Below are 48,403 nucleotides of genomic sequence, written 5' to 3' on the forward strand. Positions count from 1 at the left end.
CCGGGGGTTGTACCCGGGCCCGGGGGGGTCCCCCCGGGGTTGGGGGGGGGGGGGGGGGCCCCCCCGGACAGGTCGGGGAGACCTGTCCGAGGGGCCCGGTGCCGCAAGGGGTCCGCGTCAGTGGCCCGCGGGCTTCACGACGTGCAGGGCGACCGGGATCGGCGGGGCCCAGTACGGCGTGTCATTGCGCAGGATCAGCGACGCCGTCCAGTCGCCGGGGCGCCGGATGTCGCGGGCGTCGAGCGTGACCGTGAACGTCGCGCTCCCGCCCGGGCGGAGCGTCAGGCGGCCGGGGCTCTCCGACAGCCAGGCCACGTCCGTCTCCGTCTGGTCCCAGCCCGGCAGTTGCCGCGCGGTGGCCACGGGGACGGGGAAGCGGCTCTGGTTGCTGCCGCCGACCTGGTACATCCCCGGGGCGCCGCCGCCGCGGTAGACCGCGGTGGGGGCGTCCGGCAGACGGGTCCAGGTGTCGGTGCCCGGGTCGTAGGCGTAGCCCTCGGGGGTGAGGACGCGGTTCACGCCGACCCGCTTGAATCCGCCGGAGACCAGGAGCCGTCCGTTGGCCGCGGCGTAGGAGGCGGTCGCCAGGCCCGTGGGCATGGCGGCGACGGGCTGCCAGCTGTCGGAGGCCGGGTCGTAGACGTAGGCCGCGCCCGTCTCGACGTACTCGTGGTTGCCGCCGGCGCAGTACAGCTTGCCGTTGACGGCGCCGCAGGACTCCCAGCTGATGGTCTGCGGGTAGTCGGCGGCCCGGGACCACTTGCCGGTGGCCGGGTCCAGCACGGAGACGGTGCCGGAGCAGTCGGTGTTGGTGCATCCGCCGACGACGTAGAGGCGGCCGCCGAGCACGGCGCCCGCCGCGCCGTAGCGTCCCTCGGGGATGCTCGGGCCCGTCGACCACGTGTTCCGCGCCGCGTCGTAGACCTGGGTGGTCGAGCTGACCTGCTCGCCCGGTCCCCAGCCGCCCACGGTCCAGAGGCGGTCGCCGATGAAGCCGTGCGCGGTGGCCTGACGGGGTTCGGGCGCGCTCGCGCCGCGGCTCCAGGTGCCCGCCGCGGGGTCGAGGATGTACAGGTCGCCGGTCGGGGTGTCGCCGTCGCCCGTGCCGAGCGCGGAGTACAGCCGTCCTCCGTGGCTCTCCACCGCGTTGTCCATCACCGGGGCCGGCAGGTCCGGCAGGGAACGCCAGGCGGTGCCGGGCGCGGCGGAGTCCGGGCCGGTGCCGGTGCGCTCGCCGAGCCGGAGGGTGAGCGGAGCGGTGCCCGTGTTGCGCACGGTGACCTTCCGGGTGGCCTTGCCGCCGGGCGTCGTGGTCGCATCGATCCGCGTGACCCGGGTCGAAAGCCGCCCGGCCTTCAGCGCGAACGAGGCCCGCGACGTACGGTCCGCGGGGACCGCGACCGTACGGGAGGCCGTGCTGTACGAGGGCTTGCCGGCGGTCACCTTGTGACTGCCGTTGCCGGGGACGAACAGGCGGTACAGGCCGTCGCCGACCCGGGGGTCGCCCGCGGTGGCCAGCGTGGGCGCGACGTTGCCCGAACCGGAGCGCACCTGGGCGCCGATGAGCCCGCGCCGGGTGTTGGCGTCGGTGACGAGGCCGGTGAGCATCCCGCCCCGGACCGGGGTCAGGACGCGCTCGGCGACCGTCACGTCGTCGACGGCCCACAGCATGCCAGGACCGGTGAAGTGGAAGCGCACCTGCACCGCCCGCTCGCCGGCCCAGCCGGTCAGCGGGATCTCCACCCGTCCGCTGCCCCATCCCTGGTCCTGGTGCCACACCGTGGTCCAGGTCCTGCCGCCGTCGGCGGTGACCTCGACGTCGCCGCTCTGCTCGCCGGAACCCTCGTAGTCGGTGCTGAACGCCAGTTCCGGGTCGCCGGCGCGGCCGAAGTCCCAGACCGGGCCGGTCAGTACGGTGTCCATGGCGACGTCCCAGCCGGCGTGGTCGTTGTCCGCGACGGCGAACCCTCCGGAGCCGCCGGTGTTGTTGCCCCGGCCGCCCGGGTCGTCGAACGACCAGCCGTGCCCGGTGCCCGCGAGGTCGGTCACGCTCCAGCCCTTGGGCGCGCCGGACGGCGAGTCGAAGGGCTCGGTGCCCAGGGTGTCCACGCGCAGCCGGTACGCGGGGTTGCCGGTGGCCCAGGTGTCGGCGGGCAGCCCCAGTCCCACCTTGAGGTCCGCGCTCCGCACGGCCACCTTCCGGGTCAGGGAAAGGTAGTCGGGGTCGTCGCCGACCACGTGCAGGGTGTACGTGTGGTTCTCGGGCAGGTCGAGGCGGTACGCGCCGGTGACCGCGTCGGACCACACCGGGGCCCCGGGAACGCCGTCGACGGTGATCTTCGCGTGCAGCGGCCAGCCGTGCCCGGAGGCGTCGGTCACGGTGCCCGACACGCGGTGGGTGGCGAGCTTGCGCAGCGCGAGGTCGCGCGTCACGGCGGCACCGTCGGCGACGTCGACCTGCGTGGCCGCGCCCGGCGCGAAGCCGTAGGCGGTGACGGCGAGTTCATGGCGGCCGGCGGGCAGCGGGAGGGTGTAGCGGCCCGCGCTGTCGGTGGTCGTGGTGAAGAGGCCCGCCGTCACCGTCGCCGCCGTGACGGGTGCGTGCGAGGCCCGGTCGGTGACGGTGCCGGAGAGCGTGCCGTGCGGCCCCATGCGGAAGGCGTTCAGGCCGTCGGGGGTGCCGAGGCCGGTGGGGCCGTCGTAGCCCGGGCCCGCGGTGCACAGGTAGGCGGGCGCGCAGCGGCCGTTGCTGCCCTCGGTGACGTCGTTCAGGCCACCGGCGGCGTACGGGTAGACGTTGGGGTGGGTGCCGGCGACCGGGGCGCCGGCGTTCGCGTACACGCCGGCGATGATGGGCGCCGAGGCGCTGGTGCCGCCGGCCACGCCCCAGCCGCCGGAGCCGTAGCTGTCGTACACCGCGACGCCCGTGGCCGGGTCGGCGACGGCGGCCACGTCGGCGACGGTGCGCCCGGGGCATCCGGTGTCCTGCTGGAAGGCGGGCTTGGGCTCGTGGAGGGAGCAGCCGGAGCCGGTGCCGCCGCCGTCGTGGTCCCAGACGGACTCGGTCCAGCCGCGGGACGTACCGGCGTCCTTGGTGAGCGAGGTGCCGCCGACGGCCGTGACGTACGGGGAGGCCGCGGGGTAGGCGACGCCGTAGCGGGAGTCGCCGGACGAGGCGATGACCGCGACGCCCGGGTGGTCGTAGTGGACGTCGAGGGCGGACTCGGCCGGGTCCTCCGGGTAGAAGGCGTAGTTGGAACCGTAGGAGTTGGAGACGTACTGCGCACCGAGCGCCACGGCCTGGTCCACGGCGGCGCCGAGGTCGTCGCCGGTCGCGGTGTCGGCCTCGACCAGCACGATGCGGGCGTTCGGGGCGATCGCGGAGACCATGTCGAGGTCGAGGGATATCTCGGTGGCCCAGCCCGGGTCGGGGTCGGGGTAGGCGGTGCCGCCGCGCTGGTCGGCCTTGGTGAAGCAGCCGTTGGCGGTGGTGCACGCGGGCAGGCCGTACTGGGCGCGGTAGACGGCGAGGTCGGCCTCGGCGTCGGGGTTGTCGTAGGCGTCGACGATCGCGATGGTGCGTCCGGCGCCGCCGTTCGCGGGCAGGGAGTAGGCGCTGAGCAGATCGGCCGGCCCGAAGCCGTCGGGGGCCTGTCCGGCCACCCGGAGCCCCTTCCGGGCCGGGACGTCGGTGCGGCGCAGACCGAAACAGGTGAATTCACGGGGTTTCGCCGGTCCGCAGAGCGGCTCGACATGGCCGGGCAGGGTGCGGGCGGACGTCTTCGATGCCGGAAGGGCGTTCTCCGCGGCGGCCGCCGGGGCCGGCGCGGTGGTGCCGAGCGCGGCAAGCGCGGCGACCACGAGCGTGCTCACCATCCCCGCACCGAGCGCCGACCGTCTCCCTCGTCGCGGCATGATCCTGTTCAATATGGACAAAGCACAACTCCTGTGAACATCCTGCGGCGGTGGCAGACACCGCCCTTGGATCAGTGAGTTGCGGGCGCGACCGGAAAAGTTCACGGAACGCTCGATATTTCTTCTCCGGATTTCCCCTCCGGCCGGGGCCGGGCGCTCAGCCGGGGTCCACCAGCCAGGCCCGCACCTGCCGGCGCGCGTTGAACAGGCGGGACTTCACCGTGCCCAGGGGGATGCCGAGCTGCTCCTCGATCTCCCGGTACTCCATCTGGCAGATGTCGCGGTACACCAGGGGCGCGACGAGCTCCGGGCTGACGCTCTCCAGGCGCTCCAGCGCCTCCAGCAGGTCGATGTGCGTGCTCGCGATCATGCTGGTGCGGCGCGGGTCGGGCGTATCGGTGTCCGCCGCGGACAGCGGCTGCTCACCGCGCCGGCGCTTGAGTTCGCGGTACTTCTGGCGGCAGCAGTTGGCGACCACCGTGTACAGCCACGTGTGGAACTGGCTGCGGCCCTCGAAGCTGCCGATCTTGCGGGCGACTTGGAACAGGACGTCCTGCGCCGCCTCCTCGGCGTCCTCCCGGTGCGCCAGGAAGCGGCCGCAGCGCCGCAGCACCTCCGGCCGGATCCGCCCGAGCAGCAGGTCCAGGGCCGCGGCGTCGCCGGCCGCCGCACGTGCCGCCAGCTCCTCTGTCTCCCGGGCGGGCGTCACAGGGGTCCTCCTCGGGTCGGTGGGCGCGCGGTGCATGATATGCCTATGCCCCCTCTTGAGCAGATCGGCCGCTACCGGCTCGTGCGGCCCATCGGAGCGGGGGCGTTCGCGATCGTGTGGCTCGCGCACGACGACTCACTCGAAGCCCCTGTCGCGGTCAAGGTGATGGCGGAGAACTGGGCGTACCGCCTCGATCTGCGCGAGCGCTTCCTCGCCGAGGCCCGGCTGCTGCGCAAGGCCGCCTCCAGCCGTCTGGTGCAGGTCTTCGACATGGGCGAACTACCGGATGAACGCCCCTATTTCGTGATGGAGTACGCGGACCGGGGCACATTGGAGGATCTGCTCACCGACGGCCCGCTTCCCCTCCACGACGCGCTACGGCTGACCGCGGAGGCCGCCCGGGGGGTCGCGGCCCTGCACGAGGCGGGCGTGGTGCACCGGGACATCAAGCCGTCCAACGTCCTGATCGGCACCGCCCGTGACGGCGAGGAGCGGATCCTGGTGGCCGACCTGGGTCTGGCCAAGGCGCTCGCCCAGGCCTCGGGCCTGACGATGGTCGGCGGGTCGGCCGGCTACATGGCGCCCGAACAGGCCAGGCCGGACGGCGGCGTCGACGTACGGGCCGACGTGTACGGGCTCGGGGCGGTCCTCTACCACCTGCTCACCGGGACGGTGCCCGGCCCCGCGGGGCGGATCACCCGGCCCGACCGGCTCCGCCCGGACCTGCCGGCCGACGTGCGGCGGGCGGTGCTGCGCGCCCTGCAGGCGGACCGCAGGAAGCGCTGGCCGGACGCCGGGCACTTCGCCGCCGAACTGGAGGCGCTGGCGGCCCGCCACGGCCGTCCCGCCGCGGGCGGGGCACTCGGGCGGCTCCGGGCGCACCGGCGCGCCTCGGTGCTCGCGCTGTGCGCCGTGCTGGCGGCAGCCGCGGCCGGCGCCGGCCTGCTCGCCACCCGTACGCCCCCGCCCCGGACCCCGGGGACGATCGCGGTGCGCGACACCACCGGGCGGATCACGGTCACGGTGCCGGCGGCGTGGAGCCGCGAACTGGTCGGCGGCGGGTGGAACCCGAAGGCGCTGGGCCTGCCCGGCGCCCAGGAGCCCGGGCTCGTCGTGGCCGGGGACGCCTCCCGCTGGCCGGACCTGGACGCCGGGGTCGACGGCGTCTTCGTGGGACTGAGCGAGCACGGCGACCTCGCCGCGCGCGTCGCCGCCATCCGGCACGACGTCTGCCGCGGGCAGGAGTCCCACGGCTACCACGGCACGCGGTGGAGCGGCCGGATCCGGCACTGGACCGGGTGCGGAACCGCCGGCGGGTCGATCGACGAGATCAGCCTGGGGCGCGCCGGCGCCGCCCAGCCGCAGGTGTACGTCCAGGTCCGGCAGCGTGGCGGCGCCGACCTCACCGATACTGTCCTCGGCGGGCTCGGCATCACTTCTTGATCCATCACCGGGAAAGATCGTGAACTTCCGCCGCGCCGGTGGCATCCCACTATGAGGAGGGTTGTCCTCCACCACGATGCCCGCCGACCGCGCGGGTCGTCGCGGCCGCACGACAGGACGGAAAGAGGCACAGACGTGGCGAACCACCACCACGACGGAGTCCCGGCACAGCAGCGCACCCGCCGGGCCGGCATCCCCATGGTCATGGGCGCGGCCCTCGCCATGGCGGTCCTCACCGGCTGCGGGAACGGCGGCGGCAGCGACGCGAGCGCCCCGCAGACGCTCCCCGGTTCGGCGAGCCCGGCCGGCGGCGACACGACCGCCTCCGCTCAGACGTCCGCGTCCTCCGCCGCCTCCCCGGGCGCCACCGCGACCAGCCCGACCGCCGCGACCACCCCGGCGAGCGGCGGCACCGGCGGCTCGGGCGCGACGACGGCCGGCGGCGACCGCTGCCACACCGCGGACCTGCGCGCCTCCATCGGCCCGAACGACCCGGGCGCGGGCCAGGAGAACTTCCCGGTGGTGCTCACCAACCGGTCCTCCCGCACGTGCACCGTCTACGGCTTCCCGGGCCTTGCGTTCGTGAACAGCGCGGGACAGCAGGTGACGGTGGACCCCGAGCGGGAGACCGGCCTGCCGAAGCAGCGGGTCACGCTGGCGCCGGGCGCGAGCGCCTGGTCGCCGATGTCGTTCTCCAATCCGGCCATCAGCGGGGTGACCACGGTGGTCCCGGCCGCCGTACTGGTCACGCCGCCGGACGAGCGCGCGTCCCTGCGCGTGCCGTGGACCGGCGGCAAGGTCTCCAACACCGGCAAGGCCTCGGTGCCGCGGATCGGCCCGCTCCAGGCGGGCACGGGCGCCTGATCCCGCCGGGCCGCGTGCGACGGCCCGGCGGCCCCTGCGGCTCCTCTCACACCCCGGTCACCCGGTCACCCGCCGCCCTCGACCAGCCGGGCGAGGTTGTCCAGGGCCATCCGCGTTCCCGTCTCGTTGTCCTCGCGGGACACGACGTCGGGAACGCCCTCGTGCAGGACGGCGACCTCGGTCCCGCCGTCCACCGCGGTGAGCGACGTCGTCATCGTCATCGTGCCGCGCAGCGCCTCGTCCTCGGTCTCGAACTCGATGACCTCGACGACCAGTTCGTCCGGGACGAGGCGCGCGAAGTGCCCGTGGTAGGTGTCCGTGTGCGCGCCGGACTTCCCCTTGCCGCGCTGTCCGTCGTACGTGAGCGAGACCCCGAAGCGGCCGCCCTCCCGGGCGTCGAACGCGTGGACGTGGGCGCTCATGCCGGCCGGGGCGCGCCAGCGCGCCACCGCCTGCGGATCCAGCAGCGCCCGGTACACGGCCGCGGGGGCCGCCCGCACACGACGCGAAACCTGCATGGCGTACATGCGCCTCACCCTAGAGCGCGGGGCGCGCGGTGGGGTCCGCTTCCGGGGGTGATGCGAAGCCGGGGCATGCCGGGCAGTCTGGGAGGTGGGGCGCGTGGGTGGCCGCGAGCGGCGGGGCAGGTGCCGGCGACGTCACCGCCGAGGCCGGGCGCAATGGGAAGAGGCCCCATGAACGAACATCCGCTGATCGAGGACCACGGACTCATCGGTGACCTGCAGACGGCCGCGCTGGTCTCCACCGAGGGAACGATCGACTGGTTCTGCACCCCGCGATTCGACTCACCGAGCATCTTCGGAGCACTGCTCGACGGCGAGAACGGTGGTCACTGGACGATCACTCCCCAGGCGCCGACGCACGCGACCAGGCAGCTCTACTATCCGGACACCTGCGTGCTGCTCACCCGGTTCATGACCGAGCAAGGGGTCGGATCGGTCGTGGACTTCATGCCGCCTGCTTCGCCGCGCGATCCGACGAACAATCACCGACTGGTCCGCATGCTGCGGTGCACACGCGGCGAGATCGCGTTCGACATCGAGATCGCCCCCCGGTTCGACTACGCACGGCAACCGCACGAGGTCACCGCGTCCACGGGCGGCTGGCACTTCGCCGGCCGGGACACGGAGATGACCGTGCACGTGGTGGACACACCCGGTGACGCGTGCACGAGCCACCGGCGCAGTGACTCCGGCGACGTATGCATGACCGTGAGGCTGCGAGCCGGGATGACCCGCGGACTGATGCTGGAGACGAACGCCGACGGTCCGCCGCGCATCATTCCGCCGGAGGAGTGCGATCGGCTCCTGGAGGACACGATCGCCTTCTGGCACCAGTGGCTGGCACGTTCGCGCTACACCGGACGGTGGCGGGAGATGGTCAACCGCTCCGCCCTGACGCTCAAACTCATGACGTACGCCCCGTCCGGGGCCATGGTCGCGGCTCCGACCACCAGCCTGCCGGAACAGATCGGGGGCGAGCGCAACTGGGACTACCGGTACGCGTGGGTACGCGACGCCTCGTTGTCCCTCCACGCGCTGCTCGGGCTGGGATTCACCGAGGAGGCCGTGGCGTTCACCGAATGGCTGGGCGACCGCGTCCAGGAGTACACGGGTCCGGGCGAGCACCCCTTGAAGGTCATGTACCGCGTCGACGGCTCCTCGGACCTGGCGGAGCAGACCCTGGACCATTGGGAAGGCCACCGGGGCTCCGCTCCGGTGCGGGTCGGCAACGGTGCCGCCGACCAGTTGCAACTCGACATCTACGGATCGGCGTTGGAGTGCCTTCATTTCGCCGATCAGCAGGGGCTGCCGACCACCTGCCGCATCTGGCAGGCGCTCATCGGCACGGTGGACTGGGTGTGCGAGAACTGGGACCGCCCCGAGGCCGGCATCTGGGAGACGCGGGGCGGCGACAAGGACTTCACGTACGGGCGGCTCATGAGCTGGATCGCGCTTGACCGGGCCATCCGCATGGCCGTCCGGAGCGGCCGCCCCGCCGAGGTGCAGCGCTGGACGAAGGAACGCGACGCCATCTACTGGCAGATCCTGCGGCGCGGGTGGAGTCCGGAGCGGGCGGCGTTCACGCAGTACCTGGGCAGCGACGTGCTGGACTCCGCGCTTTTGCGGATGCCCGCGGTGGGGTTCATCCCCCCGCAGGATCCGCGGTGGCTGTCGACCCTGAACGCGATCAAGAAGGATCTGGTGTCCGACGGCCTCGTGTACCGGTACGACCCCTCCGCCTCCCCGGACGGACTGATCGGCTCCGAAGGCACCTTCTCGGCCTGCACGTTCTGGTACGTCGAAGCCCTCGCCCGCGCCGGGCATCTGCGCGAAGCGCGGCTCGTCTTCGAGAAGATGCTCACCTACGCCAACCATCTCGGGCTGTACTCCGAGGAGATCGGGCTGACCGGCGAGCAACTGGGCAACTTTCCGCAGGCATTGACCCACCTCGCGCTCATCACCGCCGCGCTGAGCCTGGACGCCCACCTCGACGCCGCGAGGCCGGGCTTCCCTCCCACCTCGCCGGTTCCGGTTCCGTTTCTCTCCGCCCGGCCGATGGCGGCGTCGGGCGGGGGTCCGCCTGTCACGCCGACCACCCCGTATCCGTCGGACCACGTCATCCGCAGGTGAGCGCGGCGCGTGCGGATGTGCACGGGTGCGCCCGGACCCCGGGGTCCGGGCGCGACGCGGACCCCGGCAGGCGGCGTCAGCCGATCTGGTCGTTGTCCTTCTGCGCGCCCCAGCCGTGCCAGCGGTCGATCTCGATCCAGGCGCTGATCCGGACGCGGTCCCGGACCCGGTACGACATGCCCAGGTACTGCTGCGCCAGCCGGTCGATGTCGGAGAGGTCCTTGTCCTCCCGCATCTCGGCGACGTGGCCGATGATCGTGACGTGGGTGTACCAGTCGTCCTTGTCCAGCACGGTCAGCGTGACGCGGGGGTCGTTGCGCAGGTGGTCGAGCCGCTTGCGGCCCTCGTCCATGTTGATCAGGATCCGGCCGTCGTCCCACAGGTACCAGGTCGCGGTGGACACCGGCTGGCCGTCGGCCCGCAGCGTCGCGAGCACCGCCTGATTGGGCTTCCTCAGCAGGGCGATCGCGGCCTCGGGAAGCGGTGGCTTGGACACGGGGGCTCCTCTTCGGTGATGTGCCGGTCTGCCCGCCCACCGTGCCACATGCCGGGCCGCCGCACGGCGCATGAAGCCGCTGTGTCGTCGCCGGGGGGCGGCGCTCCGCGGCGGGGGCGGGCCCGGTCGGGTCAGCCCGCCGTCCAGCCGGCGTCGAGGCAGGCCCTGGCGAAGGCGTCGGCGCCCATCTGCCACGTCTGCGCGTCGCTCTGGGCGCCCTGCACGAGGGTGCCGGCCATGTCCCGGACCGGCTCGACGGCTGACTTCGTCGCGGCCGCCTGCACCCGCGTGGCCAGCTTCGCCCGGGCGTCGACGGTGCCGGTCTCCTTGTAGCCGTGCGCGAAGAGGTCGCAGGCCTGCTGCGCCGGCCCGTCCAGCCGGTGCGGGGGCCTGGCGCCGTCGTCGCCGCATGCGGAGACGGTCAGGAGTGCGGCGGCGGCCAGGACCGCGGCCGCGGGGCGTGTACGCATCTGGGCATGATGACGGCAGGATCGCGCGGGCTGTCGGATGTGCGCGTTCCGCGACGCGTCGGGGGCGGCGGACAGGGGCGTCGGGGTGCCGTCCCTCCGGGGCGGACATAGGGTCCGAATGTGTGTCATGGCCGGTGCGAGGGTTTCGCCTCAGGGCCGGACTCCGCGTCGCGGGGTCGCCGGTGCTGCCGCGCCACGCGTCCGTGCGCCGTGCCCGGCGCCGGGGCGGTGCCGGTGCCCTCCCCCGATGCCGGTGCCCCTTCCGGTTCCGGCGGGAGCGGGTGACGACGTGGAGGCCGTGCCTGGCCGCGGGGAGGCCGCGAACCGCGGCCCCGACGCGGTCGTCCCCGATCTGCTCGAGGTCGTGCGGGAGACCCGGGCGTCCGTGGGGGCGGTGTACCTGCTCGGCCAGGGCGAGTGCGTGCTGCGCCTGGCGGCGCTCACAGGGCTGTCCTGGCGGATCGCGGCGCCCTGGGCGAGGGTCGCGCTGACCGACCGCTCCCCGGTGGCCGACGCCGTGCGCGAGCGGCGTGTGGTGTGGCTGGGCAGCCCGGAGGAACTGGCGCGCCACTACCCGAGGCTCGCGCTCATGCTGCCGCACCGCTTCCTGCTCGCGGCCGCCCCGTTCGCCTCCGGCAGCACCGTGTGGGGCGGGCTGGTGCTCCAGTGGCCCGGCTCCCACCGGCCACGGCTGAACACGCACGAGACCGAGGCGATCCACCACGCCTGCCGCGCCCTGGGCCGGCGGGTGGCGCGGGCCGCGGCGGACGGACACCCGGTACGGGCCGGGGACCAGCCGCGGCTGCTGCCGCCTCCGCGGCCGCGGACGGTCTGGCCCGCGGAGGCCCAGGCCGCGGCCGACTTCGCGGAACGGCTGCCCGGCGGCTGCTGCACGCTGGACGTGGACGGGCGCATCGCGTTCGTCACCACCACCGCCGCCGAACTCCTCGGCACCGGCGTCCCCGAGCTGCTGGGCGCCCGTCTGTGGCAGGCGCTGCCGTGGCTCGACGGCCCGGCCGTCGAGGACCACTACCGCGGCGCGCTCATCAGCCGGCAGGCCACGTCCTTCACGGCGCTGCGCCCGCCGGACCGGCGGCTCGCCTTCCACCTCTACGCGGACGGCTGGGGCGTCAGCGTCCGGATCGTGCCCGCCGAGGACGTCACGGACCCGTCCGGCGTGCTGCGGCCCGCACCCCCGGCCGGGTCCGGACGGGCGGGCGGCCTCTACCAGTTGATGCACCTGGCCGCCACGCTGACCGAGGCGGTCGGGGTGCAGGACGTGGTGGAGCAGGCCGCCGACCAGTTGCTGCCCGCCCTGGGGGCCCAGTCCCTCGCGCTGATGACCGCGGAGGAGGGCCGACTGCGGATCATGGGCTACCGAGGCTATTCCGCCGCGTTGATGGAGCGCTTCGACGGCGCGCCGCTGGCCTCGTCCGCACCCGCCGCACGGGTCCTGGCCACCGGCGTCCCGTCCTTCTTCGGCGACTGGGCGGAGCTGGAGCGGGCCAATCCGCCGTCGGATGTCCGGGACGGCATGGGCGCATGGGCCTTTCTGCCGCTCATCACCTCCGGCCGGCCCGTCGGTTCGCTGGTGCTCGCCTACGACCGGCCCCGTCTCTTCGCCGAGCAGGAGCGGACGCTCCTGACCTCCGTGGCCGGGCTGGTCGCCCAGGCGCTGGACCGCGCCCGCCTGTACGACGCCAAGGACCGGCTCGCCCATGCCCTGCAGGCCGGGCTGCTGCCCCAGGTGCTGCCCCGTATCGCGGGTCTGGACGTCGCCGCGCGCTATCTGCCGGCCGGCCGCGGCATGGGGATCGGCGGTGACTTCTACGACCTCATCCGCCTGGAGGGCGACTGCGCCGCCGCCGCGATCGGCGACGTCCAGGGCCACAATGTGAACGCCGCCGTGCTGATGGGACAGGTCCGCACCGCCGTCCACGCCACGGCGGGCGCGCCTCCCGGCGAGGTCCTGGCCCGCACCAACCGGGTCCTGACCGATCTGGACTCCGGTCTGTTCACCAGCTGCCTGTACGTGCACCTGGACCTGGCGCGGCAGCGGGCCCGGCTGGCGACGGCGGGCCACCCTCCCCCGCTGCTGCGCCATCCCTGCGGCCGGACCGAGGTGCTCGATCTGCCGCCGGGGCTGCTGCTCGGCATCGACCCGGCGGCCGACTACCCGTCCACCGAGATCCCGTTGCCGCCCGGGGCGGTGCTCGCCCTGTACACCGACGGCCTCGTGGAGTCGCCCGGCGTGGACCTCGGGCAGTCCATCGCCGCGCTCGGGGACCGTCTCGCGGGCGCGGGGGACGCCGCCGGCGAGGGCGTCGAGGCCCTCGCGGACACCCTCGTCCGGCGGGCGGAGCAGTCCCCCGCCCGCAGCGACGACATCGCGCTGCTGCTCATCCACCCGCACCGGGACGGCTGACGGCGGTGTCCCCCGGCCACCGGCGTCCCCTGAGTCGCGGCGCCGGGGGCCTGTCGAGGGTGTGCGGTCAGGCGCCGCGCGGTGCGACCGGGACGGCGCCGGCACTGCGGGCGACGAGCGAGTCCAGGATCTCCCCGGCCCGGACGGCCGTGGTGGACAGCAGTGTCGAGGCCAGCCCGTGGGTGTGCTCGGTGCCGCCCTGCAGATAGATCCCGGCGGTGACCTCGGGCGCGACCTCGACGCGGTGGTCGCGGCCGACCCGGACGGCGTCGCCGTCGTCGCGCAGGCAGAGCTTCGCGGACTCGCCGAGGAGGGTGGAGATGTCCTTGGAGCGGTAGCCGGTGGCGTGCACGAGGATGTCGGCCGGAAGGGTCGAGCGCTCCCCCGTCGGCAGGAACTCCACGCTGATGTCGAGGCGTTCGTCGAGGACGTCCACCTCGCGGATGCGGGAGACGTTCAGGAAGCGGAGCCGTTCGCGGCCCTGGACCTTCTCGCGGTAGGAGGTCGCGTACAGGGCCTCGATGAGGTCCATGTCGACCACCGAGTAGTTGGTGCCGCGGTGGTAGTCGAAGAGCGACTGCTTCACCTCGGAGGGGGCGTCGTAGTAGACGTCGACCGCCTCGGGGTCGAAGATCCGGTTGGCGAAGGGGCTGTCGTCGGCGGGCGTGTAGCCGTACTTGGCGAAGACCGCGCACACCTCCGCGTCGGGGAAGGTGCGGTGCAGGTAGTCGACCGCCTCGGCGGCGCTCTGGCCGGCGCCGAGGACGACGGCGCGGCGGACCGGCTCCCCGCTCGCGGCGAGCTCGGCGACCCGCGGCAGCAACTGGCTGTTGTGCCAGACCCGCTCGGACAGCTCGGTGCCCGGCGGCAGGTGCGGTTCGAGGCCCACGGCCACGCTGATGTTGCGGGCCCGGTGGGTGACCGTGTGCCCGGGGTCCCGGGGGTCCTGGCACACGACGTCCAGATGGTCGATCTCGCCGTCGGCGCCGCGGACCGGCGTGATCGACAGCACCTCGGAGGAGTAGTCCACCAGGTGGGCGACGCGGGCGGCGGCCCACTCGAAGTACTCGTGGAACTCGACGCGGAGCGGGAAGAGCGTCTTCTGGTTCAGGAAGTCGACCAGCCGGCCCTTTTCGCGCAGGTAGCACAGGAAGCTGAAGTCACTGGTCGGGTTGCGCATGGTGACCAGGTCCTTGAGGAAGGACACCTGCATCGTCGCGTCGTCGATCAGCATGCCCCGGTGCCATCCGAAGCGTGGCTGCCGTTCCAGGAAAGCGGCGTTGATCCGCTGGGAAGCGGGGCGTTGGTCGTTGTACTCCTCTATGGCTATGGCCAGAGCCAGATTTGACGGCCCGAAACCGATTCCCAGGACGTCGTGGATGATGTCCGGCTCACTGCGCGGTGCTGTCACCGTTGCATCGCCTCCCTCAGCGCGCCACATAATAGATAAGGTAAGGCTTACCTTGCAATATTGCGCCGTCGAAGGGGAGACACCATGCGGGTCGTCATGTTCGGCTATCAGACCTGGGGACACCGGACGCTGCAGGCCCTGCTGGAGTCGGATCACGAGGTCGTCCTCGTCGTGACCCACCCCAGGAGCGAGCACGCGTACGAGAAGATCTGGGACGACTCGGTGGCCGAGCTGGCCGAGAAGCACGGCGTGCCCGTGCTGCTCCGCAACCGTCCGGACGACGCCGAACTGCTGGAGGCGATCCGGGCCGCGGCGCCGGACATCATCGTGGCCAACAACTGGCGGACCTGGCTGCCGCCGGAGATCTTCGACCTCCCGCCGCACGGAACGCTCAATGTGCACGACTCGCTGCTCCCCGCCTACGCGGGCTTCTCCCCGATCATCTGGGCGCTGATCAACGGCGAGGAGCGCGTCGGCGTCACCGCGCACCGGATGGACGCCGAACTGGACGCCGGCGACATCCTGTTGCAGCGCTCGGAACCGGTGGGCCCGCAGGACACCGCGACCGACCTCTTCCACCGCACCGTGGACATGATCTCGCCGCTCGTGCGCGAGTCCCTGGACCTGATGGCGTCCGGCCGCGCCCGCTGGCAGCCGCAGGACCGCTCCCGTGCGAGCTTCTTCCACAAGCGGTCGGTCGAGGACAGCAGGATCGACTGGAACTGGCCCGCGGAAGACCTGGAACGACTCGTACGGGCCCAGTCGGACCCGTACCCGAACGCCTTCGCCTACCACCGCGGCGAGCGCATCAGGATCGTGTCCGCCGCCGTCTCGAAGGCCCGCTACGGCGGGACGCCCGGCCGGATCTTCATCCGCGAGGGCGACGGCGTCGTGGTCGTCGCGGGCGCGGACGCGCGCGGCGGGCACCGCCCCGGGCTGCTGGTCCGCACCATCCGCACGGACGACGGAACCGAGTACGCCGCCACCGACTGGTTCCGCACCATGGGCGGCTACCTGACGTCCCGTCCATGACGACGGCCCTCGCAGGCCCCGGGCCGTACCCGGGGCTCCGCGGCCTCCGGGACCTCCGGGGACGCACCGTCGTCGTGAAGGTCGGCGGCAACGCCATGGGCGACGACTCCCCGCTCCGCTCCGTCGCGCAGGACGTCGTCCGGCTGCGGCGGGCCGGGGTGCGGGTCGTGGTGGTGCACGGCGGCGGGCCGCAGATCAGCGCGCAACTGGACCTGGTGGGCATAAAGGCACGCTTCGTGGGCGGGCTGCGGGTCACCACCCCCGAGGTCCTCGACGTCGCGCGCATGGTCCTGGCCGGCAAGGTGCAGCGCGATCTCGTCGGGCTCCTCAACGAGCACGGCCCGTACGCGGTCGGGCTCACCGGGGAGGACGCGCACACGCTGACCGCGGTGCGGCGGTACGCCGAAGTCGACGGCGAGGTCGTGGACATCGGCCTCGTCGGGGAGGTGACGGAGGTCAACACGGCGGCCGTGGACGTGCTGGTGGAGCACGGCCACATCCCCGTGGTGTCCTCGCTCGGCCGGGGCACGGACGGGCAGGTCTACAACGTCAACGCCGACGCGGCGGCCGGGGCGCTGGCCGCCGCGCTCGACGCGGAGGCGCTGGTCGTCCTCACCGACGTGCCGGGGCTGTACGCGGACTGGCCGCGCCGGGAGCGGGTCCTGGAGCGGCTCACCGCCGCCGAGTTGGAGTCGATGCTGCCGTCGCTCGGCGGCGGCATGGTGCCGAAGATGGAGAGCTGCCTGCGCGCGGTTCGGGCAGGCGTCCGCTCCGCCCGGGTCCTGGACGGCCGCGCCCCGCACGCACTGCTGCGGGCGCTGTCCGGCGGCCACGGCGCCGTAGGGACGACCGTCCTGCCGGGCTAGTGCGGTGACCTCACGGGTTCGCAAGGGTGGCCGGTCCGCGGTCGACCGCGCCGGCCGCCGGTCACCCGGCCCCTGCGATCCAGTCGCCCTCGTCCCCCGGCTCGGGCAGGATGCGGCCTCCCTCGGCGGCGAACCGGGCAGGGCTGTCCTTGATGATCACGAGGATGCGCGACTCCGGGACGCCGGTCACCCTGCTGCCCGCGGCCGAGATGCCCGTGGCCAGTTGTGTCTTCTCCGGGTCCGCGTGGCCTGCCCGTGTGGTCGCCTCGATCAGAAGGGGATGTGAGGGAGCCGAATCCGTGAAGACGCTGTCTTCCGGCAGTTCGGCGAACGTCACGTGCACGAAGGAGGTGGGCGCCCCGGTGATCGACGCGTGGAGACGCGTGATCTCCGCCGCCAACTCGGCCTTCTGCTCTGCCGAGACCGTGTTCTGTGTGGTGACCACGTGGTAGACGGGCATGGACGGCTCCGATCCCCGTGCGATTCCCGTACCAACACCGTAGGCCGCCGCCGCACTCGGCGCAGGTCGACGGTGCCCGGCTCCCGGATCGCCTCCGGCCCGCCCGCCGGGTCAGTCGACGGCGACCGGGACCGCGTCGTGGTGGCGGCCCATGGGGATCACCAGCGGGGTCCCGCTCACCGGGTCGGTCGTGATCTGGCAGCGCAGGTCGAAGACGTCCTCGACGATGGCGGCGGTGACGACCTCGGCCGGCGGTCCCTCGGCGGCGATCCGCCCGGACTTCATGGCGATGACATGGTCGGCGTACCGGCAGGCCTGGTTGAGGTCGTGCAGGACCATGACGACGGTGCGGCCCTCACGGCGGTTGAGGTCCGTGATGAGGTCGAGGACGTCGACCTGGTGGGCGAGGTCGAGATAGGTGGTCGGTTCGTCCAGGAGCAGCACGGGAGTGCCCTGGGCGACCGCCATGGCGATCCAGGCGCGCTGGCGCTGGCCGCCGGACAGCTCGTCGACCGCGCGGTCGGCCAGTTCGGTCATGCCGGTCGCCGCCAGGGCCTCGTGGACGGCGAGTTCGTCCGCCTTCGACCACTGCCGCCACCAGTTCTGGTGCGGTGAACGGCCGCGGCTGACCAGGTCGAAGACGGTCAGCCCCTCGGGCGCGACCGGGGTCTGCGGCAGGATGCCGAGGCGCTGGGCCAGTTCGCGGGTGGGCAGCGAGCGCAGGGCGCGGCCGTCGAGCTCGACGGTGCCCTGGCGGGGGGCGAGCAGGCGGGCCAGGGCGCGCAGCAAGGTGGACTTGCCGCAGGCGTTGGCGCCGACGATCGCGGTGATGCGGCCGGAGGGTATGACGATGTCGAGGTCCTCGACGACGAGCCGCTGGTCGTAGGCCAGGTGCAGCCCGCGTGCCCGCAGCTCGGGCTCCGGGGCCGAGGCCGGGGCCGGAACCGGTGCGGGGTCGGTGGTCACCATGTGTTCAGCCTCCTGAGCCGACGCGGTTGGCGCGGATGAGCAGCCAGAGCAGGACCGGCGCGCCGATGACGCCGGTGACGATGCCGACCGGGAGTTCCGTGCCGGGGATCGCTTCACGCGCGATGAGGTCGGAGCCCAGCACGACCAGCGCCCCGGTCAGTCCGGAGGCGACCAGGGGCGGCCACGCCGTGCCGGCCATCCGCTGGGCGATCTGCGGGGCGGCCAGCGCGACGAACGCGACCGGGCCGGCCGCGGCCGTACCGAAGGCGATCAGCCCGACGCCGACGAGCAGCAGGGCGAGCCGTACCGGCTGCACGGGGGTGCCGAGCCCCGCCGCCACGTCGTCGCCGAGTTGGAGGGTGCGCATCCAGCGGCCCATGCCGAGGGCGAGCGGCACGAGCACGGCCATCGCGACGGCGAGGAGGTCCACCTGCTCCCAGGTGCGGCCGTTGAGGTTGCCGACCAGCCAGCCGAGGGCGGCCTGGGCCTCGAACCGCTCGCCGCGGGCGACGAGGTAGTCGGTGGCGCTGGTGCAGATCCAGGAGATGCCGATGCCGACGAGGATGATGCGGTACCCGGTGGCACCGCCCTTCCAGGCCAGTGCGTACACCAGGAGCGCGGTGACCAGCGCGCCGAGCAGGCCGAGGCCCTGGGTGCCGAGGCCCCCGTCCCAGCCGAGCACGATGCCCGCCACCACGGCGGTCCCGGCACCCTCGGTGAGACCGATCATGTCGGGGCTGGCCAGCGGGTTGCGGGTCATGGTCTGGTACAGCGCGCCGGAGATGCCGAAGGCGATGCCGACGAGCAGCCCGGTGAGCGCACGCGGCAGCCGCAACTCCCGTACGACCAGGACCGTTCCGGGGTCACCGGCGCCGGTGAGGGCCTTGACCACGTCGGTGAGCCCGATCGGGTAGTCGCCGAGGGACACGCCCCAGCAGAACAGCAGGAAGACCCCGACGGCCAGGGCGGCACACAGGACGACCAGCCGGGGCCGCAGCACGCCGGAGACCGGCGGAGCCGTGAGCCGGTAGGGCCGGCGGCCGCGGAGGGGGGCGAGGGCGGTCATGCTCAGACCTCCGCGAGTTTGCGCCGGCGGACCAGGGCGATGAAGAACGGGCCGCCGATGAAGGCGACGAGCACCCCGGCCTGGATCTCGGTGGGCCGTGCCGCGATCCGGCCGATGATGTCGGCGGTGAGCAGCAGGACCGGTGCGAGCGCCGCCGAAAGCGGCAGCAGCCAGCGGTGGTCGGGCCCGATGCCCGCGTACTGGGCGAGCACCCGGGCGACATGCGGCACCACCAGGCCGAGGAACACCACCGGGCCGATCACCGCGACCGCGGCGCCAGTCAGCAGCATGACGGCGGTGACGCCCTGAAGCCGTACCAGGCCGAGCCGGCGGCCGAGGGAGGCGGCCACGTCCTCGCCGAGTGCCAGGCTGTTGAGGGCCGGTGCGGCGGCGAGCGCGAGCAGCGCCCCGAGCACGAGGAACGGCGCGATGGCGCGGACGACGGACCCGTCCTGGTCGGCGAGGCTGCCGGCGGACCAGAAGCGGTAGCGGTCCAGGGCGTCGGGGTCGGTGAGGACGATCGCGTTGGTGAGCGAGAACAGCAGGAAGGTGACGGCCACTCCGGCCAGCGCCAGCTTCACCGGGGTCGCGCCGGACCGTCCCGTCCTGCCGAGCAGGAAGACCAGGACGCTGGTGGCGAGGGCACCGGCGAAGGCGAACCAGATGTAGCCGTACAGCGATCCCGCCCCGAAGACGGCGACGGCGACGACGATCCCGAAGGACGCGCCGGCGCTGACGCCGAGGACGCCGGGGTCGGCGAGCGGGTTGCGGGTGAGGGCCTGCATGAGCGCGCCGGACAGCCCGAGCGCGGCGCCCGCGGTCAGGCCGAGGACGGTGCGCGGGACGCGGACCGTCCAGACGATGTTGTCCACGAGCCGGCTCGGGGGGTGGCCGAACAACGACCGGACCACCTGGTCCGGCGGGACGTCCACGGCCCCGAGACCGATCGACAGCAGGCAGAGCCCGGTCAGCACGGCGACGAGCAGGACGACGAGCAGGACTGGACGCAGTCCCCTGCGCGCGGTCACCGGCCAGGCTCCACAGCCACCATCCTTAGGTTAGGCAGGCCTTAACTGTACCCCTGCGAGCTGTGCGGTTCCGCCACGCCGATGGGGCTATCAAGTTAGGTAATGCTTACCTTAATATGGCGACCGGTCACGGCTCGGCCGAGTCGGTTCCGCATGTAAGGGGAGGCACGGGCACCTGTGTCGGGTAACGAAGAACTGACGGCGACGGCAAGGGAATTCTGGCGAGGGCGGCTGATTCCGCTCGCACAGGAGACCGTTCTCCCCGTCGATCTCCCGTATCCGCAGCGGCCCTGCGGCCCCGCCCTGGTCCGCTCCCGTGCCCTGCCCGGCCCCGTTCCGGGCGAGGCGGTACTGCTCGCCGCGTACGCCGCCCTCCTGCACCACTACGGGAACGGCGCCGGCGAAGTCGTCCTCGCCCACGACGGGCTGCCGCTGCGGGTCGCCCTGACCGCGGACACCACCTTCGCCGGGCTCACCGCCCAGGTCGCCGACGCCGCGGAACAGGCCCGTGCCCACCGCGTGCCCGTCCCCGCCCTCGCCGCGGAACTCGGCGCCGCCCCGACCCGCGGCGGTGGCCGGATCTGCAACACCGGTCTCGCCGCGGGCGACTGGGCCGGCGGCCCGCTCGACCTGGAACTGCGGGTGACGCCGGGCGAGGTCCACGCCGCGTACCGACCCGACCTGTTCGAGGCCGCCACCGTCGACCGGATCCTCGGCCACTACGCGACGCTGGTCGCGGACGCCGGCGCGCACCCGGACCGCGCCGTCGGCGCACTGGAGCTGCTGGACGCGGCGGAACGCCACCGCGTGCTCCACGAGTGGAACGACACCGCCCACGAGGTGCCGCTCGCGACCTGGCCCGCGATGTTCGCCGAGCAGGTCCGCGCCCGGCCCGGCGAGACCGCCCTGGTCTTCGAGGACGTCCGCCTGACCTACGCCGAACTCGACGCGCGCGCCAACCGCCTGGCCCACGCCCTGATCGCGCGGGGCGCGGGGCCCGAGGCCGTGGTGGCGCTGGCCGTGCCGCGCTCGGCGGAGCTGATCGTCGCCGAGGTGGCGGTGCTCAAGTCGGGTGCCGCCTATCTGCCGGTCGACACCGACTACCCGGCCGACCGCGTCGCCTACATGCTCGCCGACGCCGCGCCGGTCTGTGTGGTCACCACCTCCGAGGTGGCCGGTGAACTGCCGGACGAGGTGCCCGCACTGGTGCTGGACGACCCGGCCACCGAGGCCGAACTCGACGCCCTGCCCACGACCGGCCCCGACCTCGGCGGGCGTCTGTCCGTCGCCAGCGCCGCGTACGTCATCTACACCTCGGGCTCCACCGGCCGTCCCAAGGGCGTCGTACTCTCGCACGCCGGCGTGGCGAAACTCGTCGCCACCCAGAGCGAGCGCTTCGGCATCGGCCCGCACAGCCGGGTGCTGCAGTTCGCCTCCCCCAGCTTCGACGTCGCCTTCTGGGACCTGTGCCTCGGCCTGCTCTCCGGCGGGCAGTTGGTCGTCGTGCCCTCGCACCGGCGCGTCCCGGGCGCGCCGCTGGCCGACTACGCGAACGCCCACGGCATCACCTTCATGATCCTGCCGCCGGCGCTGCTCGCCGCCATGCCGGAGGACGTCCACCTGCCCGCGGAGGCGACGCTGCTCGCCGGCACCGAGCGGGTCTCCCCCGAGCTGGTCGGCCGCTACGCGCGCGGCCGCATGATGTTCAACGCCTACGGCCCGACCGAGGCGACCACCAACTCCACGCTGGGCCTGTGCGACCCCGACACCCCGCCCGGCACCATCGTGCCCATCGGCGTGCCCGACCCCGGCACCCGGGCGTACGTGCTCGACGGCCGGCTGCGGCCCGTTCCGGCAGGCGTCGCGGGAGAGCTCTACCTCGGCGGCGCCGGGCTCGCCCGCGGTTACCTCGGGCGGCCCGACCTGACGGCCGAACGCTTCGTCGCCGACCCCTTCGGCGCGCCGGGCGAACGCCTCTACCGCACCGGCGACCTGGTGCGCTGGAAGGCCGACGGGCGGCTGGAGTTCCTCGGCCGCGTCGACAGCCAGGTCAAGATCCGCGGCTTCCGCATCGAGCCGGGCGAGATCGAGTCCGTGCTGCGCTCCCACCCCGCCGTCGCGCAGGCCGCCGTCGTCGTGCGCGAGGACCGGCCCGGCGACCGGCGTCTGGCCGCCTACGTCGTGCCCTCGCTCGACGGCGACGCCGAGGTCGCGGAGTGGAAGGACCTGCACGAACTGCTCTACGCCGCGGCGGGCTCCGAGGGTTTCCGGGAGAACTTCGCGGGCTGGAACAGCATGTACGACGGGCTGCCCATCCCGCTGGCCGACATGCGCGAGTGGCGGGCCGCCACCGTCGAGCGCATCGCCGCGCTGGAGCCGCGACGGGTGCTGGAGATCGGCGTCGGCAGCGGCCTGCTGCTCTCCCGGCTGGCACCCGGCTGCGAGGCCTACTGGGGCACCGACGTCTCCGAGGAGGCCGTCGCCGCACTGCGCGAGCAGATCCGCGGCGTGCCGGAACTCGCCGGGCGCGTCGAGCTGTCGGCACGCCCCGCGCACGACACCGCCGGGCTGCCCGAGGGGTGGTTCGACACCGTCGTCGTCAACTCCGTCGCCCAGTACTTCCCGGGCGCGGACTACCTGGAGGACGTGCTCCGCAAGGCCGCGACGCTCCTCGCGCCCGGCGGTGCCCTCTTCGTCGGCGACATCCGCAACCTGCGGCTGCTGCGCACCCTGCGGGCCGCGGTGGAGAGCCGCCGCGGCTCCGGCGACGGGACCGCCGACGCCGCCGACGCCGCCGACAAGGAGGCGCTGCTCGCCGCCGTCGACCGGTCGGTGGCGTGGGAGGGCGAACTCCTCGTCGACCCCGACTGGTTCGCGGGCCTCGACGGCTTCGCCGCCGACGTGCGGATCAAGCGGGGCACGCACCACAACGAGCTGACCCGCTACCGCTACGACGTCGTGCTGCGCCCGGCCGGCACCGCGGTGGACCCGGACGCGGGTGACGAGATCGCATGGGCCGCGCTCGGCACGCTCGATGCGCTGGACGCCCGGCTCGCCGCGCGCCCTGACCGGCTGCGCGTCACGGCGGTGCCCAACGCCCGGCTGGCCGAGGACCTCGACGCGCTCGCGCTCCTGGACGACAGCAGCCGCCCCGGCGCCGACGGGGCCGGCGGCGTCGATCCCGAGTCGCTGCACGAACTCGCCGCACGGCACAGCCTGTCCGCCGCCCTCACCTGGACCGGCGACGCCGAGGACGGCAGCGTCGACGCCGTCTTCACCTCCGGCGACGCGGCCCCGGGGCCGCTGTACCGGCCCGGCGGCGGACGGCCGCTCGCCAACCACCCCGCCCCGTTCCGCGATGTCTCCGCGCTGATGCGGACGCTGCGCGCGCACGCCGCCGAGTTCCTGCCGGAGTACATGGTCCCCGCGGCCCTCGTTCCGCTGGACCGGCTCCCGGTGACGCCGAGCGGCAAGCTCGACGGCGCCGCCCTGCCCGTGCCCGACTACGCCGCGCTCAGCTCCGGCCGCGCCCCGCGCGACGCCCGCGAGGAACTGCTGTGCGCCCTGTACGCGCGGGCCCTCGGCGTGCGCTCGGTCACGATCGACGACGACTTCTTCGCGCTCGGCGGCGACAGCATCGTGGCGATCCAGCTGCTCGTGCTCGCCCGCGGCGCGGGCCTGCGGCTCACCCCGCGCGACGTCTTCCGGCACCGCACCGTCGCCGCGCTCGCCGAGGTCGCCCAGGAGGGCGGCCCGAACGACGCCACTACGGACGAGCAGGACACGCCCCTGCTGTCCCTGACGGACGCCGAACTCAGTGCCCTGCGCGGCGACCTCACGGTCACCGTCGACGAGGTGCTGCCCCTCGGCCCGCTGCAGGAGGGCTTCTTCTTCCACGCCCTCGTCGACGGCGCCGACCACGACGCCTATGTCGTGCAGCAGGCCGTGGAGCTGTCCGGCCCGGTCGACGGCGCCGCCCTGCGCCGCGCCATGGAGCGGCTCCTGGAGCGGCATGCCCCGCTGCGTGCCTGCTTCCGGCAGCTCGGCGACGGGCGCCCGGTCCAGGTCGTCGTCCAGGCCCCCCAACTGCCGTGGCGCGAGGTGGACCTGTCCGCGCAGGAGGACGGCGTGCGCCGTGGCCTCGCGGACGCCGTCGCCGCCGACGAGCGGGCGCGTCCCTTCGACCTCGCCCGCCCGCCGCTGCTGCGCTGCGCGCTGGTCCGGCTCGAAGAGGGCCGCAGCCGACTGCTGCTGACGTTCCATCACATCGTCGCGGACGGCTGGTCGCTGCCGGTGCTGCACCGCGAGCTGATGGCCCTCTACGCGCCCGACCCGGCGCCGCTCCCCGAGGTCCCCGCCTACCGGACCTACCTGCGCCGTATCGCCACCGCCGACCGGGACGCCGCCCGCGCCGCGTGGCGGTCGGCCCTGGCCGGGCTCGACGGGGCGACGCGCCTGGTGGACGTCCCCGCCGACGGCGGACCGGTCGAGCCCGCGCAGATCCGCGTGGAGCTGTCCGAGCGGGTCACCGCCCGCCTCGCCGCCCGCGCGCGCGAACTCGGGGTGACCCTGGGCACCGTCGTGCAGGGCGCCTGGGGTCTGCTGCTGGGCCGGCTGACCGGACAGCAGGACGTCGTCTTCGGCACCACCGTCTCGGGACGCGACGTCGCCGTCGACGGCATCGCCTCCATGGTCGGCCTGTTCATCAACACCCTGCCGACCCGGCTGGCCTGGGACCCGTCGGTGAGTCTGGGCGCGCTGCTGCGCCGTCTGCAGGACGAGCAGAGCGCGCTGCTGGACCACCAGCACCTCGGCCTCGCGGAGATCCAGCGGGCCGCCGGGCACGCGGGTGGCGGCGAACTCTTCGACACCCTCGTGGTCTTCGAGAACTACCCCGCCGAGACCGGCCTGGCCGACCCCTCGGGCGCCGTGCGCGTCACCGGCCACGCCTTCCACGACACCGTGCACTATCCGCTGGCGCTCATCGTGAAGCCCGGCCGCCGCATGGACCTGCGGCTCAAGCACCACGCGCGCAGGATCGACGCCGACGCCGTCCGCGCCCTCGCGGGCCGGCTCACGCTGCTGCTGGAGGCGATCGCCGACGACCCCGGGCGCCCCGTGGTCTCCGTCGACCTGCTCACCGCACACGAGCGGGACGCGGCCCACCTCGAAGGCGCCGCCCACGAGATCCCCGCCACCACGCTTCCCGCCGCCTTCGCGGCGCAGGCCGCCCGCACCCCCGGCGCCACCGCCGTCGTGTACGGGGCGACGACCCTGACGTACGCCGAACTCGACGCGCGCGCCGAGGCGCTGGCCGCGCGGCTGCGCGCACGCGGCGCCGGGCCGGAGCGCTTCGTCGCCGTCGCCGTTCCGCGTTCCGCGGAGCTGGTGGTCGCGCTGCTCGGCGTCCTGAAGTCCGGCGCGGCCTACTTGCCCGTCGACCTGGCCTACCCCGCCGACCGCGTGGCCCTCATGCTCGCCGACTCGGGCGCGACAACCGTCGTGACCACCGCGGCCGACGCCGCGCGGCTCCCCGTGGTGGACGGCCTGGCCCCGCTGCTGATCGACGCCCCCGCCGAGGACGGCCCCGCGCCCGTCGCGGGCGAGGCGGCCGGCCCTGACCACCCCGCGTACCTGATCTACACCTCCGGCTCCACCGGCCGGCCCAAGGGCGTCGTCGTCACCCACCGGGCCATCGTCAACCGCCTGGCGTGGATGCAGGGCGAGTACGGCCTGACGGCCGGGGACCGCGTCCTGCAGAAGACGCCGTCCAGCTTCGACGTCAGTGTGTGGGAGTTCTTCTGGCCGCTGTGCGAGGGCGCCGCCGTCGTCCTCGCCCGTCCCGACGGGCACCGCGACCCCGCGTACCTCGCCGGGCTCGTCCGCGAACAGGGCGTCACCACCCTGCACTTCGTCCCCTCCATGCTGGAGGCGTTCCTGAGCGCGCCGGAGGTGACCGCCGACCCGTCGTGGGCGGCGAGCCTGCGCCGCGTCCTCAGCAGCGGCGAGGCCCTGCCCGGCGGGGCCGCCGCGCGCTGGCAGGCGCTGACCGGCGTGCCGCTGCACAACCTCTACGGGCCCACCGAGGCCGCCGTCGACGTCACGTACCACCCGTTCGACGGCTCCCCCGGCACCACCGTGCCCATCGGGCGACCGGTGTGGAACACGGGACTGCGGGTGCTGGACGCGGGCCTTCGCCCGGTGCCGGACGGAGTGCCCGGCGAGCTGTACCTGACCGGTGTGCAGCTCGCCCGCGGCTACCACCGCCGCGCCGCGCTGACCGCCGAGCGCTTCGTCGCCGACCCGTACGGCCGGCCCGGCGAGCGGATGTACCGCACCGGCGACCTGGTACGCCGTCGTGCCGATGGCATCGTGGAGTACCTGGGCCGCACCGACCGCCAGGTCAAGCTGCGCGGCAACCGCATCGAGCCCGGCGAGACCGAGGCCGCCCTCGTCCGGCTGCCGGAGGTCGCCCAGGCCGCGGTGACCGTCCGCGAGCAGCGCCTCGTGGCGTACGTCGTCGCGGACCGGGGCGCCCGGCCCGACACCGGCGCGCTGCGCGCCGCCGTGGCCGAGGTGCTGCCCGCGCCGCTCGTCCCGGACGCCTTCGTGGTCCTGGACGCGCTGCCGCTCACGCCCAGCGGCAAGCTGGACCGGGCCGCGCTGCCCGCGCCGGAGGTGGAGCGTGCCGCCGCGCGCGCACCGCGCACCGACCGGGAGCGGACGCTGACGGAGGTCTTCGCGGCCGTGCTCGGCCTGGCCGACGCCGGACCGGACGACGACTTCTTCCTCCTCGGCGGCGACAGCATCAGCTCGATCGGCGTGGCCAGCCGGGCCCGCGCGGCCGGCCTGGAGCTGAGCCCGCGCGATGTGTTCGAGCACCGCACCCCGGCGGCGCTCGCCCTGGCCGCCCGCACCGGAGCCGTGGCCGCGGAGCGCACCGGGCCCGTCCGCCCCGACCTGACGCCGGAGGAGACCGCGCGCCTGCACGGGCTCGCCGGCGGGGCGCCGGCCGAGATCTGGCCGCTCGCCCCGCTCCAGGAGGGCCTGTTCTTCCACTCCGCGTACGACGACGGCGCCCTGGACGTCTACACCGTCCACGAGTCCTTCGACTTCGCCGAGCGCCTGGACGAGGACCGGCTGCGGGCCGCCGCCCGCACCCTGCTCGCCCGCAACCCCGGGCTGCGCGCCGGGTTCACCAGTGACGGGCTGCGCCAGCCGGTGCAGTTCATCGTCGAGGCGCCCGAAGTGCCGCTGGAGACGGTGGACCTGTCCGGGCTGCCCGCCGCCGAGCAGGACGCACGGCTCCGCGCGCTGATGGACGAGGAGCGCACCCGCCGCTTCGACCTCGCCGCGCCGCCCCTGTTCCGCATGCTGCTCGTACGGCGCGGCGCCGAGCGCGGCGACCGCCTCGTGATCGGCCGCCACCTGATCCTGTGGGACGGCTGGTCCGCGTGGCTCTTCCTCGACCAGCTCTTCGCCCTCTACGCGACGGGCGGCGACGACATCGGCCTCCCGCGACCCGGCTCGTACGGGGACTACCTGGCCTGGCTGGACACCCAGGACGACACCGCGGCCACCGCCGCCTGGCGCGCCGCCCTCGCCGGCCTGGAGGAGCCCACCCTGCTGGCCCCGGCCGTCGCCGACGCGGGACTCGAACCCGTCATCCCGGAACAGCTCGACGCGCTGCTCCCGGCGGCGCTCGGCGACTCGCTGCGCGAGCGGGCCCGGGCGCACGGCCTCACCCTCAACACGGTGCTCAACGCCGCCTGGGGTCTCACCCTGGCCTCGGCGACCGGCCGCACCGACGTCGTCTTCGGCACCACCGTCGCGGGCCGCCCGACCGAAGTGCCGGACGTGGGACACGTCATCGGCATGTTCCTCAACACCGTGCCCGCCCGGGTCGCCCTGCGTCCCGCCGAGTCCGTACTCGGCCTGCTGCGGCGGATCCAGGGCGAGCGGCTGGAGCTGATGCCGTACGAGTACCTGGGCCTCGGTGTGCTGCAGTCCGAGACCGGGCACCGCAGGCTGTTCGACACGCTCTTCGTGCTGCGCAACAACGACACCGAGGAGCGGCTGGAGCGGCTGCGCGCCGAGCACGGCGCCACCGCCGTCGCCAACGTCGACGCGACCCACTACCCCGTCAACCTGATCGTGACCCCGGGTCGGCGCGTCCTGGTCACCCTGGCGCACCGCCCCGACGTCATCCCGCACGAGGCCGCCCGCGCGCTGCTGGACCGCTTCACCCTGCTGCTGGGGCACATGGCGGAGGACCTGTCCGCGCCCGTCGGCGGGCTCGACCCGCTGCTGCCCGCCGAACACGCCGCGCTGGAGCGGGAGTGGGCCGGCAGCCGGGTGCCGGAGCCGACCGAGACGATCGCGGACCTGCTCGCCGCGCAGGCCGCCCGCACCCCGGACGCCACCGCCCTCGTCTTCGGCGACCGCGCCCTCAGCTACGCCGAGCTGGACGCCGCCGTGAACCGCACGGCCCGGCTGCTGCTCGCCCGCGGCGCGGGGCCGGAGAAGGTCGTGGCCCTGGGTCTGCCGCGCTCCCTGGACATGGTGGTGGCGCTGTTCGCGGTGCTGCGCACCGGTTCGGCCTACCTGCCGCTGGAGCTGGACCACCCGGCCGACCGGCTGTCCCTGATGCTGGAGGACGCCCGGCCGCTCCTCCTGCTCAGCAACGCCGCCGTGTCGGCCACGTTGGACTCCGCCACTGCGCGCGTGCTCCTGGACGACCCCGCCGTGGCCGCCGAACTCGCGGAGCTGTCCGACGCTCCGGTGACCGCGCGCTTCAGCCTGGAGCACCCCGCGTACGTCATCTACACCTCGGGCTCCACGGGCCGCCCCAAGGGCGTCGTCACCCCCTACCGGGGCCTGACGAACATGCAGCTCAACCACCAGAAGGAGATCTTCGCCCCGGCGATCGCCTCGGCGGGCGGGCGGCGGCTGCGGGTCGCGCACACCGTCTCCTTCGCCTTCGACATGTCGTGGGAGGAACTGCTGTGGCTGGTGGAGGGCCACGAAGTGCACATCTGCGACGAGGAGTTGCGGCGTGACGCGGAGGCCCTGACCGCCTACTGCGAGCGGCACCGCATCGACGTCGTCAACGTCACCCCGACCTACGCCCGCCTCCTCATCGAGGAAGGTCTGCTGGAGGGGCACGTCCCGCCGCTGGTGCTGCTCGGCGGCGAGGCCGTCCCCGAGACGGTCTGGGCGCGGCTGCGCGACACCGAGGGGACGTACGGCTACAACCTGTACGGCCCGACCGAGTACACCATCAACACCCTCGGAGGCGGCACCCACGACAGCGCCGCACCCACCGTCGGCCGCCCGATTCGCGGCACCCGCGCGCACATCCTCGACGCCTGGCTGCGGCCGGTGCCGGACGGCGTGCCCGGCGAGCTGTACATCGCGGGCGTCGGCCTGGCCCGCGGCTACCTGGACCGGCCGGGTCTGACCGCCGAGCGGTTCGTCGCCGACCCCTTCGGCGAGCCCGGCGAGCGGATGTACCGCACCGGCGACCTCGTACGCCGGGGCGCCGAGGGCAACCTCGACTTCCTCGGGCGCACCGACGACCAGGTCAAGATCCGCGGCTACCGCGTCGAGCCGGGCGAGATCGAGACCGCCCTCAGCCGCCACCCGCGCGTCTCCCAGGCCGCCGTCGTCGTCCGCGACGACCGGCTGATCGGCTACGTCGTGCCGACCCCCGCCGACCCCGCCGAGCGCGAGTCCGCCGAGCGCGCCCAGGTCGGCGAGTGGCAGGAGATCTACTCCGACGAGTACGAGGAGATCTCCACCGCCGTCTTCACCGAGGAGTACGCGGGCTGGGACAGCTCCTACGACGGGCAGCCCATCCCCTTCGAGGACATGCACGAGTGGCGCGAGGCCACCCTCGCCCGCATCCGCGAACTGCGGCCCCGCCGCGTCCTGGAGATCGGCGTCGGCTCCGGCCTGCTGCTGTCCCGCCTGGCGCCGGACGCCGAGGCGTACTGGGCGACGGACTTCGCCGCCCCCGTCATCCGCAAGATCGGCGAGGAGCTGCGGCGGGACCCGGAGCTGGCCGCCAAGGTGGAGCTGCGCTGCCGGCCCGCCGACGATCTGGAGGGGCTGCCCACCGGGTACTTCGACACGATCGTCATCAACTCCGTCGTCCAGTACTTCCCGAGCGTGGCCTACCTGGAGTCGGTCGTCCGCGGCGCCATGGAACTGCTCGCCCCCGGCGGCGCGCTCTTCGTCGGCGACGTGCGCAACCTGCGGCTCGCCCGCACCTTCCACACCGAGATCCAGCGTGCTCGCGGCACGGACCCGGCGGAGTTCGAGCGGTCCGTGGACCGCGCCCTGCGGCTGGAGAAGGAGCTCCTGGTCGACCCGGACTTCTTCGCCGCCCTCGGCTACGGCCTCGACCTGCGCACCAAGCGCGGCCTGCACCACAACGAGCTGACCCGGCACCGCTACGACGCGGTGCTCTACCAGGGCGAGCCCGCGGTGCGGCTGGGCGACGGGCCGGAGATCGCCTGGTCGCCCGCCCTTCCCGAGCGCCTGCGTGAGCAGCGCCCGGAGCGGCTGCGCGTCACCGCGATCCCGGACGGGCGGGTCACGCCCGGCGGCGTCGATCCCGAGACCCTGCACGACCTGGGCGCCGGGCTCGGCTACCGGGTGCTGACCACGTGGTCCGCGGAAGCGGGCGCCTACGAGGCCGTGTTCGTCCCCGGCGACACCACCGGGACGACCGGGACCACCGCCGGGCTGTACCGGCCGGGCGGCGGCACCGCCCCGTACGCCAACGACCCGGCGGCGGGCCGCGACGCGAGCGCGCTGGTGCGGGTGCTGCGCGAGGACCTGAAGCGGGAACTGCCCGAGTACATGGTCCCGGCGGCCTTCGTGACGCTCGACCGGCTGCCGATGAACGCCAACGGCAAGCTGGACGTGCGGGCGCTGCCGGACGCCGAACCGGCCGTGGCCCTCGGCGGCGGACGCGGCCCGCGCACCCCGCAGGAGGAGGTGCTGTGCCGGCTCTTCGCCGAGGTGCTGAGCCTGCCGTCGGTGGGCGCCGAGGACGACTTCTTCGACCTGGGCGGTCATTCGCTGCTGGCCACCCGCCTGGTGAGCCGGGCCCGTACGGAGCTGGGCGCCGAACTGGCCATCCGCGACCTCTTCGAGGCCCCGACGCCCGCGCAGCTCGCGGGCCGGGCGGACGCCGGCCGGCCCGCGCGCCCCGCGCTCACCGCGGCACCCGAACGTCCCGCACGCGTCCCGCTGTCCGCGGCGCAGCGCAGGCTGTGGCTGGTGGAACGCCTCACCGGCGGCGGCGCCGCGTACAACTTCCCGCTGGTCTTCCGGCTGCGCGGCGCTCTCGACCGCGAGGCGCTGCGGGAGGCCCTGCACGACGTGGCGGCGCGGCACGAGGCGCTGCGCACCCTCGTCGGCGAGCAGGACGGTGAGCCGTTCCAGCGGATCGTCCCGGCGGGCGACGCCCGGCCGGAGTTCACGGTCGCCGACGCCACCGAGACCGGCCTGCCCGGACTGATCGAGGCGGCGCAGCGCCGCCCGTTCGACCTGGCGGAGCAACTGCCGCTGCGCGGCGAGGTGTTCGCGGTCGGGCCGGACGACCACGTGGTGGCCGTCGTCCTGCACCACATCACCACCGACGAGTGGTCCGACCGCCCGTTCATGGCCGATCTGACGGCCGCGTACACCTCCCGCGCCGCGGGCTCGGCTCCGTCCTGGCAGCCGCTGCCCGTGCAGTACGCGGACTACACGCTGTGGCAGGAGCGGCTGCTCGACACCGTCGGCGCGGCGCAGGCCGGGTACTGGACGGAGCGGCTGCGCGACCTGCCCGAGGAGCTGACGCTGCCGCTGGACCGGCTGCGTCCCGCGGCGCCCACCGGCGCGGGCGCGGTCGTGCGGAGCGAGGTCCCCGCCGGCCTCGGCCGGGAGCTGCGGCAGCTGTCCGCCGCGACGGGCACCAGCATGTTCATGCTGTTCCAGGCCGCCACCGCCGCGCTGCTGCACCGGCTGGGCGCGGGCGACGACGTGCCGCTCGGCGCGCCCATCGCGGGCCGCACCGACGCCGGCCTCGACGACCTCGTCGGCTTCTTCGTCAACACCCTTGTGCTGCGTACCGACCTGTCCGGCGATGACCTGACGTTCCGTCAACTGCTTTCCCGGGTCCGTGAGTCCGCGCTGGAGGCGTTCGAGCACCAGGACGTGCCCTTCGACCGGGTCGTGGAGGCGGTGAACCCGCCGCGCGCGGCGGGCCGCAACCCGCTCTTCCAGGTGATGCTGGGCTACCACCACCGCCCCGACGGCGATCCCGACGTGTTCGGCCTGCCGACCGAGTGGTTCGACATGGACACCGGCACGGCCAAGTTCGACCTCGACTTCACCTTCGTCGACCACGGTGAGGCGAGGCCGCTGGCCCTGCTGCTGGAGTACGCGACCGACCTCGCCGACGAGGGCACCGCCGCGCTGCTCGTGGACCGGCTGGTACTGCTGCTGCGGCAGGCCGCCGCGCACCCGGACCGCCCGCTGTCCGAGTTCGACCTGCTGACGGCCGCCGAGCACGAGGCCGCCGAGGGAGTCTGGAACGCCACCGCGTACCCCGTCGAGACCCGCGCCGTACCGGAGATCTTCGCCGACACCGTACGAGCGCACCCGGACCGGACCGCGCTGGTGACCTCCGAGGGCGCGCTGACCTTCGGCGAACTGGGTGCCCGCGTCGACGCCGTCGCCACCCTGCTGCGCCGGCACGGCGCGGGCGAGGGCACCGTGGTGGGCCTGGCCCTCCCCCGGCACGCCATGGTCCCGGCGATCCTGGGCGTGCTCGCCTCCGGCTCCGCCTATCTGCCGCTCGACCCGGCACTCCCGGCCGAGCGGCTGGAGTTCATGCTCCGTGACGCGGGCCCGGTGTGCCTGCTGACCACCGCGGAACTGGCCGAACGGCTCCCGGCGGCACCGGGCGTCGAACGGCTGCTGATGGACGGCCCGCCGGCCGGGGGGCAGGAGTTCGTGCGCCCGGCCGCGTACCCCGCCCTGGGCGCCGCGTACACGATCTACACCTCCGGCTCCACCGGCACCCCCAAGGGCGTCATCGGCACCCACCGGGGACTGTCGAACCTCTTCGGCGCCCATCTGCGCGACATGATCGAGCCGGCGGTCCTGGCCGCCGGCCGGGAGGTCCTGAAGGCCGCGCACACCGCCTCGTTCAGCTTCGACGCCTCCTGGGACCCGCTGCTGTGGCTGCTGGCCGGCCACGAACTGCACGTCGTGGACGAGACGACGATGACCGACCCGGCCGCGCTCCTCGCGCACCTGGCGGGGACCGGCACCGACTACGTCGATCTCACCCCGACCTACCTGGTCGAGCTGATGCACCACGGCTTCCTCGCGCCAGGCGGTCACGCCCCCGCCGTCCTCACCGTCGGCGGCGAGGCCACGCCGTCCGCCCTGTGGCGGCAGTTGGCCGGGCTGCCGGGCACCGCGGTGCACGACCTGTACGGCCCCACCGAGGCCTCCGTGGACGCCTACGGACGCCACGGCGGGGCCACGGAGTGGGCGGCGCCGGTGGACAACACGCGCGTGTACGTCCTGGACGCGCGGCTGCGCCCGACGCCGCCCGGCGTGCCCGGCGAGCTGTACCTCGCCGGCGCCGGCCTGGCCCGCGGCTACCTCGGCCGCCCGGACCTCACGGCGGAGCGCTTCGTCGCCGACCCCTTCGGGGAGCCGGGCGAGCGCATGTACCGCACGGGCGACCTGGCGCGTCGCCGGGCGGACCACACCCTGGAGTACCTGGGCCGTGCCGACGACCAGGTCAAGATCCGCGGCTTCCGCGTGGAGCCCGGCGAGATCGAGTCCGTCCTCACCGCGGACCCTGCCGTCTCCGCGGCGTCCGTCGTCGTCCGCGAGGACACCCCCGGCGTGCTCCGTCTCGTCGCGTACGTCGTGCCCGCCCCCGGCCGGAACGCCGACCCGGCGGTGCTGCGCGCCCGAGTCGCCGCCGCGCTGCCCGAGCACATGGTGCCCGCCGCCTTCGTCGGTCTCACGTCCCTGCCGCGTACCGTCAACGGCAAGCTGGACCGCGCCGCGCTGCCCGCACCCGACCTGTCCGCGGCCGTCGGCGGCCGGCTGCCCCGCACCCCGCGCGAAGAGGTCCTGTGCGAGCAGTTCGCCGCCGTGCTGGGCCTGGAACGGGTGGGCATCGACGACGACTTCTTCGTCCTCGGCGGCCACTCGCTGCTCGCGATGCGGCTGATCAGCCGGGTCCGCACCGTGTTCGGCGCCGAAGTGTCGCTGCGCGCCGTCTTCGACGCGCCGACCGTCGCCGGGCTCGCCGCCGTGCTCGACGGCCCCCGCGCCGCCGCCCGTCCGGCCCTGACCGCCGGGCGTGCCGTCCCGGAGCGGCTGCCGCTGTCCTCCGCCCAGCGGCGGCTGTGGCTGCTGCACCAGGTGGACGCCGCCGACCCCTCCTACAACCTCCCGACCGCCTGGCGCCTCACCGGCGCCCTGGACCGCGCCGCGCTGGAGGCGGCACTGAACGACCTCGTCGCCCGCCACGCCACCCTCCGCACGGTCTTCCCGGCCGTGGACGGCGTGCCGTACCAGCGGGTGCTGGAGCCGGAGCAGGCACGGGTGACGCTCGGCGCCGTCCCGGAGGACGAGCTGCCCCGGATCGCCGCGCGACCGTTCGACCTGGAGCGTGAACTCCCGCTGCGCGCCGCGCTGTCCGAGACCGGGCAGGACGAGAACGTGCTGCTCCTCGTCCTGCACCACATCGCCACCGACGAGTGGTCGGACCGGGCCCTGCTCTCCGACCTCGGCGCGGCCTACGCGGCGCGCGCCGCCGGCCGTGCCCCCGACTGGGCACCGCTGCCGGTCGGTTACTCCGACTACACCCTGTGGCAGCGGGAGCTGCTGGAGCGGTCCGGCGACGACCTGCTCGCCTACTGGACCGAGGCGCTGCGCGACCTGCCCGAGGAACTGGCGCTGCCCACCGACCGGCCGCGTCCCCTGGAGTCCTCGCACACCGGCGGCACCGTCGGCTTCACGATCAGGCCCGAGGCGGAGCGCGCCCTGCGCGCACTGGCGCGCCGCGAGGGCGCCAGCATGTTCATGGTCTCCCAGGCCGCCGTCGCCGCGCTGCTGCACCGGCTCGGCGCGGGCGACGACATCCCGCTCGGCGCGCCCGTCTCCGGGCGCGCGGACGAGCGTCTCGAGGGCCTGGTCGGCTTCTTCGTCAACTCCCTTGTGCTGCGCACCGACCTGTCCGGCGACCCCGGCTTCGCGGAGGTGCTGCGCCGCGTCCGGACGGCCGACCTGGCCGCGTACGAGCACCAGGACCTGCCCTTCGAACGCCTGGTGGAGGCCCTCAACCCGGCCCGCTCGCTCGCCAGGCACCCGCTCTTCCAGGTCATGGTCGTCCACCTCGCCGAGCGCGGCGGCACGCCCGTGCTGCCGGGCCTCACGGTCCGGCCGGTGCCGGCCGGCCAGGACACCGCCAAGTTCGACCTCAGCTTCGACTTCGTCGAGCAGGGCGAGGGCAACGGCATCCAGGGCTGGATCGAGTACAGCGCCGACCTCTTCGACCGCCCCACCGCCGAACTGCTGGCCCGGCGCGTGGAACGGCTGCTGGAGCAGGTCTCGGCCGAGCCGGAGCGGCCGGTCGCCCTCCTCGACGTGCTGGACGGGGAGGAACGCCTCCGGGTGCTGGAGCACTGGAACGCCACCGGTCACGCCGTGCCGGACCTCACCCTCCCGGAACTGTTCCGCGCCCAGGCCGTAGCCACCCCGTCCGCGACCGCCCTGACGGTCGAGGACGCCACGGTGACCTACGCCGAGCTGGACGCGCGCGTCGAACGCCTCGCCCACGTCCTCACGGGCGCCGGTGTCGGCCCGGAGTCCACCGTCGCCGTCGCGCTGCCGCGCTCGGCGGCCCTCGTCGTCACCCTGCTCGCGGTGCACCGCGCGGGCGGCGCCTATCTGCCGCTCGACACCGACTACCCGGCGGAGCGGCTGGCGTTCATGCTCGCCGACGCCCGCCCGGCGTGCGTGGTGACGGCGGACGGCGTGACCCTGCCGGACACCGACGCGCCGCTCCTGCTGGTCGACACCGACGGCACCCCGCCGGGGCAGGCCCCCACCGGTTCGCTCCCGCGGGCGTACGACCCGCGCCACCCCGCGTACGTCATCTACACCTCCGGCTCGACCGGCCGCCCCAAGGGCGTGGTCGTGCCGCAGGAGGGCATCGTCAACCGCCTGCTGTGGATGCAGGACGCCTACGGCCTCACCCCGGACGACCGCGTGCTGCAGAAGACGCCGTCGAGTTTCGACGTCTCCGTCTGGGAGTTCTTCTGGCCGCTCATCACCGGCGCGACACTCGTCGTGGCGCGCCCCGAGGGCCACAAGGACCCGGCCTACCTGGCCGCCCTGATCCAGCGGCGCGGTGTCACGACGGCGCACTTCGTGCCGTCGATGCTGCGGGCCTTCCTGGACGAGCCCGCCGCGGCGGGCTGCGCGAGCCTGCGCCGCGTCCTGTGCAGCGGCGAGGCACTGCCCGCGCCGCTGACGGTCCGCTTCCACCAGGTGCTGGGCGCGGCCGGGTTGCACAATCTCTACGGCCCCACGGAGGCGTCGGTCGACGTCACCGCCCATGAGGCCGCTCCCGGTGCGGCCGCCGTGCCGATCGGCCGGCCGGTGTGGAACACCCGCACCTATGTGCTCGACGCCGCGCTGCGCCCGGTGCCGCCGGGCGTGCCCGGCGAGTTGTACCTCGCCGGTGTCCAGCTGGCGCGCGGCTACCTCGGCCGCGCCGGGCTGACCGCCGAGCGCTTCGTCGCGGACCCGTACGGTCCGGCGGGGAGCCGCATGTACCGCACCGGCGATCTGGCGCGCTGGAGGAGCGGCGGGGAGCTGGAGTTCCTGGGCCGGGTGGACGACCAGGTCAAGCTGCGCGGTTTCCGCGTCGAACCGGGCGAGATCGAGAGCGTGCTGACCCACGGGGCGGGCCTCGCGCGGGCGGCCGTCGTGCTGCGCGACGAGCGCCTGGTGGCGTACGTCGTGCCCGCCCCCGGACAGGAGGCGGACGTGGCGGCCCTGCGCGCCCACGCGGCCACCGCACTGCCGGAGCACATGGTGCCCGCCGCCTTCGTCGTCCTGGACGCCCTGCCGCTCACGCCGAACGGCAAGCTGGACCGCGCGGCGCTGCCCGCGCCGGACTTCGCCGCCGAGGTCACCGCGACCGCGCCGCGCACCCCGCGCGAGGCGCGGATGTGCGAGCTGTTCGCCGCCGTCCTCGGCCTCGAACGCGTCGGTCCCGACGACGACTTCTTCCGGCTGGGCGGCGACAGCATCATCGCGATGCAACTCGTCGTCCGGGTCCGCGCCGCGGGTCTGACGATCACCCCGCGCGACGTCTTCCGGCACAAGACGCCGGCCGGCCTGGCCGCCGTCGCCATCGACACCGTGCGCCAGGACACCTCCGACGAGGCCGCGCTGCTGCCCGACCTCACCGACGCCGAACGCGCCGAACTCCCGGGCACCGGCGCGGCGGAACTGCTGCCGCTCTCGCCGCTCCAGTCGGGCCTGCTCTTCCACGCCTCCTTCGACAGCGGCGACCATGGCCCCGACGTCTACACCGTCCAGGTGTCGTACGACATCGAGGGCCCGGTCGACGCCGAGCGGCTGCGCGCCGCCGGGCAGGCACTGCTCGACCGGCACGAGAGCCTGCGCGCCGGCTTCCGCTACCTCTCCTCGGGCCGTCCCGTGGCCGTGGCGCCGCGCTCGGTGCCGCTGCCCTGGCGCCAGGTGAACGTCCCGGCCGGTGACGGGGAGTGGGAGCGCCTGCTGCTCCAGGAGCGGCGCCGCTTCGACCCGGCGGAACCGCCGCTGCTGCGGCTGCTGCTGGCCCGGACGGACGACGGCGGCCACCGCCTGGTGCTGTCGCACCAGCACCTGCTGCTCGACGGCTGGTCGGTGCCCCGCCTGATGGCGGAACTCGCCGCCCTCTACAACGGGAGCACTCCGCCCGCCACCGCCCCCTACCGCGACTACCTGCGCTGGCTGTCCCGGCAGGACACCGCGGCCTCCGCCGCCGCCTGGGCCGGGGCGCTGGACGGGCTGGAGGAGCCCACGCACCTGGTGCCCGCCGACGCCAACCGGGCGCCGGTCGTGCCCAGCACCCACACCGTCGAGGCCGACGAGCGGCTGACGGATGCGCTCGGCGCGCTCGCCCGGCGCCGCGGCCTGACCGTCAACACCCTGGTGCAGGCGGCTTGGGCGATCGTGCTGTCGCGGCTGACCGGCCGGGACGACGTGGTGTTCGGCGCGACGGTGGCCGGCCGGCCGCCGGAGCTGGACGGTGTCGAGTCGATGATCGGCCTGTTCATCAACACCGTGCCCGTCCGCGTACGGCTGCGCCCGCAGGAGCCGGTCGGGACCCTCCTGGACCGCCTGCAGGACGAGCAGTCACGGCTCCTCCCCCACCAGTACCTCGGTCTGGCGGACATCCAGCGCGGCGCCGGGCTCGGCGACCTCTTCGACACGCTGATGGTCTTCGAGTCCTACCCGGTCGCGGAGGACGCGGAGGGCGACGACGCGGCCCTGCGCCTGTCGGTGCGCGAGCACGAGGACTCCACGCACTACCCGTTCGCCTGGGCCGTCGAACCGGACGAACGCCTTCGCCTGACGGCCGAGTTCCGTCCCGACCTGTTCACCCCGGCCGCGGCCGCGCGCATCGCGTCGGCCATGGTCACCGTCCTGGAGGCGATGGCCGGCGACCCGGACACCGCCGTCGGGCGCCTCGACATCCTCGGCGACGCCGACCGGCGCATGCTGCTGGAGACCTGGAACGACACGGCTCTGCTCGCGCAGGCGCCGGACGCCACCGTCCCCGCCCTGTTCGCCGCGCAGGCCGCGGCGTCCCCGGACGCGGTCGCCGTCACCGACGCGACCGCGACGTGGACCTTCGCCGAACTCGCCGCCCGCACCGGTCGGCTCGCCCGGGTGCTGGCCGGCGCCGGCGCGGGACCCGAGGGGATCGTGGCGCTGGCGCTGCCGCGCACCGCCGACCACATCACGGCGATCCTGGCCGTGATGACGGCGGGCGCCGCCTATCTGCCCATCGACCCCGACCTGCCCGCCGACCGCGTGCTCGACATGCTGGCCGACGCGGCGCCGCGGCTGATCCTCACCACGGACGCCCTGGCCGGCTCCCTGCCGGACACCGACGTCCCGGTGCTGCGCCTGGACGCCCTCGGCGGTCTCCCGGAGGCGGCACCGCAGTCCCCGGCACCCGACCACCCGGCGTACGTCATCTACACCTCGGGCTCGACGGGCCGCCCCAAGGGCGTCGTCGTCACCCAGCGCAGCCTCGCCAACCTCTTCCACAGCCACCGCCACGACCTCCACGACCGCGCCAAGGAGCTGACCGGCCGCCGCCACCTGCGGGTCGGACACGCCTGGTCGTTCTCCTTCGACGCCTCCTGGCAGCCGCACCTGTGGCTGCTCGACGGGCACGCGCTGCACATCGTGGACGACGAGACGCGCCGCGACGCGGATCTCCTCGCCGCCCTGATCCGCGACGAGGGACTGGACTTCATCGAGGTGACCCCGTCGCTGCTGGCGCAGATGGCGGACGCGGGCCTGATCCGCGACGGCAACTGCCCGCTGGCGGTGGTCGGCGTCGGCGGCGAGGCCGTGCCGGACGCCCTCTGGTCGCGGCTGGCCGCGCTGGAGGCCACGGAGGCGTTCAACCTGTACGGGCCCACCGAGGCCACCGTGGACGCCCTCGTCGGCCGGGTGGCGGAGAGCGACCGCCCGGTCGTCGGCCGCGCGGTGCACAACACGCGGGCCTATGTCCTGGACGCCTCGCTGCGCCTGGTGCCGCCCGGCGTCACCGGCGAGCTGTACCTCTCCGGCGCGGGACTCGCCCGCGGCTATCTGGGCCGTCCGGACCTGACGGCCGAGCGCTTCGTCGCCGATCCGTACGGTCCGGCCGGCGCCCGGATGTACCGCACCGGCGACCTCGCGCGGTGGACGGATAACGGACAACTCGCATACGCCGGCCGCTCCGACGACCAGGTCAAGATCCGCGGCTACCGGGTCGAACTCGCCGAGGTCGAGGGCGCGCTCGCCGCACACGAGTCCGTCGCCCAGGTCGTCGTCACCGCCCGCGAGGACCGTCCGCGCGTCCGGCAGCTGGTCGGCTACGTCGTCCCCGCCGAGGGACACGCGGCCGACCCCGCCGCCCTGCGCGCCCACGCCGCGGCGACCCTGCCCGAGTACATGGTCCCGGCCGCCGTGGTCGTCCTGGACCGGCTGCCGCTGCTGTCCAACGGCAAGCTGAACCGAAAGGCGCTGCCCGCACCGGACTTCACCACCGGAACGGGCGGCCGCAAGCCGGCGAGCGACACCGAGCGCACCCTGTGCGGGATCGTCGCCGAGGTGCTGGGCCTGCCGGCGGAGGCCGTCGGCACCGACGACGACTTCTTCGCCCTGGGCGGCGACAGCATCGTCGCCATGCAGTTCGTCAGCCGCGCCCGTGCGACCGGGCTGCGGATCACCCCGCGCCAGGTGTTCCAGCTCCGGGACGTGGCCTCGCTCGCCGAAGCCGCGGTCCCGCTCGCCGGCGACGAGTTGATCCGTACGCACGACGACGGGACGGGCCTGGTTCCGCTCACCCCGATCATGCACGCCCTGCGCGAGCGCGGCGGCCCGATCTGGGGCTACCACCAGGCCGCCCTGCTGCAGACCCCGGCGGACATGGACGAGAAGGGGCTGCTGGCCGTCCTGCGGACCGTCGCCGACCGGCACGACATGCTGCGCGCCCGCCTGGAGCGCACGCGCACCGAGCCGTGCTCCACCGGCGGGAGCGGCGGGCCCCACGAAGAATGGGCGCTGCGGGTGCCCGCCCCGGGCACCGTGGACGTGGCGTCCTGGCTCGCCCGCGCCGACGTCGCCGGAGCGGACGACGCGGGGCTGCGCGAGGCGATCGCCGCCCACGCGGTCACCGCCCGGGCCGGACTCGACCCGGACACCGGTGACATGGTGCGCGCGGTGTGGTTCGACGCGGGGCCGGGACGGCCGGGCCGCCTGCTGCTGCTCGTCCACCACCTCGTGGTCGACGGCGTGACCTGGCGCATCCTGCTCCCCGACCTCGCGACGGCCTGGGAGGCCGTCGCGGCGGGCCGCACCCCGGAGCTGCCGCCGGTGGACATCTCCTTCCGCCGCTGGTCGGAGCTGCTGACCGCCCGCGCCCAGGACCCGGCCCGCGAGGACGAACTGCCCTGGTGGACCTCGGTTCTCGCGGACGGCGCGGGCCTGCCCCTGGCCCGGCCGCTGGACACGGCACGCGACACGGTGGAGAGCACCCGCTACCTGTCGCTGACCCTGCCCGCCGAGATCACCGAACCCCTGCTCGGCCGGGTCCCGGCCGCGTACGGGGCCAGCGTCAACGACGTGCTGCTGACCGCGTTCGCGCAGGCGGTCGCCGACTGGCGGACCCGCGTACTCGGCGCGGAGCCCGGCAGCGCGGTCCTGGTCGACCTCGAAGGCCACGGCCGCGAGGAGGAACTGGCCGGCAACGCCGACCTCTCCCGCACCATCGGCTGGTTCACCAGCGTCGTCCCGGTCCGCCTGGACCCGGGCGCCGCGGGGCTCGACCCGGAGGAGGCCGTCGCCCGCGTCCGCGAGCACCTGACCGCCCTCCCGGCAGCGGGCGTCGGCCACGGGCTGCTCCGCCACCTCAACCCGGTGACGGGGCCCGAGCTGGCCCGACTGGCCGAACCGCAGATCGAGTTCAACTACATGGGCCGCTTCGACGTCCCCGAGGCCGCCGACTGGTCGTACGCGCCCGAGGGCGACGCCGCGGACCTCGACGCCGACCCCGGGATGCCCATGTCCCACGCCCTCACCCTCAACGCCCTGACCGAGGACCGCCCCGGCGGCCCCGAGCTGGGCGCCCACTGGGCCTACGCCGGCGGACTCCTCACCGAGGAGGCCGTCCGGGATCTGGCACAGACCTGGTTCCGGGCCCTTCAGGCCCTGGTCACACGGAAGGAATCCACCCGATGAGCAGCAACCCCTTCGAGAACCCCGACGGCGTCTACTCCGTCCTGGTCAACACCGAGGGCCAGCACAGCCTGTGGCCCGACTTCGTCGACGTCCCCGCGGGCTGGACGGTCGCCCACGGCCCGGCCGGCCGCCACGAGTGCCTGGAGTACGTCGAGACCCACTGGACGGACCTGCGCCCGAAGAGCCTCGTCGAGGGAGCCTGACCGGGAAGCACGGTGAAGGGGCCGGCCCGCACGGTGCGGGCCGGCCCCTTCGTCGGGGCGCGCCCGGATGCGGAAGGCACGCTCAGGGGGCGGCGTGTCCGCAGTGGTCCCCGGGACCGGGCCTGTCGATCACTGTGGTCCGGGCAACTGCCCCAGGAAGTCCAGGAGTTGCCGGTTGACCTCGTCGGGGCGCTCCTGCTGGGTCCAGTGACCGCAGCCGGGCAGGATCAGACCGCGCCACAGCCGCGGTGCCGCCTCCTCGACGGTGCGCAGCGTGGCGTCCGGGCCGCGCAGGCCGATGACCATGTCACGGTCCCCGCCGATGTACAGCGCCGGCACCTCGATCCGGCGCCCGCGGAAGGCCGCGAGCAGCTCCCAGTTGCGTTCGATGTTCCGGTACCAGTTCAGCCCGCCGGTGAAGGCCCGGGCGCCGTGACGGCCGTAGTCGCCGGCGAAGACGTCGATGTCCTCCTGGGAGAGCCAGTCCGGCAGCCGCTGCGGTTCCGGCATCGTGTCCAGCAGCGTGCCACCGTCGGGAACGATCCACGGGCCGGGCGGATCGTTGGCCGGGTTCTCCCCCGAGCCGCCGGAGAGGATCCGGCGGAAGGTGGCCGCGGGGTCCCGGGCCAGCGCCGCGTCGGCGACCCCGGGTTCCTGGAAGCCGATCTGGTAGAAGCCTTCGCCGAACGTCTTGCGGGTGACCGACGGCGGGGTCATCCCTCCCGGCAGAACGGGCGGGACGCTCAGGCCCGCCACGGCGCGCACGACGTCCGGGCGCATCATGGCCGTCGCCCAGGCGACGGGGGCGCCCCAGTCGTGGCCGACGAGCACCGCCCTCTCCTCGCCCAGCGCGTCGACCAGCCCGATGACGTCTCCTGTGAGGTGGAGCAGGCTGTACTCCTCGACCGCCCGGGGCTGCTCACTGCGCGCATAGCCACGCTGGTCGGGGGCGGCGACCCGGTACCCCGCCGCGGCGAGCGGGCCCATCTGGTGCCGCCACGAGTACCAGCTCTCCGGGAATCCGTGGAGCAGGACCACCAGCGGTCCCTCGCCCTGTTCCGCGACATGCAGCCTGACGCCGTTGACCGTGACGTACGTGTGCTGGACCTGGCCCGGCATTGCCACCTCCGAATCGGACTTCCATTCCCCCTGCGAGCGGTTCCGGACAGCGCTGCGAGAGGTCCTCATCCGGCGGCGGCAGGCGGGCCGACGACCGCGACGACGCTGCGCCACAGGGCCTTGGGGTTGGCGTATCCGGGGAAGCGCCGCATCATCTCGTCGAAGAACTCCTCGGGCGTGCGGGTGCCCTCCTCGACGAGCCGCCGGAAGGTGTCGAGGTAGGTCCGCGTCCGCTGGACGGCGCCTCCGTCGTCGGGCTGCGTCTTGTCCTTGTGGCCGGCCACCGCGTACTTCGGATCCAGCGCCTCGATGGTGTCCAGCGCCCGGTACCACGACCGCAGTCCGCCGTTGCCGGACTCGTTCAGGTACTGGTGGCAATGGTTGTAGACCGAGTCGCCCGCGACGAAGAGGCCGATGGAGGGCACCCACAGCCCGGATGTGTCGTCGGTGTCGGTGTGGCCGAGCTCGACCGCCTTCAGCACATTGCCCTCGAGTTCGAAGCCCTCCGCCGGGACGATCTCCGGGTGGACCTCTCCCTGGCTGACCTGGCCGGGGAACCGGACCTCCCACTCCGCGCCGCGGTTCTCGTGCTCCCTGCGCACGTACGCGGCGGTGCCGGCGGTCGCGTACACCCTGGCTCCCGGGAAGCGTTCCAGCAGCGCGGGGGCGCCGAACCAGTGGTCGCCGTGGCCGTGGGTGAGGTAGATCGCCGTCAGGTTCCTGTCGAACGAAGCGATCCAGTCGCCGATCACGCGGACGTGTTCGTGTGTCCACGGGGTGTCGACGAGGACGGCGTCCCGCTCACCGGTGACGAGCGTCGATGACACGGGGGATGCGACCGCCGGGTAGCCGTGCGGCACGGGCGGCGTGCCGTGTTCGAGGGTCGGGTCGGCGACGTGAACGTGAAAACGGAGGCCAGATGTCATGGTGCGTGACTTTCCTTGTGTGAGGTGGGCTCGTCAGCCGGCTGCGGCGGGGACGAGGTGCCGGGTGAACCAGTCCGTCGCGCCGCCGCCCGTCGCGGCGAAGTGCTCGACATACGCGTCGAAGTGCCCGCCTTCGTACGTGATGAGCTCCTTGGGCTCGCCCGCACGCTCATATGCGGCGAGCGCCATGTCCGTCGGCGTCATCGTGTCGTTCGTGGCGACGATCATGAGCAACGGCGTCGGCGCGATGCGGTCGATCCACACGCCGGGGTCGTACATCTGGGCTTTGAGGGTGGAGCGCAGCGTGATCTTGCGGTCGAAGCGCCCCAGGTCACCCAGCGGGAACCGGTCCTCGTAGGCGATCAACGCCGGGTCCTTGTACACCGAAGGCACATCCGGGTCCGTGGTGACCAGGAGTTGGCGATCGGGATCGGCGCCGCGCAGCTGCGCGCGTTCGTCGGCGTTGAACCGGTCCTGGAGCGCTTGCGTCGCCTCGGCGCCGGGGTTGCGGCGCTTGCCCTGCTCGTAGCCGCTGATGGTCGGCACCTGGGCGACGACCGCCTTGATCCGCGGGTCGCTGCCGGCGAGCACGAGGGCGTGGCCGCCGGCGTAGCTGGAGCCGAACAGGCCGATGCGGTCGGGGTCGACGCCGGGCAGTTCCTGTAGGTAGGTGATGACGCGGCGCCAGTCGAGGATCTGCCGCCACGGGTCGATGTCGTGGCGGGGCCATCCGCCGCTGAGACCGAAGCTGCGGTGGTCGTGGATGATCGCCACGAATCCGGCCTCCGCGAACCGCTCGGCGTAGTGCATCAGGCCGCCTTCGGCCAGGCCTCGGAAGCCGTGGGCGACGGTGATCGCCGGGGCGGGCGCCGTCAGCTCCGCGTGGCGCAGGACCCAGGCGTGCAGTCCGATGCGTCCTTCGGCCGGGATCCAGTGTTCTTCGCGTTCGAGCGCCATCGGTTGTCCTCTCCATGTCGCGTCCTTGTCGCGTCCTTGTCGCGTCGGCGCGGGTGCGGGTGTGTGCCTGCGCCCGCCGCCTATCCGAGCGTCGTCAGAAACCCGGCCATCACGTGGGCCAGCTCCCGCGGCCGTTCCAGGTGGGGCAGGTGACCGGCATCGCGGACCTCGGCCACGCGGGCGTCGGCGAATCTGCCGGCGACCTCGGTGCGCAGCGTCTCCTCCGGGAAGAACGTGTCGTCGGTGACGACCACGAGAGTGGGGGCCGTGACACACGACGGCCGGCGGCCCTGCGGGTGCCCGCCGATCCACGAGGCCAGGGACTGGAGACTGGCGCGTTCGGTCTCCGGCGGGGTGGAGATGACGATGCGCAGCGTCGTCGTGTCGGATCGGTCGATGGCGAGCCGGGTCCGCGACAGCGCCGCGGTGACCCTGTCGAGCTCACGCCCGTCGGCCCGGAAGGCTTCCACGACGTCGGCGGGCAGTGGCCAGCCGGCGAGCGGCGCCGGGGTCACCAGCACCAGCCCGCTGAGCGTGTCGGACAGCTGGGTGGCGGCGAGTTCCGCGACCGGGCCTCCCATGGACTGGCCGACGACGACGATGCGCTCCTGCGGCCGCTGGACGTGACGGACGACCTCGACGACCTGGGAGGCGAAGTCCTCCAGCAGTCCGGCGGTGTCCTCGTCGCGACGGCCGACCTCCTTGCGCTGGACGGAGACGATGCGCCGGCCAGCCGCGGCACCGGACCGGACGAGCTCGTCGATGACCCACTGCCAGCCCGGTGCGCTGTCGCGCCAGCCGTGTGTGAAGACCAGCAGCCCGGCGTCGCCGTCGCCGGCGTGGAGGTACTGGATGCCCGACGGTGTGAACCGCTGTGCGAGAGCGACGCTGGAGGTCACGGGCCCTCACCCCGGCGGATCGGCCAGACCTGGTCCAGCGTGTCGGAGTCGGTGAAGGCCGTTTCGATGGCCACGATGCGCAACCCGTCGCTGCGGCGGGCGATGACGAAGTGCACGGCCAGGCGCTCGATCTCCGAGTCGTCCGCGCGGCAACGCGACCAGATCACGTCAATGGCGCCGCCGTACTGGTTGAAGACCGTGACGCGGTGGTCGAGCACCGCGGTGTGCGTGTAGTCCGCCGCCTGCAGGCGGTCGAACGTGGCCTGGAACCACGCGGTGACGTCCTCCGCCGTGAGGGCGAGGGAGACCGGCCCGCTCTCGTCCCCGACCCAGAGCGGAGCCGCCCAGTAGTCGCTGATGAAGGAGGCGTCATTCGAGGTCTCCACGGCGGTGACCCACCGCGGCAGGTAGTTCTCGAAGAACCAGCCGGTGATCTCGGCATACGTCGCGTCGAGCGCGGCGCGATCGGACGCTTGCGTCATTGCTGGAACCTCTCCGTGAATGGACGGGTCGGCCGCCATGGACGGGCCCGCGCGCGCTTGCACGCCAGAAATAACCGTAGGGTTTTCGCCGACCGAATTACGCGGCGAATCCACCGGAGGCGAATTGTTCACTCGCAGACGGCGGGCATCCGGACCAACGGCAGCCCGGCCCGCCTGCTGGTCCGCGGGGCATTCCCGCCTGCTCTCAGTTCTCCGGGCCGGGTCTCGTGGAGCCCGAGGCAGACCTTTCGGCGGTGTCGACGGGTGACCACTCCGCCGCACGGCCGTCGAGCACCACGCACTCGGAGGCCGCCTCGCCGGGTGCTCTTTCCGGGCCGAGCGCCGTGAATTTCGTCAACGCCGGATTCGAATTCACCGGCAAAGCCGTGCAGTTGGTCGGCCACGTTGCAGCTCGCTTGCGATCTGCAAGTCGGGCGCACGCCACATCAGGCCCTCCCCCGTCCCCCACCGGAAAACCGGTGGAACGGCGCCACTGTGCGCCGTTACCGTGCTGCCGAACCGAGTCCCCGAGGCAAGGACGTCCCGTTGTACACCGTGTGAGACCTCCCGAGCGCTGATCTGTCGCGCGTCGCACCTGTGCGCCGCGCTGCTTTTTGCTGCGGACTTCTCACTGGAACCGGTGTACTTCTGTGTCCGAAACCTGGGTGGTCATACCCACCTGCCTGCCTCTCGTTCTCCGCCGCTGTCACGCGTGCGCGTCGGAACGCTTCCGGGCGAACGGCAAATTCCGCGTCAACGCCAACCACAAGCTGCTCGACGCCTGGCTCCTCGTGCTCTGCACCGCTTGCGGGGAGACCGCGAAGCTCACGGTCCTGGAGCGGGTGAACGTGCGCTCCGTACGACCTGAGCTGCTGGACCGGCTGCACGACAACGACCTCGGCCTGACAGCCGAGTTGCTCCAGGATCCGGTCGTGCGGCGCCGGAATCGCATCGCCCTCGACTGGGAGGACGCCTGGCGCCTCGACACCGGTGGACCGGACCACCCGGACCGCGAGGTGCTGGACGTCTCGGTCCGCTTCGCGGCGCGGATCCCCGTCCGTCCGGTGCGGCTGATCGCCGAAGGCTGTGGTCTCTCCCGGGCCGAGGTCGAACGACTGATCACCGAGGGGAGGCTCGTCTCGGCGATCCGGCTGAACGGCAGGCTCTCCGGCGACTTCACCTTCACGCTCAAGCGCTGAGCCCTACCCCGGCCCAGGGGCCTGTCCGGCGGACTCCGCCGGACAGGCACGTGCCGCGACGAGTCCCGCGGGGTCCGGCGGTCGTACTGTCGATCCCGTCACCGAGGAGGACTTCTGATGCGCAGCGTGACCTATTCGATGAACGTCTCACTCGACGGCTACATCGTCGGGCCGGACGGCGGCTTGGACTGGACACCGCCCGACGAGGAGGTCTTCCGCTTCGTCACCGACGAGGTACGAGAGCTCGGCGTCTACCTGTTGGGCCGACGGCTGTACGAGACGATGCTCTACTGGGAGACCGCCGACCAGGATCCCTCGCTCGACGACTCGAGGCTCGAGTGGGCCGCGATCTGGAAGGCGCTCCCGAAGGTGGTGTTCTCCACCACGCTGTCGGCGGTGCAGGGCAATGCCCGCCTGGCCTCCGGCGGCCTGGCGGAGGAGATCGAGCGGTGGCGCGCCGAACCGGCGGTGGGCGACATCGCGATCGGCGGCGCGACTCTCGCCGCCGAGGCGGCCGCGTCGGGTCTGATCGACGAGTACCGGGCCAGGGTCCACCCGGTGCTGGTCGGCGGTGGCGTTCCGTTCTTTCCCCGGCGCGAGCGCCGGGTGGATCTCGAACTCGTCGAGACCCGCACCTTCAACTCGGGGATCGTCTACCTCCGCCACCGCGTGGCGCGCTAGCCGGCTCGTCCGCCGGGCCCTGGGAACACGCGGGTCGGGCGGTGTGCGCCTTCGCGCACAC

Annotated in this window: 25 protein-coding genes; 10 read left to right on the top strand and 15 right to left on the bottom strand. The window is 73.8% G+C overall.

The features are described from left to right. Positions 1-117: 117 nt before the first annotated feature. Positions 118-3,876: a kelch repeat-containing protein gene (locus tag ACFWVC_RS23330; RefSeq protein WP_384289214.1), complete on the bottom strand. Its 3,759-nt coding sequence runs from the start codon at positions 3,874-3,876 to the stop codon at positions 118-120. 196 nt (positions 3,877-4,072) lie between these two features. Continuing rightward, positions 4,073-4,624: an RNA polymerase sigma factor gene (locus ACFWVC_RS23335; protein ID WP_384289219.1), complete on the bottom strand. Its 552-nt coding sequence runs from the start codon at positions 4,622-4,624 to the stop codon at positions 4,073-4,075. Positions 4,625-4,669: 45 nt separating this feature from the next. On the opposite strand from ACFWVC_RS23335, the gene ACFWVC_RS23340 reads away from it, so the two are divergent. Further along, the gene (locus ACFWVC_RS23340; protein ID WP_384289225.1) at positions 4,670-6,067 is read left to right on the top strand and encodes a serine/threonine-protein kinase; all 1,398 of its coding nucleotides are present in this window, start codon (positions 4,670-4,672) and stop codon (positions 6,065-6,067) included. 135 nt (positions 6,068-6,202) lie between these two features. Continuing rightward, a complete protein-coding gene (locus tag ACFWVC_RS23345; protein WP_384289233.1) occupies positions 6,203-6,931 on the top strand; it encodes a DUF4232 domain-containing protein in 729 nt (242 codons plus the stop codon). A 65-nt stretch (positions 6,932-6,996) separates the two neighbouring features. On the opposite strand, the gene ACFWVC_RS23350 is transcribed toward ACFWVC_RS23345, so the two are convergent. Then, positions 6,997-7,458, bottom strand: coding sequence for an SRPBCC domain-containing protein (locus tag ACFWVC_RS23350; RefSeq protein ID WP_384289236.1), 462 nt, complete (start codon positions 7,456-7,458; stop codon positions 6,997-6,999). Positions 7,459-7,626: 168 nt separating this feature from the next. Here ACFWVC_RS23350 and ACFWVC_RS23355 point away from each other — a divergent pair, with 168 nt between their 5' ends. Continuing rightward, positions 7,627-9,585 carry a glycoside hydrolase family 15 protein gene (locus ACFWVC_RS23355; RefSeq protein WP_384289241.1) on the top strand — a complete coding sequence of 653 codons (1,959 nt, stop codon included), beginning with the start codon at positions 7,627-7,629 and terminating at the stop codon, positions 9,583-9,585. A gap of 76 nt (positions 9,586-9,661) precedes the next feature. Here ACFWVC_RS23355 and ACFWVC_RS23360 read toward each other — a convergent pair whose 3' ends face one another. After that, positions 9,662-10,081 carry a PPOX class F420-dependent oxidoreductase gene (locus tag ACFWVC_RS23360; RefSeq protein WP_384289245.1) on the bottom strand — a complete coding sequence of 140 codons (420 nt, stop codon included), beginning with the start codon at positions 10,079-10,081 and terminating at the stop codon, positions 9,662-9,664. Between the two features lie 131 nt (positions 10,082-10,212). Beyond that, positions 10,213-10,551, bottom strand: coding sequence for a hypothetical protein (locus ACFWVC_RS23365; RefSeq protein WP_384289249.1), 339 nt, complete (start codon positions 10,549-10,551; stop codon positions 10,213-10,215). Between the two features lie 289 nt (positions 10,552-10,840). On the opposite strand from ACFWVC_RS23365, the gene ACFWVC_RS23370 reads away from it, so the two are divergent. Continuing rightward, complete coding sequence (locus tag ACFWVC_RS23370) at positions 10,841-12,976, top strand: SpoIIE family protein phosphatase (protein ID WP_384289252.1); 2,136 nt, start codon at positions 10,841-10,843, stop codon at positions 12,974-12,976. Between the two features lie 67 nt (positions 12,977-13,043). Here ACFWVC_RS23370 and ACFWVC_RS23375 read toward each other — a convergent pair whose 3' ends face one another. Then, entirely contained in the window at positions 13,044-14,387 is a 1,344-nt protein-coding gene (locus tag ACFWVC_RS23375; RefSeq protein WP_384289255.1) for a lysine N(6)-hydroxylase/L-ornithine N(5)-oxygenase family protein, read from the bottom strand. Between the two features lie 84 nt (positions 14,388-14,471). Between ACFWVC_RS23375 and ACFWVC_RS23380 the strand changes: the two genes are divergently transcribed. Both ACFWVC_RS23380 and argB read left to right on the top strand, forming a co-directional pair. Beyond that, on the top strand, positions 14,472-15,419 hold the full coding sequence (locus ACFWVC_RS23380; protein WP_384289260.1) for a methionyl-tRNA formyltransferase: 948 nt from the start codon (positions 14,472-14,474) through the stop codon (positions 15,417-15,419). Beyond that, positions 15,416-16,285 carry an acetylglutamate kinase gene (gene argB / locus ACFWVC_RS23385; protein ID WP_384289263.1) on the top strand — a complete coding sequence of 290 codons (870 nt, stop codon included), beginning with the start codon at positions 15,416-15,418 and terminating at the stop codon, positions 16,283-16,285. The genes ACFWVC_RS23380 and argB overlap by 4 nt, the downstream gene beginning before the upstream one ends. Positions 16,286-16,346: 61 nt before the next feature. On the opposite strand, the gene ACFWVC_RS23390 is transcribed toward argB, so the two are convergent. From ACFWVC_RS23390 to ACFWVC_RS23405, 4 genes are all read right to left on the bottom strand, one after another. Further along, positions 16,347-16,745, bottom strand: a complete 399-nt coding sequence (locus ACFWVC_RS23390) for a tautomerase family protein (RefSeq protein ID WP_384289268.1) — start codon at positions 16,743-16,745, stop codon at positions 16,347-16,349. 111 nt (positions 16,746-16,856) lie between these two features. Further along, entirely contained in the window at positions 16,857-17,714 is an 858-nt protein-coding gene (locus ACFWVC_RS23395) for an ABC transporter ATP-binding protein (protein ID WP_384289273.1), read from the bottom strand. A 4-nt stretch (positions 17,715-17,718) separates the two neighbouring features. Continuing rightward, on the bottom strand, positions 17,719-18,780 hold the full coding sequence (locus tag ACFWVC_RS23400) for a FecCD family ABC transporter permease (protein ID WP_384289277.1): 1,062 nt from the start codon (positions 18,778-18,780) through the stop codon (positions 17,719-17,721). Between the two features lie 2 nt (positions 18,781-18,782). Then, positions 18,783-19,808: a FecCD family ABC transporter permease gene (locus ACFWVC_RS23405; protein WP_384289282.1), complete on the bottom strand. Its 1,026-nt coding sequence runs from the start codon at positions 19,806-19,808 to the stop codon at positions 18,783-18,785. Between the two features lie 177 nt (positions 19,809-19,985). Between ACFWVC_RS23405 and ACFWVC_RS23410 the strand changes: the two genes are divergently transcribed. Beyond that, positions 19,986-41,876 (top strand): non-ribosomal peptide synthase/polyketide synthase, encoded by a 21,891-nt coding sequence (locus tag ACFWVC_RS23410; protein ID WP_384289286.1) that lies wholly within the window; start codon positions 19,986-19,988, stop codon positions 41,874-41,876. Next, positions 41,873-42,079, top strand: coding sequence for an MbtH family protein (locus tag ACFWVC_RS23415; RefSeq protein ID WP_384289290.1), 207 nt, complete (start codon positions 41,873-41,875; stop codon positions 42,077-42,079). Before ACFWVC_RS23410 ends, ACFWVC_RS23415 begins: the two co-directional genes overlap by 4 nt. Before the next feature lie 129 nt (positions 42,080-42,208). On the opposite strand, the gene ACFWVC_RS23420 is transcribed toward ACFWVC_RS23415, so the two are convergent. From ACFWVC_RS23420 to ACFWVC_RS23440, 5 genes are all read right to left on the bottom strand, one after another. Next, complete coding sequence (locus tag ACFWVC_RS23420; RefSeq protein ID WP_384289293.1) at positions 42,209-43,198, bottom strand: alpha/beta fold hydrolase; 990 nt, start codon at positions 43,196-43,198, stop codon at positions 42,209-42,211. Positions 43,199-43,263: 65 nt separating this feature from the next. Continuing rightward, positions 43,264-44,124, bottom strand: a complete 861-nt coding sequence (locus ACFWVC_RS23425; protein ID WP_384289297.1) for an MBL fold metallo-hydrolase — start codon at positions 44,122-44,124, stop codon at positions 43,264-43,266. A gap of 33 nt (positions 44,125-44,157) precedes the next feature. Continuing rightward, positions 44,158-45,081 (bottom strand): alpha/beta hydrolase, encoded by a 924-nt coding sequence (locus ACFWVC_RS23430; RefSeq protein WP_384289301.1) that lies wholly within the window; start codon positions 45,079-45,081, stop codon positions 44,158-44,160. An 80-nt stretch (positions 45,082-45,161) separates the two neighbouring features. Next, positions 45,162-45,980, bottom strand: a complete 819-nt coding sequence (locus ACFWVC_RS23435; RefSeq protein ID WP_384289306.1) for an alpha/beta fold hydrolase — start codon at positions 45,978-45,980, stop codon at positions 45,162-45,164. Further along, positions 45,977-46,462, bottom strand: a complete 486-nt coding sequence (locus tag ACFWVC_RS23440) for a hypothetical protein (RefSeq protein ID WP_384289309.1) — start codon at positions 46,460-46,462, stop codon at positions 45,977-45,979. The genes ACFWVC_RS23435 and ACFWVC_RS23440 overlap by 4 nt, the downstream gene beginning before the upstream one ends. A 650-nt stretch (positions 46,463-47,112) precedes the next feature. Here ACFWVC_RS23440 and ACFWVC_RS23445 point away from each other — a divergent pair. Together ACFWVC_RS23445 and ACFWVC_RS23450 are read left to right on the top strand one after the other, a co-directional pair. Then, a complete protein-coding gene (locus ACFWVC_RS23445) occupies positions 47,113-47,661 on the top strand; it encodes a DUF1062 domain-containing protein (protein ID WP_384289314.1) in 549 nt (182 codons plus the stop codon). A 117-nt stretch (positions 47,662-47,778) separates the two neighbouring features. Beyond that, the gene (locus tag ACFWVC_RS23450; protein ID WP_384289319.1) at positions 47,779-48,342 is read left to right on the top strand and encodes a dihydrofolate reductase family protein; all 564 of its coding nucleotides are present in this window, start codon (positions 47,779-47,781) and stop codon (positions 48,340-48,342) included. Positions 48,343-48,403: the final 61 nt, after the last annotated feature.

Source organism: Streptomyces sp. NPDC058691, from assembly GCF_042714775.1.
Taxonomy (GTDB): domain Bacteria; phylum Actinomycetota; class Actinomycetes; order Streptomycetales; family Streptomycetaceae; genus Actinacidiphila.

Bases quoted from the DNA above. Each gene is read 5' to 3' on its own strand.
- ACFWVC_RS23330 (WP_384289214.1), bottom strand. From the start codon at position 3,876: ATGGTGAGCACGCTCGTGGTCGCCGCGCTTGCCGCGCTCGGCACCACC.
- ACFWVC_RS23340 (WP_384289225.1), top strand. From the start codon at position 4,670: ATGCCCCCTCTTGAGCAGATCGGCCGCTACCGGCTCGTGCGGCCCATC.
- ACFWVC_RS23350 (WP_384289236.1), bottom strand. From the start codon at position 7,458: ATGTACGCCATGCAGGTTTCGCGTCGTGTGCGGGCGGCCCCCGCGGCC.
- ACFWVC_RS23355 (WP_384289241.1), top strand. From the start codon at position 7,627: ATGAACGAACATCCGCTGATCGAGGACCACGGACTCATCGGTGACCTG.
- ACFWVC_RS23365 (WP_384289249.1), bottom strand. From the start codon at position 10,551: ATGCGTACACGCCCCGCGGCCGCGGTCCTGGCCGCCGCCGCACTCCTG.
- ACFWVC_RS23380 (WP_384289260.1), top strand. From the start codon at position 14,472: ATGCGGGTCGTCATGTTCGGCTATCAGACCTGGGGACACCGGACGCTG.
- argB (WP_384289263.1), top strand. From the start codon at position 15,416: ATGACGACGGCCCTCGCAGGCCCCGGGCCGTACCCGGGGCTCCGCGGC.
- ACFWVC_RS23390 (WP_384289268.1), bottom strand. From the start codon at position 16,745: ATGCCCGTCTACCACGTGGTCACCACACAGAACACGGTCTCGGCAGAG.
- ACFWVC_RS23395 (WP_384289273.1), bottom strand. From the start codon at position 17,714: ATGGTGACCACCGACCCCGCACCGGTTCCGGCCCCGGCCTCGGCCCCG.
- ACFWVC_RS23400 (WP_384289277.1), bottom strand. From the start codon at position 18,780: ATGACCGCCCTCGCCCCCCTCCGCGGCCGCCGGCCCTACCGGCTCACG.
- ACFWVC_RS23415 (WP_384289290.1), top strand. From the start codon at position 41,873: ATGAGCAGCAACCCCTTCGAGAACCCCGACGGCGTCTACTCCGTCCTG.
- ACFWVC_RS23420 (WP_384289293.1), bottom strand. From the start codon at position 43,198: ATGCCGGGCCAGGTCCAGCACACGTACGTCACGGTCAACGGCGTCAGG.
- ACFWVC_RS23425 (WP_384289297.1), bottom strand. From the start codon at position 44,124: ATGACATCTGGCCTCCGTTTTCACGTTCACGTCGCCGACCCGACCCTC.
- ACFWVC_RS23430 (WP_384289301.1), bottom strand. From the start codon at position 45,081: ATGGCGCTCGAACGCGAAGAACACTGGATCCCGGCCGAAGGACGCATC.
- ACFWVC_RS23440 (WP_384289309.1), bottom strand. From the start codon at position 46,462: ATGACGCAAGCGTCCGATCGCGCCGCGCTCGACGCGACGTATGCCGAG.
- ACFWVC_RS23450 (WP_384289319.1), top strand. From the start codon at position 47,779: ATGCGCAGCGTGACCTATTCGATGAACGTCTCACTCGACGGCTACATC.